The organism is Hymenobacter tibetensis (genome assembly GCF_022827545.1).
In the GTDB taxonomy this organism is placed as follows: Bacteria; Bacteroidota; Bacteroidia; order Cytophagales; family Hymenobacteraceae; genus Hymenobacter; species Hymenobacter tibetensis.
In genome coordinates, this window is sequence record NZ_CP094669.1 from 1,286,716 (window position 1) to 1,344,386 (window position 57,671).

General features: G+C 53.3%; 46 protein-coding genes (1 of these 46 running past the window's edge). 29 read left to right on the forward strand and 17 right to left on the reverse strand.

What is annotated here, in order from left to right; translation table 11 throughout:
- The 6 genes from MTX78_RS05190 to MTX78_RS05215 all read right to left on the reverse strand — a co-directional run.
- A protein-coding gene (locus tag MTX78_RS05190) for a CaiB/BaiF CoA transferase family protein (RefSeq protein ID WP_243800524.1) crosses the window boundary here: on the reverse strand, positions 1-925 show its start. 1,454 nt of this gene lie to the left of the window's left edge; the window shows 925 of its 2,379 coding nt (coding positions 1-925); the start codon lies at positions 923-925; its stop codon lies beyond the left edge, outside the window.
- A 165-nt stretch (positions 926-1,090) separates the two neighbouring features.
- Entirely contained in the window at positions 1,091-2,251 is a 1,161-nt protein-coding gene (locus tag MTX78_RS05195; protein WP_243800526.1) for an ABC transporter substrate-binding protein, read from the reverse strand.
- A 167-nt stretch (positions 2,252-2,418) separates the two neighbouring features.
- Positions 2,419-5,829 (reverse strand): glycoside hydrolase family 2 TIM barrel-domain containing protein, encoded by a 3,411-nt coding sequence (locus MTX78_RS05200; RefSeq protein WP_243800528.1) that lies wholly within the window; start codon positions 5,827-5,829, stop codon positions 2,419-2,421.
- 76 nt (positions 5,830-5,905) lie between these two features.
- Complete coding sequence (galB, locus tag MTX78_RS05205; RefSeq protein WP_243800530.1) at positions 5,906-8,329, reverse strand: beta-galactosidase GalB; 2,424 nt, start codon at positions 8,327-8,329, stop codon at positions 5,906-5,908.
- A 135-nt stretch (positions 8,330-8,464) separates the two neighbouring features.
- The gene (locus MTX78_RS05210) at positions 8,465-9,619 is read right to left on the reverse strand and encodes a glycoside hydrolase family protein (protein ID WP_243800532.1); all 1,155 of its coding nucleotides are present in this window, start codon (positions 9,617-9,619) and stop codon (positions 8,465-8,467) included.
- Between the two features lie 23 nt (positions 9,620-9,642).
- Positions 9,643-12,321 (reverse strand): family 78 glycoside hydrolase catalytic domain, encoded by a 2,679-nt coding sequence (locus MTX78_RS05215; protein WP_243800533.1) that lies wholly within the window; start codon positions 12,319-12,321, stop codon positions 9,643-9,645.
- Between the two features lie 785 nt (positions 12,322-13,106).
- Here MTX78_RS05215 and MTX78_RS05220 point away from each other — a divergent pair.
- The 5 genes from MTX78_RS05220 (at position 13,107) to MTX78_RS05240 (ending at position 19,895) form a co-directional block, all read left to right on the forward strand.
- Positions 13,107-14,114 (forward strand): LacI family DNA-binding transcriptional regulator, encoded by a 1,008-nt coding sequence (locus MTX78_RS05220; protein WP_243800535.1) that lies wholly within the window; start codon positions 13,107-13,109, stop codon positions 14,112-14,114.
- A gap of 604 nt (positions 14,115-14,718) precedes the next feature.
- Positions 14,719-15,840: a glycosyltransferase family 10 domain-containing protein gene (locus MTX78_RS05225; protein ID WP_243800537.1), complete on the forward strand. Its 1,122-nt coding sequence runs from the start codon at positions 14,719-14,721 to the stop codon at positions 15,838-15,840.
- Positions 15,841-16,190: 350 nt separating this feature from the next.
- The gene (locus MTX78_RS05230; RefSeq protein ID WP_243800539.1) at positions 16,191-16,919 is read left to right on the forward strand and encodes a glycosyltransferase family 2 protein; all 729 of its coding nucleotides are present in this window, start codon (positions 16,191-16,193) and stop codon (positions 16,917-16,919) included.
- 359 nt (positions 16,920-17,278) lie between these two features.
- Positions 17,279-18,391: a GDP-mannose 4,6-dehydratase gene (gmd, locus tag MTX78_RS05235; RefSeq protein WP_243800541.1), complete on the forward strand. Its 1,113-nt coding sequence runs from the start codon at positions 17,279-17,281 to the stop codon at positions 18,389-18,391.
- A gap of 217 nt (positions 18,392-18,608) precedes the next feature.
- The gene (locus MTX78_RS05240; RefSeq protein WP_243802812.1) at positions 18,609-19,895 is read left to right on the forward strand and encodes a lipopolysaccharide biosynthesis protein; all 1,287 of its coding nucleotides are present in this window, start codon (positions 18,609-18,611) and stop codon (positions 19,893-19,895) included.
- A 53-nt stretch (positions 19,896-19,948) separates the two neighbouring features.
- On the opposite strand, the gene MTX78_RS05245 is transcribed toward MTX78_RS05240, so the two are convergent.
- On the reverse strand, positions 19,949-20,914 hold the full coding sequence (locus MTX78_RS05245) for an O-fucosyltransferase family protein (protein ID WP_243800542.1): 966 nt from the start codon (positions 20,912-20,914) through the stop codon (positions 19,949-19,951).
- A gap of 207 nt (positions 20,915-21,121) precedes the next feature.
- Here MTX78_RS05245 and MTX78_RS05250 point away from each other — a divergent pair, with 207 nt between their 5' ends.
- From MTX78_RS05250 to MTX78_RS05280, 7 genes are all read left to right on the forward strand, one after another.
- Positions 21,122-22,024 carry a glycosyltransferase gene (locus tag MTX78_RS05250; RefSeq protein WP_243800543.1) on the forward strand — a complete coding sequence of 301 codons (903 nt, stop codon included), beginning with the start codon at positions 21,122-21,124 and terminating at the stop codon, positions 22,022-22,024.
- Between the two features lie 23 nt (positions 22,025-22,047).
- Complete coding sequence (locus tag MTX78_RS05255) at positions 22,048-23,268, forward strand: glycosyltransferase (RefSeq protein WP_243800544.1); 1,221 nt, start codon at positions 22,048-22,050, stop codon at positions 23,266-23,268.
- A 38-nt stretch (positions 23,269-23,306) separates the two neighbouring features.
- Positions 23,307-24,038, forward strand: a complete 732-nt coding sequence (locus tag MTX78_RS05260) for a WbqC family protein (RefSeq protein WP_243800545.1) — start codon at positions 23,307-23,309, stop codon at positions 24,036-24,038.
- Positions 24,035-24,988, forward strand: a complete 954-nt coding sequence (locus MTX78_RS05265; RefSeq protein WP_243800546.1) for a glycosyltransferase family 2 protein — start codon at positions 24,035-24,037, stop codon at positions 24,986-24,988. Before MTX78_RS05260 ends, MTX78_RS05265 begins: the two co-directional genes overlap by 4 nt.
- A 10-nt stretch (positions 24,989-24,998) precedes the next feature.
- Positions 24,999-25,700, forward strand: a complete 702-nt coding sequence (locus MTX78_RS05270; protein WP_243800547.1) for a formyltransferase family protein — start codon at positions 24,999-25,001, stop codon at positions 25,698-25,700.
- A 129-nt stretch (positions 25,701-25,829) separates the two neighbouring features.
- Positions 25,830-26,963 carry a dTDP-4-amino-4,6-dideoxygalactose transaminase gene (rffA, locus tag MTX78_RS05275; protein ID WP_243800548.1) on the forward strand — a complete coding sequence of 378 codons (1,134 nt, stop codon included), beginning with the start codon at positions 25,830-25,832 and terminating at the stop codon, positions 26,961-26,963.
- Positions 26,964-26,990: 27 nt separating this feature from the next.
- On the forward strand, positions 26,991-28,058 hold the full coding sequence (locus tag MTX78_RS05280) for a glycosyltransferase family 4 protein (RefSeq protein ID WP_243800549.1): 1,068 nt from the start codon (positions 26,991-26,993) through the stop codon (positions 28,056-28,058).
- A 35-nt stretch (positions 28,059-28,093) separates the two neighbouring features.
- Here the strand turns inward: MTX78_RS05280 and MTX78_RS05285 are convergent, their stop codons facing one another.
- A complete protein-coding gene (locus tag MTX78_RS05285; RefSeq protein WP_243800550.1) occupies positions 28,094-29,440 on the reverse strand; it encodes a hypothetical protein in 1,347 nt (448 codons plus the stop codon).
- Between the two features lie 18 nt (positions 29,441-29,458).
- Positions 29,459-30,703, reverse strand: coding sequence for a tol-pal system protein YbgF (locus MTX78_RS05290; protein ID WP_243800552.1), 1,245 nt, complete (start codon positions 30,701-30,703; stop codon positions 29,459-29,461).
- A 109-nt stretch (positions 30,704-30,812) separates the two neighbouring features.
- Between MTX78_RS05290 and MTX78_RS05295 the strand changes: the two genes are divergently transcribed.
- The 6 genes from MTX78_RS05295 to obgE all read left to right on the forward strand — a co-directional run bounded on the left by MTX78_RS05295 (position 30,813) and on the right by obgE (position 37,955).
- The gene (locus tag MTX78_RS05295; protein WP_243800553.1) at positions 30,813-31,727 is read left to right on the forward strand and encodes a M20/M25/M40 family metallo-hydrolase; all 915 of its coding nucleotides are present in this window, start codon (positions 30,813-30,815) and stop codon (positions 31,725-31,727) included.
- Positions 31,728-31,798: 71 nt separating this feature from the next.
- Positions 31,799-32,974, forward strand: coding sequence for an acyltransferase family protein (locus MTX78_RS05300; protein ID WP_243800555.1), 1,176 nt, complete (start codon positions 31,799-31,801; stop codon positions 32,972-32,974).
- A 96-nt stretch (positions 32,975-33,070) separates the two neighbouring features.
- Complete coding sequence (locus tag MTX78_RS05305) at positions 33,071-35,314, forward strand: sodium-translocating pyrophosphatase (RefSeq protein WP_243800557.1); 2,244 nt, start codon at positions 33,071-33,073, stop codon at positions 35,312-35,314.
- Positions 35,315-35,571: 257 nt separating this feature from the next.
- Positions 35,572-36,045 carry a hypoxanthine phosphoribosyltransferase gene (hpt, locus tag MTX78_RS05310; protein ID WP_317258928.1) on the forward strand — a complete coding sequence of 158 codons (474 nt, stop codon included), beginning with the start codon at positions 35,572-35,574 and terminating at the stop codon, positions 36,043-36,045.
- A 111-nt stretch (positions 36,046-36,156) separates the two neighbouring features.
- Positions 36,157-36,780 (forward strand): adenylate kinase, encoded by a 624-nt coding sequence (locus tag MTX78_RS05315; RefSeq protein WP_243800561.1) that lies wholly within the window; start codon positions 36,157-36,159, stop codon positions 36,778-36,780.
- Between the two features lie 182 nt (positions 36,781-36,962).
- Positions 36,963-37,955 (forward strand): GTPase ObgE, encoded by a 993-nt coding sequence (gene obgE, locus MTX78_RS05320; RefSeq protein ID WP_243800566.1) that lies wholly within the window; start codon positions 36,963-36,965, stop codon positions 37,953-37,955.
- 23 nt (positions 37,956-37,978) lie between these two features.
- Here obgE and MTX78_RS05325 read toward each other — a convergent pair whose 3' ends face one another.
- From MTX78_RS05325 to rfbF, 5 genes are all read right to left on the reverse strand, one after another.
- Positions 37,979-38,968, reverse strand: coding sequence for an exostosin domain-containing protein (locus MTX78_RS05325; protein ID WP_243800567.1), 990 nt, complete (start codon positions 38,966-38,968; stop codon positions 37,979-37,981).
- A gap of 83 nt (positions 38,969-39,051) precedes the next feature.
- On the reverse strand, positions 39,052-40,395 hold the full coding sequence (locus MTX78_RS05330) for an NAD(P)H-dependent oxidoreductase (protein ID WP_243800569.1): 1,344 nt from the start codon (positions 40,393-40,395) through the stop codon (positions 39,052-39,054).
- A 110-nt stretch (positions 40,396-40,505) separates the two neighbouring features.
- Positions 40,506-41,060, reverse strand: a complete 555-nt coding sequence (gene rfbC, locus MTX78_RS05335) for a dTDP-4-dehydrorhamnose 3,5-epimerase (RefSeq protein ID WP_243800571.1) — start codon at positions 41,058-41,060, stop codon at positions 40,506-40,508.
- A gap of 36 nt (positions 41,061-41,096) precedes the next feature.
- Entirely contained in the window at positions 41,097-42,203 is a 1,107-nt protein-coding gene (locus MTX78_RS05340; RefSeq protein WP_243800572.1) for an NAD-dependent epimerase/dehydratase family protein, read from the reverse strand.
- A 162-nt stretch (positions 42,204-42,365) separates the two neighbouring features.
- Complete coding sequence (gene rfbF / locus MTX78_RS05345) at positions 42,366-43,214, reverse strand: glucose-1-phosphate cytidylyltransferase (protein WP_243800574.1); 849 nt, start codon at positions 43,212-43,214, stop codon at positions 42,366-42,368.
- Between the two features lie 322 nt (positions 43,215-43,536).
- Between rfbF and MTX78_RS05350 the strand changes: the two genes are divergently transcribed.
- Both MTX78_RS05350 and dnaJ read left to right on the forward strand, forming a co-directional pair.
- Positions 43,537-44,283 (forward strand): nucleotide exchange factor GrpE, encoded by a 747-nt coding sequence (locus MTX78_RS05350; protein ID WP_243800576.1) that lies wholly within the window; start codon positions 43,537-43,539, stop codon positions 44,281-44,283.
- Positions 44,284-44,426: 143 nt separating this feature from the next.
- Complete coding sequence (gene dnaJ, locus MTX78_RS05355) at positions 44,427-45,575, forward strand: molecular chaperone DnaJ (RefSeq protein WP_243800578.1); 1,149 nt, start codon at positions 44,427-44,429, stop codon at positions 45,573-45,575.
- 109 nt (positions 45,576-45,684) lie between these two features.
- On the opposite strand, the gene MTX78_RS05360 is transcribed toward dnaJ, so the two are convergent.
- Positions 45,685-46,956 (reverse strand): T9SS type A sorting domain-containing protein, encoded by a 1,272-nt coding sequence (locus MTX78_RS05360; protein ID WP_243800579.1) that lies wholly within the window; start codon positions 46,954-46,956, stop codon positions 45,685-45,687.
- Between the two features lie 288 nt (positions 46,957-47,244).
- Here MTX78_RS05360 and MTX78_RS05365 point away from each other — a divergent pair, with 288 nt between their 5' ends.
- From MTX78_RS05365 to MTX78_RS05400, 8 genes are all read left to right on the forward strand, one after another.
- Positions 47,245-47,757 carry an RNA polymerase sigma factor gene (locus MTX78_RS05365; RefSeq protein ID WP_243800581.1) on the forward strand — a complete coding sequence of 171 codons (513 nt, stop codon included), beginning with the start codon at positions 47,245-47,247 and terminating at the stop codon, positions 47,755-47,757.
- Positions 47,757-48,383 (forward strand): hypothetical protein, encoded by a 627-nt coding sequence (locus tag MTX78_RS05370; protein WP_243800585.1) that lies wholly within the window; start codon positions 47,757-47,759, stop codon positions 48,381-48,383. The genes MTX78_RS05365 and MTX78_RS05370 overlap by 1 nt, the downstream gene beginning before the upstream one ends.
- Positions 48,384-48,470: 87 nt before the next feature.
- The gene (locus tag MTX78_RS05375; RefSeq protein ID WP_243800586.1) at positions 48,471-49,412 is read left to right on the forward strand and encodes an ABC transporter ATP-binding protein; all 942 of its coding nucleotides are present in this window, start codon (positions 48,471-48,473) and stop codon (positions 49,410-49,412) included.
- A 71-nt stretch (positions 49,413-49,483) separates the two neighbouring features.
- The gene (locus MTX78_RS05380) at positions 49,484-50,845 is read left to right on the forward strand and encodes an ABC transporter permease (protein ID WP_243800588.1); all 1,362 of its coding nucleotides are present in this window, start codon (positions 49,484-49,486) and stop codon (positions 50,843-50,845) included.
- Between the two features lie 128 nt (positions 50,846-50,973).
- Positions 50,974-51,876, forward strand: coding sequence for a ChaN family lipoprotein (locus tag MTX78_RS05385; protein ID WP_243800590.1), 903 nt, complete (start codon positions 50,974-50,976; stop codon positions 51,874-51,876).
- Positions 51,877-52,025: 149 nt separating this feature from the next.
- Positions 52,026-52,676 carry a hypothetical protein gene (locus tag MTX78_RS05390; RefSeq protein ID WP_243800595.1) on the forward strand — a complete coding sequence of 217 codons (651 nt, stop codon included), beginning with the start codon at positions 52,026-52,028 and terminating at the stop codon, positions 52,674-52,676.
- A gap of 56 nt (positions 52,677-52,732) precedes the next feature.
- The gene (locus MTX78_RS05395; protein ID WP_243800596.1) at positions 52,733-53,182 is read left to right on the forward strand and encodes a GNAT family N-acetyltransferase; all 450 of its coding nucleotides are present in this window, start codon (positions 52,733-52,735) and stop codon (positions 53,180-53,182) included.
- A 26-nt stretch (positions 53,183-53,208) separates the two neighbouring features.
- Complete coding sequence (locus MTX78_RS05400; protein ID WP_243800598.1) at positions 53,209-54,168, forward strand: MBL fold metallo-hydrolase; 960 nt, start codon at positions 53,209-53,211, stop codon at positions 54,166-54,168.
- Positions 54,169-54,408: 240 nt separating this feature from the next.
- Here MTX78_RS05400 and MTX78_RS05405 read toward each other — a convergent pair whose 3' ends face one another.
- On the reverse strand, positions 54,409-56,607 hold the full coding sequence (locus MTX78_RS05405) for a penicillin acylase family protein (RefSeq protein ID WP_243800603.1): 2,199 nt from the start codon (positions 56,605-56,607) through the stop codon (positions 54,409-54,411).
- Between the two features lie 105 nt (positions 56,608-56,712).
- On the opposite strand from MTX78_RS05405, the gene MTX78_RS05410 reads away from it, so the two are divergent.
- Entirely contained in the window at positions 56,713-57,060 is a 348-nt protein-coding gene (locus MTX78_RS05410) for a hypothetical protein (protein ID WP_243800605.1), read from the forward strand.
- 110 nt (positions 57,061-57,170) lie between these two features.
- Here the strand turns inward: MTX78_RS05410 and MTX78_RS05415 are convergent, their stop codons facing one another.
- On the reverse strand, positions 57,171-57,524 hold the full coding sequence (locus tag MTX78_RS05415; protein WP_243800606.1) for a HesB/IscA family protein: 354 nt from the start codon (positions 57,522-57,524) through the stop codon (positions 57,171-57,173).
- Between the last annotated feature and the right edge of the window lie 147 nt (positions 57,525-57,671).

Genomic DNA, 57,671 nt, shown 5'->3' on the forward strand with positions numbered 1-57,671 from the left:
GTTCCAATTCCGTCAGCCAAGTTGCCGTGGGCTTCTCGCGCAAGGCGGTGGCGAGGCGTTCGGCAATATCGTCGCGGCCTTCAAACCAGGAGCTAGCGGTAGGGTAGTCGGTCAGGATACCACAATGCAGGGTGGCGTCGAGCTTGTCGAGGTTGCCCATGGCCAGCGCCAAGTAGCTGTCCTGAGTTTGGTAGACGCCGTAGGGGGCGCTTAGGTAGGCGTGGGCAGTGCCGCGAGCGGTGCTGCGTTGGGGCAGTTGGCCGCCGTCGTTGAAGTGAGTGGTGAGCAGCTCGAACTGCATATCGAGCACCGATTCCAGCAAGCTGACTTCTACCAGCACGCTCTGCTTGGTTTCGTTGCGCTTGAGCAGCGCCGCCAGAATGCCCTGCGTGAAATGGGAGCCGCAGATGATGTCGGCTACGGCAATGCCGAAGGGCGTGGGGCCAGCGTCGCGGGTTCCGGAGAGGTAGGTCAAGCCCGAGAGAGACTGGATGAGCAGGTCTTGGCCCGGCTTGGCGGCCCAGGGGCCGGTGGGGCCGTAGCCGGTCACCACGCCGTATATGATGCGTGGGTTCAGGGCGCGCACCGCGTCGTAGTCCAACCCGATTTTCTCCATGATGCCCGGCCGGAAGTTGTGGGTCATGATGTCGGCCTGGGCTAGGAGTTGCTTCACGCAAGCCAGGTCATCCGGGTTTTTGAGGTCGGCGGCGTAAGATTCCTTGTTGCGGTTGATGGTGTGGAACACCAGGCTGCTGCCGTCGATGAACAGGTTCTTGATGGCAATCTGCCGGCCCGCTTCACCCGAGCCCGGTCGCTCAATCTTGATGACGCGCGCCCCCAAATCGGCCAGCCGCAAGCCCGCCGACGGCCCAGCCAAAAACTGACAAAACTCGATTACTAAAAGACCTTCTAAGGGGAGGGGCATGGGTGTTGGGTTTTGTTCTGGTGGGGGCGCCTCACCCCCTAGCCCCCTCTCCGAAAAGGAGAGGGGAGACTAGTACTAGTTTTTAGTTTTCGTCTTATGGTCTAGAGCTAAGCTAGTTCCCCTCTCCTTTTCGGAGAGGGGCTAGGGGTGAGGCCCCCGTTAGGCTTATACCATTGCTCTGGACCTCACATACAGCTCGTTCAGCTCCTGCAATAAAGCTTTTTCATCACCGCCATTCATCAGGTACTGGCGTACTGGCTCACCGGCGTGGTCCTGGAAAAACATGTGGCCGTGGTAGCGGGGGCGCAAGAAAGCACGCTGCAAGGCGGGAAGGGTAGCCGCAAAGTAGTTGCTGCTCTGCTGATTGACGTGCTCGTCCTGCCAGGCGGCGAGGTGGCCGGGCTGGCCGCCGTTGTCGAAATACAGGGTCTGCTGGCAGGCGGGCGAGGCCACGAATTCGGCGTAGCGCACGGCGGTTTCCACCTGGGCGCACTTAGCAGAAATAGCTAAGCCGGTGCCGCCAAGCGTGCTGCGCAGGCGCGTGCCGCCGGGCGTGAGGGCCACCATGTCGTGGAAGTGCAGCAGGCGGCGGGCGTAGCCGCGGCGGGCGTAGTTGGAGTAGCCGTATGCAAAGGGGCAGTAGGCCAGCGTGTCGGTTTGGGTCATGGCCTCATACACCTGAATAGGGTTGCGGTGGAAGCAGGCCGGGTCCACTTTGCTGGCGAGCTGGCGGAACAGTTGCAGCGCCTGCACGCCTACGGCTTCGCTCACTACCTCGTTTTCGCGCTGGCACGGGTCTTCGCCCAGCGAGCAGCAGAACATGTAGAAGCTCATCAGCGTGTCGATGGGGATGAGCGAGAAGGCCACCAAACCCCGGTCGGCCAGCGCCAACAGGTCGTCGAAGGTTTCGGGGAGTGCCAGGCCGTGTTGCGCCAGCAGGTCGGGGCGGCTGGCGGCTACGGGTGTGGCCGCATCAATGGGTAGGGCCCACTGGTGGCCGCTGAAGCTGTAGCTCTCGAAGGAATGTCCCACGGTATTGGCCTGCTGGTCGGCCAGGAAATCGGCCGGTAAATGCTCGTCCAGCGGCAAAATGGAGCCAGTACGGGCCGCGAAACCAGCCCACGGATGGTCAATCACCAGCAAGTCGAACCGTTCCGCCAGCTGCTGAATCGACTCGTCGGCAAACTGCTGCAACGAGCGTTTCTCCCAGCTGATGGTCACGTGCGGGTTCAGCTCCGAAAAGCGTTGCGCAGTGGCTGTCATCGGCACGTAGCCCCGGCTGTGGTTCCAGGTAATTCCTTTTAAGTGAATGGGTTCGGTTGACATTGATCGTGAACTTCTATTTAGAACGTGTCATGCAGAGGCGCACTCGTGGGACCTCACCCCCGGCCCCTCTCCTCAGGGAGAGGGGTGCCAGACGACATTCGAATGATTCGTTAGAACGTACCCCTCTCCCCGAGGAGAGGGGCCGGGGGTGAGGTCTGACGTTCCGGTTATTGAGCATTGCGTTTCGATTGACTGTTAAATCGAATGTTTCGGGCCAGCGTTGAAGCGTCTTTCTTGCCGACGGTGGGCAGCAGATAGAAGCTGTAGCTGTAGGGTTTGGCGGGTAGCTGGTACTTGTCGATGGGGGCGGCTTGGGCATCCCAGCTGGTGTTGCCGCCGACGCCCATTTGCGCTAGGTCGATGTTGAGGGTGATGAAACCGGCGTCCTGGAGTTTGTTGGTATGGCGGGCTTTCTGGATGTTCTGCTCAGTGTGGGGCCAGGCGCTCATACTGAGCAGGCTGTCGGCCACTACCAGCAGACCGGTGTTTTGCTTGTCGGCGAGGTGCATCCAGCGCACGTCGGTGCGGTTGGCGTACTCCATGGGCACCACGTAGGAGTCGGCAAACTCGCTGAGCGGCTGGCTGTAGATGCCCGCATCAAAGCCGTAGCGCCGGTCGATGTAGTTTTCCATGGGCCCGCGGCCGTAGAAGCTGATGTTGTTATAGGCACGCTTAATGCCGACCTGCATGCCCACTCGCGGAATGTTAGGCAGACCGGCGGCGGGCGTCAAAGCATAGTCCACCTTCAAAGTGCCGTCGCCGTTCAGGGTGTAGTTCACGCGCATCGTGGTTTTGCCGTCGATGAGCGAGTAGGTGCTGGTGAGGCTGGGCTGGCTGGGGTTCGACTTGTCGAGGGTCAGGTTTTGCAGCTTGGGTTCCGTTGCAAACCACTCCTTCAGCTTCTTGTCGGCCTTCCAGCCGCGCCGGTCGTTGTCGGTGAGGGGGCGGGTGAAGTGCGGCAGGAGCGGAGTGGCTAGCTGCTCGGTGCCGTGGTGGCGGTAGGAAGTCAGCGCGCCGGTGGTCTTGTCAATGGTCACTTGGAAGTCCTTGCCGCTTAGGGTGTAGGCAGCGGCTTCGTCGCGCACCGCTACGGCCGGATGCTTGGTGGTTTTGGTTTGCGGCTGGGCCAAGCCACTCAGGGCGAATTGGTTGCTGGCTACCTCGTGGCCTTTCGGAGCCCAGTTGGTGGCCTCGGGCAGCGTGAAGGAAATGGTGGCCAGATACTCGGCGCCCGCCTTCATCTTCGGCAGGTAGGACTTGAGGTTGAGTACCGTGTCGCGGCCAGCGGCCAGCCGTAACCGGGGCAATTGCTTGGTGCTTACCACCCGGCCATCTTCGCGCACCACCAGCGCCGCCGCGTAGTCAACTGCTGACTTCATGGCGTGCCGGTTCTCGACTTTCATCAGGCTCTTGCCGGCATCGGTCAGCGTGCATTCCAGCGGCTGATACACCCGCTTGCACTCGTAAATGGCCGCGTGGGGCTTGCCGTCGGAAGCCACGATGCCCTTGATGGTGAAGTCGTCATAGTACTTCTCCTGAAAGTCGCCGCCGTAAGCGTAGAAGGCCGTGCCAGCGGAGTCGCGCTTCTGCAAGCCCTGGTCTTTAAACTCCCAGATGCAGCCGCCAATCACGCGTTTGGTGGCGCGCCAGCCGTCCCAGAATTCCTTCATGTTGCCGGTGGCGTTGCCCATGGAGTGGGCGTATTCGCAGAAGAAAATAGGCCGATTGTCGCCGTTTTGCTGGTTGGCCAGCAGCTCGCCGGTAAACAAGCCGGGGTACATGCGGCTCACCATGTCCACGTAGGCCTGGTCGCGGGGCGTTTGGATGCGGTAGGCGTGGTTTTTGGGGTAGGCAGGGTCGTTGGGGTCGATGTAGCCTTCCACGTGCGGGTCGCCCATGGCGGGCTCGTAGTGGATGGGCCGGGTGATGTCGAAATCGTGCAGCCAGGCCGCCATAGCCGCATGGTTGGGCCCGCGCCCCGACTCATTGCCGAGGCTCCAAAAGATAATGCTCGGGTGGTTTTTGTCGCGCAAGGCCATGCGCATGCTGCGCTCCTGATAGGCGGTAGTCCAGGCCGGGTCGTTGCTGAGTTTGGAGCCCAGGCCGTGGGTTTCCAGGTTAGCTTCGTCGATTACCAGTATGCCGTACTCGTCGCAGAGGTCGTAGAAATACGGGTCGTTGGGGTAGTGGCTGGTGCGGATGCAGTTGAAATTGAACTGCTTAAGCGTGCGCACATCTTCCCGAATATCCTCCCGCGACACAGCCATGCCCTTGGTGGGGTGGTGGTCGTGGCGGTTGACGCCGTAGAGGTAGGTTTGTTTGCCGTTGATGAGCAGCTTGCCGTTGTCCTTGGAAAACTCGATGCTGCGGAAGCCCACTTTGCAGCTTTTGGCTTCCAGTACCGCGCCGGTTTTGTCGGTGAGCGTGAGCACCAGCGTGTAGAGGTTGGGCGCTTCGTCGCTCCACTTCAGCGGGTTGCGCACGGTGGTTTCCAACAGCCCGAACTTGGCGTTGTCGAGGCGCGGGTAGGGCTCGTTGATGATGCTCTCAGCGGTGCGCTGCAAGGGCTGGCCTAGCACTGCTTTGCCCGTTTTGTCGTAGAGTTGGGCCGATACTTGGTAGCCGCTTAGGTCGTTGTTGCCGGTCAGGTTTTCCAGGCGCGGACGAATGCTCAGCACCGCGTCTTTGTACTGCTTGTCGAGTTTGGCCTGCCAATGGAAATCGGCGAGCCGGAACTTCGGCTCGGCCAACAGCAGCACCTCGCGGTAGATGCCGCTGAGCCGCCAGTGGTCTTGGTCTTCCAGATACGAGCCATCCGACCAACGGATTACTTGCACCGATACCACGTTTTCGCCGGCTTGCAAATAAGGCGTCACGTTGAATTCCGAGGGTAGGCAACTGTCTTCGCCGTAGCCCAGAAACTTGCCGTTCACCCACACCTTGAACGCCGAGCTAACGCCGCCAAAGTGCAGCGTCACGTTCTGATTTTGCCAACCCGCAGGCACCGTGAACGTGCGCTGGTAGGAGCCCACGCCGTTGTAGTCCTGCGGCACGAAGGGCGGATTCACAGGCCGGAAGGGGTACTTGGCGCTCTTGTAAATCGGCAAATCGTAGCCGTTCATTTCCCAGTTGGTGGGCACTGCCAGCTGTTTCCAGCCACTCACGCGGCTTTTGTAGAAGTCCTTGGGTGCATCAGCAGGCTTACTGGCGAAGTTGAAATCCCAGTTGCCGTTCAGGTTCAGCAGGCGCGGCGTCTTGGTCCGGTCGCCGAGCAGGGCGTCTTTTTCGGTGGGGAAGGAGTAGGCCGTAGCCCGCGTCCGGTCCCGGTTCAGCTCCGTGATTTGCGGAATTTCCCAGGCGTCGCCTTCAGGTCCCGAGTAGATTTTAGGCGGGTTGGAAACGCCCGGAAAGAAGTACACGCTGGCTTCCTGGGCGCTGGCTGCGAAGGATAGTAGGAATAGGAAAGTGGCCCAGACGAGGGGCCTCACCCCCCGTCCCCCTCTCCGAAAAGGAGAGGGGGAGCCGAGTCGGCGTGGGTTTGGGTAGGCGGTAAGATTATGTAAGAAGGAGTCAGTCATTGTGTCTTCGATTACTTCTTTATTCGTCAGGCTCCCCCTCTCCTTTTTCGGAGAGGGGGACGGGGGGTGAGGCGCATTACCGGCTCGTTAAGGTTACCGTTGCAGGCGCAAGGCCGTCGGCGGTGGCTTGGATGGTGATGGTGCCGCCTTTTTCGGTTGTCTGGATGATGGCCAGGCACATGCCGTTGTAGGCCTTGCGCGAGTCGGCTTTGAAAGGCTCTAGGCTGGCTTGGTAGCCGTTGTCCACGCCCGCCACGAAGCCGGGGCCGCTGACGGTGAACTTCACGAGGTTGGCAGCGTCGGGCACCAGGTTGCCGGCGGCATCCAGCACCCGCACCGTCAGAAATGACAGGTCTTTGCCGTCGGCTTGCAGCTTGCTCCGGTCGGCGGTTAGCTCGATTTTGGCGGCTGGGCCTGCGGATTTGATGGTGCGCGTCAGGACGGTTTGGCCGGCTTTGCGCGATACGGCTTTGAGCGTGCCGGGGGCGTAGGGCACGCGCCAGAATACGTGCAGGTCGTTGGGGGCTTTCTTTTTGGTGCCGAGCGACTTACTGTTCAGGAACAGTTCCACCTCATCGGCTTGATTGTAGTAGGCCCACACGTCCACGGGTTGGCTGGGCTGCCAGTTCCAATGCGGCAGCAGGTGCAGCACGGGCTGGGTGGTCCACTCGCTCTGGTACAGATAATAAGCGTCTTTGGGGAAGCCAGCCAGGTCGATGACACCAAAATAGGAGCTGTGCGCCGGCCAAGGGTAGGGCAGCGGCTCGCCGAGGTAGTCGAAGCCGCTCCACACGAAGGTGCCGGTTAGGTACGGGTTCTGCTTGAGGGCGCCCCAGGCCGCCTCGTGGGTGGCGCCCCAGTAGGGCCGGGCGTTGTCGTAGCTGGAAGCCGTGAAGTCGGGGTTGCCGGTGGTGAACTTGGTTTTGCCGTCCAGGGGCCAGATGCGGACACTGTCCGACGGCATATCGTAGTGGCCGCGGGTTTCGAAGGCCGCAGCGGTTTCGGTGGCCAGGAAAATCTGGCCGGGGAAGCGCTGGGGTAGCTTGGGATATTCCGCGTGCTTGTAGTTGAAGCTCAGCACATCAAGCACGCCGGCCTGACTGATGAAGTTCTTGTCGGGCTCCTGCTCCGTGAGGGCCGACGTGACGGGGCGGGTAGAATCGAGGCGCTTCACGGTGGCGGTCAGTTCCTTGGCGAGGCGCGTGCCAGTGCTGTCGAACTGCTCTCGAATTTCGTTGCCGATGCTCCACATGAATACGCTCGGGTGGTTCCGGTCGCGCCGCACTAGGTCCTCCAGGTCGCGCCGGTGCCACTTTGGGAAGTCGAGGTGGTAGTCTTTGCCGTTCTTCTTTTTCTGCCACATGTCGAAGGCCTCGTCCATGACCAGAAAGCCCATCCGGTCGCACAAGTCGAGCAGCTCGGGCGCGGGTGGGTTGTGCGACATCCGAATGGCGTTGCAGCCCATAGCTCGCAGGATTTCCAACTGCCGCTCGGCGGCCCGCACGTTGAAGGCCGCTCCCAACGCCCCCAAATCGTGGTGCTGATTGACGCCCTGAATGCGCAGCACTTGGCCATTCAGCAGGAAACCTTGCGGCCCAAACACAGCCGTACGCACGCCCAGCGGCGTTTCATAGGAATCCACAGCCTTCTTGCCGCGCAGTACGGTGGTCTGCACCCGGTACAGGTAGGGCCGCGCGGTTGACCACAACTGCGGGTTGCTGAGGCTGATGGACTGCGCCACGCGGGTTGTAGAATCTGTCAGGCTGATGTTTTTGGTGAGTTGCCGGGCCACTTCCTTGCCCTGCGCATCCAGCACCACCGTTTGCAGATTCACTGGTGCTTGCCCGCCCGCCGTGTTAAGGATCTGGGTTTGCATGGCTACCGTGGCGGTTGCGGCGCTGATTTGCGGCGTCGTCACGAAAGTGCCCCAGTGGTCTACGGCTACGGCGTTGGTGGTGACCAGCCGCACGTTGCGGTAGATGCCCGAACCGGAGTACCAGCGCGAGTTCGGCTGGGCCGAGTTATCGACCCGCACGGCCAGCACGTTGGGCTGGCCTGCGGGGCGCAGGTGAGGCGTAAGGTCGTAGCGGAGAGAAATGTAGCCGTTGGGGCGGTGCCCCAGGTGGTGGCCGTTCACCCACACGTCGCTGTGCTGGTACACGCCATCAAACTCGATGTAGACACGCTTATCCTTGGTAGCGGGCAGTGTGAACGTTTTGCGGTACCAGCCGATGCCGGTAGGTAGGCCGCCGCCCTCGGGTTTGGCGGGGTTTTTCTCGTCGAATTTGCCTTCAATGCTCCAATCGTGCGGCAAGGTTAACTGCCGCCAGCTGGCATCGTTGAAAGCTGTTTCTTTGGCCTGCGCCTCGTCGCCGAGAAAGAATTTCCAGCCCTTGTTGAACTCCGCTACTACCCGCCCGGCTGGCCGCGGCTTGGCGTCGGCAGCTTGCCGGGTACCGAGCAATAACAGCAGCAGAAGGAAGGGGAGAAGACGGGGCATAGGGTGTGCTATTTATATCAATCAGAAAATTCGCGTGTCATGCAGAGGCGGAGCCGAAGCATCTCGCGTGTTGATGCTGGATTACTAATTCAACGATTCAAGCGAGATGCTTCGGCTCCGCCTCTGCATGACGACCTATTTAGCATCGGCTTTGTCGCCCTTTGGCTTCTTCACGGGTGGGGCGATGAACGTGAGCTTGCTTTTGCCCAGGTCCTTGGAGGTGGCCACGGCAATGCCGCGCTGGTCGGGCTTGTTTACGGCGCAGTAGTAGTGGTATACCACGCCTTTGTGCTTCACCACGAACGACTTGTGCGCGAATAGCTCGTCGTAAGGCTCGGAAGGTTCTATCAGGTTGGCACCGGTCCAGTCGGTCCAGGTTTTCAGGTCGTAGGAGCAGGCGAAGCGGTTCACGGCGCCCGATACGCCGGGGTAGAAGGCGCCGAAATAGAACATCACATACAGGCCCTTATCCACTTGGTCCATTTGCTGGATGTAGGCGTCGCCGGTGATGCCTTTGTGGTGGTTGAGCACGGGGTTGCGCATGTAGCGGCTCCAGTTTTTCATATCATCCGACACAGCCATGCCGATGCGCTCCGCCCCGCGCTTGGTGTCCAGCGAGTCGCCGTTGGCGTTGTAGTACATCACGAAGGGGTGGCCGGTGCGCTTGCTCTTGTCCCAGATAACCGAGCTTTTGTAGATGGTGTGGTTTTCCCACCAGCGCACGTCCTTGTCGTCGGGGCGCAGCACGGGCTGGGCCAGGCGCTGCCACTGGTGCACGGTGGTCGGGTCCTTATTGGTGTAAGCCATGCCGATGGACAGCAGCCCCTTCTCGTAGCCCCGCGACTTACCCCCGAAATACGACATCCAGTACTTGCCCTGGTACGGCTGCCACTCGTAGCTGCCGCCCCATTTATAGTCCTGCAAGGCCACGTAGCCGGCTTTCTGGTTGGTGTCCCAATCGGTGGTATCGGTGAAGGCCATGATTTTGCCTTTGGTTTCCCACTTCAGCAAGTCCTTGCTTTGCGCCAGCCAGGTTTCGTAGCCGCGCCCATCGTAGATGATATAGGTCATCCACCACTGCCCGTTTTTGCGGAACACGCTCGGGCAGTCCATCTTCTTCTTGTTGTCGTCGGTCACCAGTACCAACCCGTACTTGTGGGGCGTTTTCACTTCCTCGTACACCTTTTGCATCACGGCGGCCGGCACCTCTTTGGGCTTGCCGGATTGCGCGTGGGCGTACGTCTGGCTGAGGCAGGCAAGCAGCAAGTAGCAGGCGGATTTCAGTTTCATGCGGAAGGAAAGGCGGATAGGAATTAGTTGGTACTGGCCGGGGTGCTGACCGTGAAATGGTAAGTGCCCGAACCTGTTTGGATGCGGGCTTTGCCGTTTTCAATGCCCAGCAGCTTAAGCTCCGGGTAGCGCGCCAGCGGCTGCGTGCCTTCCAGAATGGTAGAAGCAGCCGTGGCCGGCAGGTAAATAGTAGCGGTGGTATTGGCCGGGATAGTCGTCGTCAGCTCGAAGACTGTGGCGGCTTTCTTCCACTCACTGGCAATCAAACCGTAGGGCGAGGTATGGCTGGCTTTGGCGCTGGTTACGTCACCTACTGACTCAGGCCGGATGTCGATTTTATCGAAGGCCACCGAACCCTCGGCGGGCCGAATACCGGCCAGTCCGCCGTAAAACCATTCCTGCAAGTGTCCCAGCATCAAGTGGTTGTTGGATACAGTCGGCAAAGCGGCCCACGATTCCGTCAGGGCCGTGGCACCCTGGGCCAGCTGGTAGCCGTAGCCGGGCACGTCGGTGCGGTTGTTCATGGCGAAGATGACGTCGGAGCGGCCGGCATCCTCCAGTACGCGCAGCACATAGCGGTACCCGATGTCGCCGGCCGTGAGGGCGTTGTTGCGGTTGCGGATGTCCTGCACAATGTTTTCTACCACGGCCGCTTTGTGTTGGGGCTCCACGAGGCCCATGTACACGGCCATGGCATTGGCGGCCTGGCTGCCGGTGGCGTACTGCTTGGTGCTGGGGTTGAAGAACTTCTGATTGAACGCCGTCCGTACTTCATCGGCCAGCTTCTCATACGTGGCGGCCTCTTGCGGCTTGCCCAGCAGGCGCGCTACTTGGCTGAGAATCGTGAGGTCGTAGTAGTAGGTGGCAGTGCCGGTTACGCCCATGGGGGTTTGCTGCGAGGTGCCCGGCGGCTTGGGGCCGAGGTCGTACCAGTCGCCGAGGCCCTGGCTGAGGATGTGGCTCTGGGCCTTGGTGCCGAGGTAGGCGACGTAGCGCTGCATCATGGGGTAGCTGCTTTCCAGCACCTGCTGGTCGCCGTACCATTGGTACACGTACCAGGGCAAGATGATGCTGGCGCTGCCCCACTCCGGCGAGTCGCGGAACATGTCGCCGCCCCACTCGAACTTCACGTACTCGGGCGCAATTTCCGGCACCAGTCCGTTGTCCAGCTGCGAGGCCTGCATGTCGGCAATGGTTTTGCGGCAGAGCGTGGCAATGTCGTAGCGGTAGCGGATGGAGGCGCCCATCAGATGGGTTTCCTCCAGCCAGCCCAGCTTCTCGCGGTGCGGACAATCGGTAAACACGCTGGCCAGGTTGCTCTTGATAGACCAGTCAATCAGCGTGTTGGTGCGGTTGAACAGGTCGTTGGAACACGAAAATTCACCCACAAACGGCGCGGCGTTGCGGGTGTGCAGGCTGGTGAGCTTGAGCACCACCGGCCGATTGGTGGGGTTGGCTTGGCCCTTCGGCACGCCGCCTTCCAGCTGCGCATACCGGAAACCATAGTAGCTGAAGCGCGGCCGCCAGGTTTCTACGCCGCTGCCACGCAGTACGTACGTGAAGTAATAGGGCCGGCCGCTGTTTTTCTGGTTCACGGTACCATCGGCGGCCAGCAGCTCGGCCGGCGTGATGCGCACCGTGTCGCCGGCTCTGCCCTGCACTTGTAGTTCCACAATACCCGAGGCATTCTGCCCGAAGTCGTACACCCATTTGCCGGGCTGGGCCGGCGTGATTTTCTGGCTGGCGAAGGTTTCGTGCACCTTCAGCGGCTCGGCCATCTGGGCGTTCAGCTCGGTGGGGCCGCTCGTCAGCACCACCGGTTTCCAAGTAGCATCGTTGAAGCGCGGGGCGTCCCAGCCGGGCTGTTCCAGGCCGGCATTGTAATCCTCGCCGCCGTAAATACTGCTGAAAGTGACGGGCCCGGCAGTGGTTTTCCAGCTAGTGTCGCTCACCACGCTTTCCGAGGTGCCGTCCCGGTAATCAAGCACCACGCGGCACAGCAATTTGGGGTAGCCAAACGACGATTTGAGCTTGCGGAAGCGGTTTTTAACCGGCGGCACGTAGTAGAAGCCGTTGCCGAGCAACACGCCTACCGTGTTGGCGCCCTTGCGCAGCTGCTCAGTCACGTCGAAGGTCACGTACTGCGCCTGCTTGTCGAACTTAGTCCAAGCGGGGTCGAGGAAATGGTTGCCGACTTTCTGCCCGTTCAGGTGCAGTTCAAACTGACCCAGCCCGCACACGTAGGCCGTAGCGCGTTGCAGCTTCTTGGGCACCGTAAAATCCTTGCGCAGCAGGGGCAGCACGTTGTTGCCGAGGTAGTCGTCCTTTTTACCGTCTACGGGCAGCACGTTTACCCGCTCGGCAGGTAGCTCCTCGTAGGCTATCCACTTAGCCCCCTGCCAGTCGGCAGCCGAGAGCAAGCCCATCTGCCAGCGCGCCGGCTGGCTCCATGTGGAGGCGTTGCCGTGGTTGTCCCACGTTATCACCTTCCAGTAGTACGTTTTGGTGGCCTGCAAAGCCGGGCCCGCGTAGGGTACCTGGATGGAAGCGCCGGACATCACTTTCTGCGAATCCCAAACGGTGCCGGCGTTTTTGTCGAGGCTTTTCTCGTTGTCGGCTATTAGAATGCGGTAGGCCGTTTGGGTGGTGTTGCGCAGGCTAGAGGTCAGTTCCCAGCTTAAAACTGGTACAGCGCGCTGCACTCCTACAGAGTTGTTTTTGTACTGACATTTTAAAGTGCTGACTGCTAGTTGCTGGGCTGAAACGCAAGAGCAGAAGCATGTGAAAAACAGGAATACGGATGTTGTGCGAAGGAGCAAAGCCCAGCATGTTGAAAAAGGATGACACATTACTTTTTCGTTTGCTGAACAGAAAGTCAGTGGTTCGAGCGAAAACTTGTATTTCAGCGCTTATAATGTCCTTTTGAAAAGAGGCTATGGAATGGCCTTTTCGCAGGTATCGGTGGTATGTACAAATTTAAATTCCTCGCTGCTACGCCTATACTGGCCTTTAGCATCTTGTTGTAGGATGTTAGCAGAGATATTTCAAGTGGGCTGCTATTCCATCTTAACATGGTACAGTGTTGCGTGCAGTTTGCAATCAGTGATACTAGGTGACTGAACCACCGACAACATCAGGTTATGGAGTTGTTTGTCATACTCGTTGCAAGGACTGTGAAAACGATTACGTAAATTTTACCCTACGCTTAAGAAGTAAAAGGCTATCCACGGCACGGTGGAGGCTTATCTTTAACTAGTCAAAAGACCTTTCCAAGCATCCTTCTCAACAAAACGAGGGTAATCGGTTTTATATACTTATGGTAAAATGTATCAAGTGTAATTCGGCTGACGGCGTGATGCGAGCAGGGTTTATTCGTGGGCGTCAACGGTTTTATTGCAAGAGCTGCGCCTACCATTTTACCGATACTAAGGCAGTACCTGTTCCGAAGAAAAAGCCACACCAGAGCACAATTAGCGACGTAGCCCAAGTGCTAGGCGTTGCGGTTTCCACCGTGTCGCGGGCGCTAAACGGGCATGCCGATATCAACCCTAACACTCGGCAAGCCATCATCGAAGTGGCTCGTCAGCTAGACTACCATCCGAGCTTGTTGGCGCAAAGCTTGAAGAGCAGTGAAACCCACACTATTGGTGTAGTCATCCCCGACATTGAACGGCCGTTTTTTGCTACAGCAGTCAGCGGTATTCAGCAAGTTGCGGCCGGGATGGGGTACCGCGTAATCATCACGCACTCCAAAGAGTCGTATGCCACGGAGGTAAGCAATGTGCAAGCGCTGGTGGCGAGCCGCGTTGATGGGTTGCTGATTTGCCATGCGCACGAAACCGACAACTTCGACCACGTACAGCCACAGGCCTGCCGGGGTATTCCCGTAATTCAATTCGACCGGGTAAGCGACGAAGTGGCCAACTCCAAAGTGATTCTGGACGACTGGACCGGCGCCTTTGCCGTTACGGAGCACCTAATTCAGGAGGGTTGCCAGCGCATTGCTGTGTTGGCCGGCTTCGACACCTTACTTATCAGTAAGCAGCGCGTAGCTGGCTATGTGAGCGCACTGCAGCACTACGGTCAGCCGGTGCGTAAGGAGTATCAGCGTCACATCAACTTTGATCAGGAGGAAGCCGCCGCGGCGCTAGAGCAATGGCTGGCTCTACCAGAGCCACCAGACGCCATATTTGCCATCAACTATGTAAATGCGTTCGACCTGATTATTGCAATCAAAAAGCGTGGGCTGCGCATACCCGAAGACATAGCAGTGGTAGGCTTCGGCGACGAATTCATGGCTTCTATGATAGAGCCAGGCCTAACCACAGTCGACTTACACCCTTACCGAATCGGACAACAGGCAGCTCGTTTGTTTCTGGAGCAAGTGCAACAAAAAGAGCAGTTCCGGCCGCGGACTTATATGATTTCAGGCAACTTAGTGGTCCGACAATCATCGCTGAAGGGAAAAGGCTCCCGCTTCCAATTGAGCATTTAGCGCCAAGTTGTAGAGCTGATATACCTTACGAAGAATCCTCTATTGGATTCACTATAAAGCAAGAGCTACACAGATTCTATAGACAAGCACGTAGTAGTGAATCAACAAAAAAGCCTCACTTAGGGGCTTTCTTATTGAATGGATTTCTCAGGTTAGTGCTTGGGTATATAGCGCTCTTTATAACTCCTGCCTGACAAGCATCGAATCCTTAAACTAGGACAGTACAATGCATGATAGATGATACTACACGGTAGTCTTCATTACATGAGCAATCATTATTCATACACTACTTGTCGGTGGTAGTAGGGCAGTATAGCAAGCTTGACAGACGAAAATATTCTTGCGACGGGGCCAGCATATCCCGCTAACTACATGTATAATTTGTAGTTAGTAGTAAGCTAAACTATAACTTGGAATCCACTTAGCTTAAGGCCTGTCTCTACTAATATTCCTGTTCATATCATCCTAATCCGTAATTTTACATTCCCGTTCAGTTGGGCAACCTGCAAAACAGCAATACTTCACTTGTATCGAAACAAGTCATATCATTAGATTAAGTTGGAATCTGGAAGGGTGTGAGCTTGGAGCATAGTTATAGTACTAAATGAAAGCAACTTTTTACGTTCTAGAAGATCCTGCGCTACTCCAAAACGGCATCTTTTTAAACGAGGCTTTTTATGGCATGAAGAATTGCGCGTTCATGTTTATTGCCTTGCGTAACCAACTAGCGCGATACGGCATCGACTTAGCTACGCAAGACATCCACCCACCCGAAGAGTCGGAGTTTGTTATCTCCCTCGACAACAGCCTGCCTTTTCAGGATGCTCCCTGGCAAAAGAGCCGGAAATCGTATCTCATTCTATACGAACCTGCCACCTACTATCCACACAATTGGTACCGTAAGAACCATAAGGTGTTCGACAAGGTATTCACGTATGATTATAGTCTGGTAGATAACAAACGCTACTTCCACTACTACTTTGCTATCGACTTAGAAGAAAACACCAAGTACCGGCCTGTAACGGAAGAGGAATTCAATCAGCGCAAATTGTGCGTGCTAATGGCCGCATCGTTCGGAGTGGTGAGGCCTCCTAAAAATTCCGACTCGCTGCTACACGAAAGGTACCTGACGCTCAAATGGTTTGCAGAGAACCATCCTGAGAAGTTCAGCTTGTATAGCCGTCTGATTCATCCTAAAACCTACGAGAGCTTCCGCGGACTGGGCCTACTACGAAAAGTAGCCCCGTCCACAGTACTTAAGTACGTCACCCAAAAGGTAGCAGCTAAGCGCAAGGCACTTTTTGATATCGTCAACAAAGGTCCGGTCCCGCACGATCAGAAAATAGACGTTTTGCGCCAGTATCGTTTCAATATAGCTTACGAAAACACCAACGGATTACCCGGTTACCTAACCGAGAAGATATTTGACAGCTTTGCAGCATGTACTGTTCCTATCTACTGGGGGGATCCTGACGTAGCTAAATCAATACCTAAAGACTGTTTTATAGATCGTAGGGACTTCAAGTCTAATGAAGAACTCTACCAATTCATAGCAGATATGAATTATTCAGAATATCGGAAATATACCGAGGCAATAGGGCGGTTTGTTGAAGGGGTAGAGCAAGAGAAATTTGGTTCTGAACCTAATGCAACGCGCATTGCGGAAGTAATATTAGCAGACATGTTGCAGCAGGAAGTAGGAGAGACTCCTAAAAAGATTGCATGACAGATCCGAAAACGGATTTCTAATGGATGATATATGCTAATAAACAATACTTGTGTAAACTGGGTCTTGCTTTTTAAATGATTATAATAATAGATAAACTGGTTGCCGCATTGAAAAATAAATCATGTGAATGATTTGAACACTACCAGAAACTGAAGTAATAAATTATTGGGTGCTAGAATTCATTAGGATTTCACTTAACACAGGGTTCAACTAAAATAGTTTTGAGTAGTCAAACACTTATTAGCGTAATCGTCAACTATTTCAATCCTAGTGGACGGGCACATCTTGAAGCGATGACTTTGTTTACGCTCGAATGCGTCAACACATGCACTAGCTCACAGTTTGAATTGATAGTAGCAGACGGATCTGGTAAAGTATCTGAAGTAATGGCTGCTAAATGCCGTGAAAATCAGTGGATTTATTTGCCTTCTGATGTGCAAGAGTCTTTTGCTCAGACCTATAATAAGGGTATGGTGGTTGCAACCGGCGACTACCGGGTGTGGTTGGCGAATGATATATTCGTAACGCGTGGTTGGGACACCGCATTAATTAAAGAAATACAAAGGACTGGGGCTTGGATGGCAGCTCCCTATTTGACATTCTCAGATTACAGCCCGCAGACACGCAATATCACACTGAAAATGCCAACGTTTTCGCCTAGTGCTATAACACTTAATCTGAATATGATTACTCGTGAGTGTTATGAAAAAGTCGGCCTTTTAGATGATCAGTTCAGCGGTTGCTTCAATGATATTGATTATATGATTCGTATTCGCAAGGCAGGAGGAGAAGTTATAATTACTGATGCCGGACAAATTCTTCACTTCGGACAAGCTACCCTTCATATCAGCACGAGCGTGAATTATGCTCAAGATGCTAGCCGATTCGATGCGAAATATCCGTTTATTCCAAGGCAGCGGGATTGGTATAATGGATGCGAATATTTAGCTACCTCATGGTTGTACAAAAAACTTATAAAGCTCAGGTTTTTTATTTTGGACAGAAATAATGCAAATCATGTAGTGCATTTATCACGGCTGCTAGCCAAAATAGAACCCTTCATACATAAAGTATAGTAGGGTATAGTCTATTAAGGACTGGTTACTACTTCAAGTAAAAAGTGATGCCGAATGGAATCCTTATAGAAATAATTCTGCTAGGTTATTATAACAATATAAAATTTTATAGTTAATGTATTGTATTGATAAACAGATGGTTGAAGAGTATTTTCTGTCTTGTATTGCGTTTTGTGTTGTTGCTCAGATATGTGAATAGCTTCATGCTGCGCTGCCTTATGGGTAGGTAATACACGCTTAGTAGATTCGGTAGGTCAATCTTTTTGCCTTACTTTTGTTGCCTCAACTTGCTTAAACGAATACAGTCTGGTACCCTAGGACACAGTCCGTTCGGATATGACTCACATTAACCTTCTGATATGAAAGTAGCCCTGATTACGGGTATCACGGGCCAGGACGGCGCGTACCTAGCTGAACTTCTACTAGAAAAAGGGTACGAGGTACATGGATTGAAGCGTCGTTCTTCGCTCTTCAACACGGACCGCATCGACCATTTGTACCAAGATCCGCACGAAACCAATGTGCGATTCAAGCTGCACTATGGTGATTTGTCGGATTCAACCAATCTGATTCGTATCATTCAGGAAGTGCAGCCCGACGAGATTTACAACTTGGGTGCCATGTCACACGTGAAGGTATCGTTTGACACTCCTGAATACACCGCTAATGCTGATGGTATTGGCACGTTGCGTTTGCTTGAGGCCATTCGTATTCTCGGTCTCGGTCAGAAAACGCGCATCTACCAAGCTAGCACGTCGGAATTGTATGGCTTGGTGCAGCAGGTTCCCCAGAGCGAAACCACTCCTTTCTATCCCCGCTCTCCCTACGCGGTAGCTAAAATGTACGCCTATTGGATTACGGTGAACTACCGTGAGGCCTACGGCATGTATGCCTGCAATGGCATACTCTTCAACCACGAGTCGCCATTGCGTGGTGAGACCTTTGTTACGCGTAAAATCACCCGTGGAGTAGCGCGTATCTCGTTGGGATTGCAGCAAAAGATTTTCTTAGGAAATATTGACGCGAAGCGCGACTGGGGCCATGCTCAGGACTACGTAGAAGCCATGTGGCGGATTCTGCAGCAGGACACGCCCGAAGACTTTGTTATTGCGACCGGCGTGACCACTACGGTGCGTGAGTTTGTGCAGCGGGCTTTTGCTGAAGTAGGAATTGAGGTAGCTTTCTCCGGCGAAGGTGTGGAAGAAAAAGGCCACGTCGTAAGCTGCGACAATCCAGCCGCTGGCTTAGAAGTAGGACAAGTAGTGTTGGAAATTGATCCGCGCTATTTCCGTCCAACGGAAGTGGAATTGTTAATCGGTGATCCAACCAAAGCAAAAACGAAGTTGGGTTGGGTGCCTAAGCACGACCTCACCTCCTTGGTAAAGGATATGATGGCTGCTGACGTAGCGTTGTTCCAGCGTGATGAGTATTTGCTCAAAGGTGGCCACAAGGTTTATAACTACCACGAGTAGGCTGATCGAAGCGAAAGCCAGCTCTCTTTCTTGTAGCAAGTATTAAGATAGTGGCAGGAACCGTCCGGGTGGCGGCTTCTGCCACTATTCTATTATACCCTTTCTAGTGTACAAGCGCCTTCATCAAACAATAACGGGCAACATTCAGCGGTTGCGGCAGAAGGGCTCCTTCGCGCAAAACTTCGCTATTACATTTTCCGGGACAGCAGCAGTGGCTGTGCTTGGCTTTGCTGTTTCGCCAATCATGACGCGACTATACGGTCCGCAGAGCTACGGACTGTTTGCTGTGTTCAACGCTATAGTAAACAACGCTAACTTATTATCGACGCTCGGGTATGCTCCTGCATTTCTACTGCCTCGTCAGCGGAAGCGTTTTCTGGCACTAGTGCAACTGACCTTGTTGCTGAGCTTTTCTGCATTGGTGCTCATGACCCTAGCATTTCCGCTGTTGCACGATGTGCTACTTCGCTGGTTGCATGCAGAAGAGCTAGGTCTGTGGTTTTATGTAATTCCTTTTGCGGTATTCATTTTCAACCTTAATATGCTAATGAGTGCTTGGTACCTGCGCACCAAGGATTTCAAAAAGCGAGCAGGAATTGATGTGGCTACAGCAGTAGCAGGGCGAGGGTTGACGCTTGGAGCAGGATGGTTGGGAAACGGCCCTATCGGAGGGCTTCTACTTGGCGACCTATTTTCCAAGCTAACCATGTTTTTTAGCTTGCTCTTTAGTGGCATTCATCGGCAGCTAAAGGACCTGCGCCGGCCTTTTTCATGGGCGCGCATACGAGCAGTGGCATGGGAATATCGTGAGTATCCATTCTACGTGATGCCTACCGCTTATCTGAATATACTAGCGGGGCAACTGCCCATATTCTTCCTAACCACTGGGTTTGGTACGGCGGCCGTAGGCTTATACGCTTTTTCCACTAGCCTACTCGAGCTTCCGATAAACTTGATTGGAAGCGCTGTATCACCTGTGTTTCTTCAAAAAGCCACTGAAACGCATCAGCAGGATCCTGAACGCCTGAAGCAAATTTGCCTGGACCTTTATAACAAGCTATTTTACTTAGGCTTGGTCCCTTTTGGAATCATTACCGTTTTTGGCGACTGGCTTTTTGGATTTGTGTTTGGAGCACGCTGGGAGCAAGCTGGTGTATTCACAGGCTACTTAGGATACTACTACGTTTTCAAGCTAGCCTCTTACGCTACCAGTCCAGTCTATGCGGTGTTTCGTCGGCAGCGGCTAGCGTTGCTGGGAACGGTGTTACTGGTTTTTGTCAGAGCAGCTAGCCTGTTAATTGGTGTTAGGATGCACGACTTGAACTTGGGTATGCTACTCTTTGGGGTTAGTAGTTTTGTTGTTACGTTTCTAGTGGATATGAACATCCTGCACCTACTGAAACTGCCTGTGCTTCGGGTGGCAATCCGTAGTTTAGGATTGGTAGCAATTACACTGGCTGTGCTCTGGGGCTTACGCTTACTGTTAGAGCGCACTTTCGGGTGAAAATGGCGTTGCTGCGGCATTATGTGAGAAAAGACAGCAACTAAGCGTTGCTCTTACCAGATGACCCAGTCCTTGAAATCCAAGCAGTGGCAGCGGTCTGGGCCGATACGCATGCCCATGAACATGCCAATATTAGAGCTATACGTGCCAATGAACTTGGTGCATCCAGCAGCAATATCGAGCTCGGCAAAGAGACGGAGGTGATGCTCGAACTTTGCTTGTTTGTCTTGTTTGACGAATTCCGTATGAAAATACCCACGCTCTGATGGAGTGCATAATGTGTGGAATTGCCAGCCGGTGTATTGCGACCGTAATTGCTCTACTACCGTGTAATCGTCTGTCATCACGAACGCCGTCTGGTTCGATGAGAACTGCATAGCCGGTACCATGTACTCTCCGAAGTCATAGGTTTTGGTTTCCGTGAACTTGTCTCCGGCCCGTACATGCAGGCAGATATACTCACTCGGCAACTGAATTGACTTAGTGAAAGAAGCTACAATAGGAGCACTTTGAGCGTTGTAACGCCAGAATGCTTTGATAACCTGCTGAGTGGCTACTAGAAGAGGTGTTTGCTGAAAACCTAGCTTAGGAACAGTAAAGGTTTCCTGGGCGAAAGCGGGGTCACGATGAAAATCCCACAAATCCTGGGTCATATAATCCACACCAAAGAACCGTTTGTAGGCTGCAGTAATGTAGCGGTACTTAACAATCTTCTGCAACGGAGCCTCTGTGCTCTGCTCTATTATATAAGGGCGCAGGCTGTAGTCCTTGTTGATTCGCTGCGTGTTGACAGCCTCGAAGGGTAAGAAAAAGTCATTCCAACCGTCGCGCAGTGCGAAACGTGCGTGGTCAGAATAAAGCTCGAATCTGATGTTGTGTTTCAGGCAATAGAGCATTGCCAGAATCATGTTATTGTATTCCGAGAAGAACCCGGAATCCACTCCCAATCGGAATACCAGTCTTTTCTTGAACGAGTTATTGAGGGTATTGTATTGTTGAATCCACTCTTCAGTAGTCATTGGCAAAGCAAAAATCAGGTCTCTATACCGTATAAAATGAGCGCAAAGGTACTTAAATACCGAGCGCTGTGGTGCCTACAGGGAAGTAGGATCTCATAGCGAAAGGTGAGCTACCTTTGCAAACTAGCCTGCTAAGCCCGATGTAGTAGGAGTCCTTTAAAACATCGAGAAGATTTCAGGTAGCTTTTGCTTTTATCCACGTTACGCATGCTTGCTCCATTCTTTACCGTCGTTATCCCAACCTATAACCGTGCTGGCTTTATTGCGGATACACTGCGTTCCGTATTAGCTCAAAGTTTTTCGGCCTTCGAAATTGTAGTGGTAGACGATGGGAGCAAGGACAACACAGCTGCTGTTGTGCAGCAGTTTACGGATGCACGGCTGCACTACCATGCCAAAGAAAACGGCGAGCGAGGGTTGGCGCGCAACTACGGGGTAGCCCGTGCACAAGGGGAGTACGTGTTGTTTCTGGATTCTGATGATGTGTTGCATCCCAACCATTTGGCGACGCTACACGCCGGGATTCAGGAGCAGAACCAGCCCAATTTCATTGCCACCAAGTTCGACTTCAACCGCAACGGACAGCGAACTTCCAGCGACTTGGCGACGCTACCGGCTGGTCGTTACGGCCTGGATTTCTTTTTGCAAGGCAATGCATTAGCCTGCAACATCTGTGTGCGCCGGCAAAATCCAGGACTGAAACTGTTCGAAGAAGACCGATCCTTCGCGGCGGTAGAAGACTGGATGTTTATGCTTGAAAACACCCAGGCAGACACCGTGTATTTGCTGGATGCTGTAACGCTGACCATGAACGACCACGACGCTCGCTCCATGCGGGCCGACAACCAAGGGCTTATTCGGCGGTGGTTGCGGCTTATGCAATGGGTGGCAACTCGTTTGACTCTTACGTCTGCGCAGAGTCAGCAATTGCAAGGGCATATCTATTACCTATGCGCCATTCATTCCTACGCCGACAACCATCGGCGACAGGCTATTGGGTTCTTACGGCAGGCTTGGCCACGGCTGCCTTTGCGTAAGGCGCTGCCGCTAGCCTTACGCATTGTGGCTGGCCCGCGACTGATAGGACTGGTAAAAGGAGCGCGGGGTTGAATTTAAGTTAGAGGTCTTCGCTGATGAATCTGCTTTTTCTAAGTTACTGGGGTCTGGAAGATCCACTTACTATTTCCACGGTGTTTCCTCATCTGCGGCTGCTTCAGCAGTTGCCAGAAGTGAAGCACATTCTGTTAGTTACCATTGAACGAGGGGCCTCGGCAACCAAGGAGTTGCAGTTTGCACCTGGGTTTGCCGTAGACAAGATTACGTTTTCGCCGTTGCGTAGCCGGCAAAACCAGCCGTTGCTACTCAACAAGATTGATGACTTTGTACGCTTTCCCAATGAATTGATACAATTGGTGCAGCGTCATGCTATTGAAGTGATAATCGGGCGGGGCGCCCCAGCAGGGGCCTTGGCGTACTTGGTCTGGAAGAAGACCCGCACACCGTTCCTAGTGGAATCGTTCGAGCCCCATGCCGATTATATGCTCGAGTCAGGAGTGTGGAAAGGATATGATCCCCGATATCTTTTTCAACGGTATTGGGAAAAGAAGCAAAAGCAGCTTGCTGTTGGCCTGATGCCTGTTGCGGAAAATTACCGCCGTAAGCTTATTCAGGAAGGTATTCCAGCCGGCAATATTGTTACGGTTCCTTGCTCGGTGAACGTAACAGATTTCAGTTATGATTCAGCCAGCGGCCAACGCGTACGTGCCCGTTTGGGTATTGCGGCCGATGCGCCTGTTGGTATCTATGTAGGCAAGTTTGGCGACATCTACTACGATGCCGAAGCTTTTGATTTGTTCCGGGACGCGGCGGCCTTCTTCGGACCACAGTTCCGTTTGCTGGTGCTCACACCTAACCCCGAAGCCGAGGTGCGAGCTAAGTTAACTAAGGTAGGATTCACTGCCGAACAGGTGTTTGTAACCAAAGCGCCGCATGCCGAGGTGCCAAATTATTTATCGGCGGCAGATTTTGCCTTTGCCACTATTAAACCTGCTGAGTGCCGCCGCTTCTGCTCGCCCATTAAAGTAGGAGAGTATTGGGCGGCGGGGTTGCCTGTGCTTCTCACAGAAGGCGTCGGCGACGACAGTGACATTATCAAGCAGGAGGGAGGCGGTGCCACGTTCAATCTAGATAATCCTGCCACTGTACCTGCGGCGCTAGAGCGCATTGGAGCGTTGTTGCAACAGCCCGACTACCGTGAAGCTATCCGGGCGCTGGCAATCCGCCACCGTACGGTGGCGCGCGCCGCGGAAGCTTATCAACAACTATTATTGCCTTTGGCTGCGCAACATGCGTAAGGCTGATTTTACCTGGTGTTGTTAGCTACTATTAAACGGTGCCTGATTTCAACAAGAAAGTTGCCATTCTGCAGTCCAATTACATTCCTTGGCGGGGCTACTTCGACTTGATTGCCAGCGTAGACGAATTTATTGTCTACGATGATATGCAATACACCAAAAACGACTGGCGCAACCGCAACCGCATTCGTACAGCGCACGGCACGCACTGGTTGACTATACCAGTACGCCGTACCACCCTACAGCAGCGTATTCGCGACACCAAAGTAATGGACCAGCGCTGGGCTACACAGCATTGGCGCACACTCAGCCAAGCCTACGCCCGCGCGGCACACTTTCAGTTCGGGTGCGAACTATTAGCTGATTTATACACCGCAGCCACTGCACTAGAGCGTTTAAGCGAAATCAACCTGCTATTCCTGACTGCTATTTGCAAGGCGTTGGGAATTCAAACGCGCCTTACCCCTTGCTCTGCCTACGACTACGACCCGGTGGCCGACCGTACAACGCGCTTGATGCAATTACTACACGCCGCAGGCGGCACTAGCTACCTTTCCGGACCAGCAGCAAAGCAGTATGTAAACCAAGAGCAGATGCTAGCCGCTGGTATAACGGTGCACTGGATGGATTACAACGGATATTTGCCTTACAACCAAGTACACGGTGGCCCCTTTGAGCCCGCTGTATCTATTGTAGATGTAATATTCAACGCGGGCCCGACTGCTTCGCAGTATATACGTGCCAGTAGTAATTACGCCGCCGGAACATGACTACGCCAACTGTAACTCCAGTGGTAGAGTACTCCGTAGTGGTGCCGGTGTTCCAGGGACAGGATACGCTACGCCTGCTAGTTGATGAGTTGCAGAAGTTCTTTGTTGGGGCTGGCTACACCTACGAACTGATATTCGTGCATGATGGGGGCCAGGCAGCAGCCTGGAACCGTATAGTGCAACTACGACAAGAGCTAGGACCCGGCACGGTAAAGGCTATCCGGTTGTCGCGCAATTTTGGTCAGCATAATGCGCTGTTATGTGGCTTCAGCTATGCGAGTGGGCGCTTCATCATTACGCTAGACGAAGATCTGCAACACGCTCCGGCAGACATTTCCTTGCTTATTCAGCGTCAAGCTGAGGGTGACTTTGATGTCGTGTATGGCTGCTACTCGGAACCCCAACACGCTGGGTGGCGCAACGTGACATCGGGCTTGCTGCGGCGTATGCTACGCTTAGGCATTCCAGACTTGCATCCTGACTATTCCGCGTTTAGACTCTTGAAAACGACCGTGGCGCGGCACTGTTTGGGCATGCAAAACTCATATACATTTCTGGATGGCTACCTCACGTGGGTAACAAGCAGCATCAGCAGTGTGCCAGTAACCCACCACCCCCGGGTTATTGGCAGCAGCAGCTATACCGTAGGCCGGCTGGTGCGGCATTCGGTGAATATTTTCATCACGTTCTCTGATGTGCCTGTGCGGCTGCTAACCTACACGTCGTTGGTCTTATTCAGTTGCACTACGGGCTACTCTCTGTATATTCTGCTCCGCAAGCTGATCTACAACGACCTGTTGCCTGGTTTTGCCTCGCTCATCATTGCCATCGGGTTTGGGACGGGGTTGCTACTGCTGGGCATGGGAATTCTAGGAGAATACATCCACCGCATCAACCAGAAAATCACCAAGCGGCCTGACTTTGTGGTGCGGGAAACATATACCGACTGATGCCACGAAGATGAGCGACATAGCGCCGCAAGAACCCGTACGCGTTGGCTTTCTGGTATCTGGCAACGGAGGGTCCCTCAAGTTTGTACACCACGTGCTAGCTTATCTGAAGCTGCCTTTTGTGGTGACAGCTGTGTTGGCAGATCGGGCCTGTGGAGCCCTGGAATATGCCCGTGCTGTTGGCTTGCCTTGCCAGCTGTTGGACTATACCCGCAAGGATGCAGGTGCCTTGCAACAAGCTTTACAGGAGGCATCCCCCGACGTCGTGGTTACCAATATTCATAAAATCATTGACGCCGAGACGCTGCGCTTGCTACCTGGCCGGTTTATCAATTTGCACTACTCTTTGCTGCCAGCTTTCAAGGGGCTCATTGGAATGCAAACCATTGATAAGGCCCGGGAGCTAAACGTTACGGTGGTAGGAGCTACTTGCCATGAGGTAGACGAACAAGTGGACAACGGACGGTGCTTAGCTCAATTTGCCGTTGGTGTGGACTGGAGCCGGGATACACTGCCTGAGGTATACGAACTCGTTTTTCGGGGAGCATGCTTGGCACTGCTACAAGGCTTGTTGCAACACCGCCATACCACTTCAAAGCACACACAACACGTAGTGAACCTGCTAGACCGCCCATCAATTTTTGCGCCTGCCTTAAGTTTTCCAGCTGAAGCATTGGACGAGGCGTTCTGGCAGTATTTGAAAAAACACTAAGCTTCAGCAGAAAACGAGTTGCTGCGTGATGCTGCTGAAACTTCCGCTTACCAAATAGTAAATACGTCCTGGCTTCGTTGGAATCCTGCTAGTTTTGTTGTCCGCTTCGCGGTAGCCGACTGTAGTACTATGCTTATTCCATTCAACAAGCCCTATTTCGTCGGTACCGAAACGCGTTATATTGAGGAGGCAGTGCGTTCCGGCAAACTGTCCGGTGATGGTATGTTCACGCGGCGTTGTGAAGAATGGGTACAAGCTAAGCTTGAAGTGCCGCGGGCTTTACTTACTACTTCAGGTACCGATGCGCTGGAACTAGCGGCCCTGCTACTTGATATTGAGCCTGGCGACGAAGTATTGCTACCTAGTTTCACATTTTCCTCTACTGCTACTGCTTTTGCCTTACGCGGGGCGCGGCTGGTGTTTGTAGATAGCAGCGCCTCCAGCCCCGCTTTCGACGCTACCCAACTAGCCTCTTTGGTTACTGCCCGCACTCGCGCTATTGCGCCTGTGCACTACGGCGGCGTAGCCTGCGACATGGCTACCGTACTCGAAGTAGCCAAGCGCTACCATTTGACTGTGGTGGAGGATGCAGCACAGGCGCTTGGTGGCAGCTTCAACGGACAGCCTCTGGGTACACTAGGAGCACTAGGCGCTTTCTCCTTCCACGAGACCAAGAATGTAACGGCAGGAGGGGAAGGGGGCATGCTAGTGATAAGCGACCCAACACTGATAAAGCGAGCCGAAATCCTGCGCGAGAAGGGTACCAATCGGGCCGCTTTCTTTCGAGGCGAGGTAGCAAAGTATAATTGGGTGGATGTCGGCTCTTCATTCTTGCCTGCCGAAATAAATGCCGCTTTTCTGTGGGCCCAATTAGAGCAATTGGATGTTATCCAACAACGCCGCCAAGCCATTTGGACTCGTTACTTCGAGGAACTGCAACCGTTGCTAGCACTTGGGATAAGCTTGCCCGATATTCCTTCCTACACCACTCAAAATGGTCATCTGTTTTATGTGGTGTGTCGCAATTCAAATGAGCAAACCGCTCTAATTGCTTATCTAAAGTCTGAAAGCATTACGGCTATATTTCATTATCAGCCTTTGCATAGTAGTCCGTACTACGCCTCCCGCCACGACGGGCGCGAACTGACTTGGGCAACTCACTACGCCAATTGTTTGGTTCGCCTACCTTTGTATACCGAATTGGAGGTGAGCCAGCAGCAACGCATTATTCGGGCGGTGCTGCGTTTCTACCAACGGTTATAATTATTTCTGATTGCCTTTCTGCCGCGTATGCGCATACTTTTCGTCGTTCCGTACCCAACTGGCAAAGCACCCTCGCAGCGGTTTCGGTTCGAACAGTACTTGGACCTTCTAACGCGGGCTGGACATTCATATCGGCTGGCTCCTTTTCTCTCCGATGCCACTTGGGCCATCCTGTACAAACCAGGGCAAGCAGGTGCAAAGGCGCTTGGTATTCTGGGCGGCTTTTTGCGCCGGATAGCATTGCTATTTTCAGCGCCTGCCTACGATTATGTGTTCGTGCATCGCGAAGCCTCTCCCATTGGCCCACCTATTTTCGAATGGCTACTGGCCAAGGTATTAGGCAAAAAAGTCATTTATGATTTCGATGACGCTATCTGGATTCCCAATACTTCGGAGGCCAATAAGATAGTGGCTGGTGTGAAATGGCACCACAAAGTGGCGAGCATCTGCCGGTGGTCGTACAAAATCAGTTGCGGCAACACCTACCTGCGTGATTATGCCGGGCAGTACAATGCTGCCGCTGTAGTGAACCCAACCACCATCGACACGGTGCATTTACACAACCGTATCCGTGACCAGCGTGCTCCGGGCCGGTTAGTTATTGGTTGGACCGGAACGCATTCCACACTCAAGTACCTAGAGCAAATAGTGCCGGTAATAGCCGAACTAGAAACTCGCTATGATTTCGAATTTCGGGTTATTTCCAACCAACCTCCTGCGCTGCCGCTTAAGTCACTGCGGTTTCAGCCGTGGCGTAAGGAAACGGAAATCGAGGACTTGGTAGGCTTGCATGTAGGCCTAATGCCGCTCGAAGATGATCCTTGGGCGAAAGGAAAGTGTGCGTTCAAAGCATTGCAATACATGGCCCTCGGCATTCCAGCCCTAGTATCACCGGTGGGAATGAACACAGAGGTAGTACAATCTGGTGTGAACGGGTACGTGTGCAACAGTGCAGAAGAATGGCGCAACGCCATTGAATCGCTGTTGCTTGATCCCCAAATGCGTATTCAGCTAGGTGAGGCAGCGCGAGCTACCGTCGTGCAACGCTATTCTGTGCAATCCAATGAAGACAACTTTCTGCGGTTGTTCTCCTGAAAGTGCTGCTTAAAGGAATTTACCTGCCATGCAGTTTACGCTGCTACTGCTCTTCGCGCCTGCGTGGCTTGCGGCTTGCGTGTAGCATCTGCATAAAGAATAATTAGGGCTGATAAGTAGAAAGGCATCAAGGGAATTTTGTAGCGCACCAAGGTGCCAAAGTTGCCGCTGTTAACTCCAACCCCAATTGCAAGGATAATTGTGAATATAAGGCAGAAAGAAAGTACTGGACGAGCCCCAATGAGCCGTATACTGCGCATCACTCCTGCTTTTAGAAGAATGCTCATCGTAAACCAACTAAACCAGAGCGCTTCGAGCGCCGACAAGAACATAATTGGGTTGCGAGATTCCCAGACAAACGGTCGATAGAGCGTTACGAAAACGGCTTGGGGAGCTACACTAGCTATGCTGCCAAGACTTCCATCTAACTTGCCAATGTTGTAGCCAGAGCCTTGGTCTTTCGTCCGGCTATACAGGGCCTGCTGGGTGATTCTGCTTCGCTCGCCAATTTTGTCTACGTCGAAACGTTCGTCTCCTTCCGTAAGATTTACGGAACCGAAGTAACCCACTGTCAGGCCAACTACAACAAAAAATGGCTTAAGCAGGCTGCGAAGGAATGCATTACTAATACGTTGGCTGTTTTCGTTGAATACCCAGAAAAGCGCTGGAGCTAAGAATGACATCAGGATGTACACCTTGATCATAATTAAGAGGTACGCTCCAACTCCCCCGAATAAAGCGGCCCGCAGAATATTACGTTTCAGAATAAGCCCATAATAAAAGCCATAAAAAACCCATCCTAGCGCGCCCAGACACAGGGAGTCTTTCATCAAACCAGAGCCCCAGAAAAACACAGAAGGTAAAAAGAATGCCGCTGTAGCTAATTGTTTATAAGCAGCAGGATACAATCTGATAAAAACAATGTACATAGCCCACACACCGGTGAAGCTTATTAGTGCAAAAAATAACGCAAGAACAGTATAACAGTTAAAGCAAAGTAGCCCTAGCCAAGCTACAATTCGCACCACAAAAAACTCCGTATTGTCGCCGCCACTGGCGCCAAACCAAAACATGCGAGCCGTGTAGCGCGTGATTTCAGGAGAATTTTCACTTGCAGTGATAAGCTTCAAACCAGTGCTAAACGATTCCTTGAAGGCTTCGTTGATGATTGTAGCATGGTAGTGATAATTGAAGGTGTCACCCCCGCCGTAGTAAAACTGATAGATCAGTCCTAATGCAATAGCTCCAACAAATTTCAGTGTAAGAGCTGGAATGAAATATTTTACAGTGAAAACGTTCGTGACCTTCGGTCGTATGGCATACGCTAGCGCATAGAAGAGCACTAGATAGAAAGGTGTAATGAACAGATCCTGGAGTTGCATAGGCGCTAGGGGGTAAGCCTACTTCTTGTTTTTCTTCAGATAAGCCCTTGCCTCCCGGTAAGCAGCCGATTTATTGTCGGCAATGTCCCGCACGATGGTATAGTAGCGGCGAGCAGCGGCAGTATCTTTCTCCTTCTCAGCTATGCGGGCTAAGTTGTAATTGGAGTGCAGGTAGAAGCCTCCTTTCACTTCTTCGGTGAGTTCCGAGAAAACAATGCACCGCTGGTAGTAATCTTTCGACTTCTCGAAATCCTTGTAGCGGTTCTGCATCAACCAGCCTAAAAAATAGGTGGCGTAGCGTCCGCTAGTAGCTTCGTAGCTAGGCATGCCCTGATTGAGCTTGGACAGGATTTCCAGGCTCAGGCGCTCACATTCGCGAAAGTCGCCAAGGTTGAAGCACGACAACGCGTAGAACCGTTGGAAATAGCCGTTGTCGGGGTAAGTCTTGGCTAAGCTACGGGCAATAGGAGCAGCCGCTTCCCAGTTGTTCTCCTCGTTGTTGAGAATGCGCATCAAAAAGACCTTGGCTTCCGGACCCACGTAGAAGCCATTCTCAGCCACACTGCGCAACTGTTGTAATCCTAGCTGCTTGTTCCCTTTCGGAAACAATAGCAATACAGGCTTTAACAGCGGGTAGTTAGTGGGAATCCAGACAGCATAATAATTGAAAAGCGCCTGTCCGAACAAGAATTCTGGACTCAGCCCATTGGCTTCTTTGCTTAGCTCTAAATACTTCAGGGCGCGCTTGGCGCTAATAGTGGCCTTGGGCCAGTTAGAACGCTCGGCATTCAACCGCCCATCAAAGCCATAAGCAGCTGCCAAGAAAAAGCAAGCCTCGTAGTTCTTATCATCAGCATCAAACTGTGCTTCTGCCTTTTGGATGGTGGTATCCATGTAAGCAAAGAACAGTTTGTCGTATTGCTTGGTCTTGATATTAGTAGGCACGATTTTCCACCATTGACTGAGCCCCATCAGAAAATAAGGCATTGGGTGGTTGGGATAACGCCGCCGCAATGAGCGGAACTGTTTTTCAGCTCGGTCATATTTGCAGTTATACAAGTTCTGCACGGCCCCTTCCAACTCAGTCTGGATATCTTTGTCCAGCAAGAGCCAACCTTTGGTGTTGGCTGTGGGCATGATATCGACGTTCTCGGTTTCGATATTGCGGATGGGAGAAGACGACCGGGTGGTATCGGCCCGCTGTGCTAGTGCCAGAAAAGGCAACAACAACAGTAACAGGATAAATCGGAGGCGAAGAATCATAGAAACAGTTACTTGCAGGTACTACTACGGCGTGGGCCGCAGCAGTGCCCCCCAGTGGGACAACTAAAGTATGGCTTTTGTCCTAGTTTTGAATAAATAACTGCTCGTTATGAAGCTTTTACACACCTTATGTCGCATTGCGGCACCTTCCGGAAACGAAGCGCCACTCACGCAGTATCTTTTAGAGTACATCAAGGAACAGCAAAGCAACTGGCTGGTTCAACCTACCATCCTAGCCGGAGACGAATGGCAGGATTGTATTATGTTGGTCTTCGGCGCGCCGCGCACAGCTGTTTTTGCCCATATAGATAGTATCGGATTCACTGTCCGCTATGGTCAACAGCTTGTGCGGATTGGTGGCCCGGTTGTAGAAGCTGGCTCCCGCCTCGTGGGGCGCGATGCACAAGGCGAAATAGAATGTGAGCTAACCATCGACGAGGAAACCGGGGAAATAGGCTATGAGTTCACGCGCGAGATTGAGCGGGGCACCGAACTAACCTTCCGTTGCGACTTCCGCGAGACAGAAACTACTGTACAAAGCTGCTATCTCGATAATCGCCTCGGCGTGTGGAACGCATTGCGGCTTTGCGAAACTCTTGAAAATGGCATTGTTGCCTTTAGCTGCTGGGAAGAACACGGCGGCGGCTCGGTAGCCTATCTAGCCAAGCATATCTACGAAACCTACGGTGTGCGGCAAGCTCTGATTTCGGACATTACCTGGGTAACTGAAGGCGTGCAGCCAGGGCAAGGTGTTGTCATCTCCTTGCGCGACTCACTTATTCCCCGTCGTGCCTATGTAGAGCGCATTCGCCGTATTGCGGAGGCATCTGGTGTAGCGCATCAACTAGAAGTGGAAGGCAGCGGCGGCTCTGATGCGAAAGAATTGCAACATGGTGCCCAACCTTGGGACTGGTGCTTTATCGGTGCTCCCGAAAACAATGTGCATTCTCCTGACGAGATAGTAGACAAGCGCGACATCGCCAGCATGCTGGAACTGTACCAAGTATTGATGAGAGAATTGTAAGGACTATAGAGGAAATATATGGAATCAAGCACAAATTTGAAGTTTACTAATTACTCATCTTACTCAATAGCGTGTCGGTACTAACTTCTACATCCAGTAAAACAGTTGAGCATCTATCGTATCAAGAGCTTGATATTCTGCATTCTCTGCGTGGTTTCTGTGCTTTCTATGTGGTAATATTTCATGCCAAATTTATTCTCTGGTCTGGGGGAAACCAGTATTTACAGATGCACCCGCGTGCCACGTGGCAGATACTCGATTACATTCTTTTCGGGCTTGACATGTTTAGCGCGGCAGGCTATGAGATGGTTATCTTTTTCTTCACGCTATCAGGATTCTTTATTCGGTATGCGCAACTGCGTAAACATCGGCGTCCAATAGCCTTTTATATCAACCGGATAGTTCGCATTTATCCTCCCTATTTGTTTTCGGTGCTATTGGCCTGCGGCGTGTTGCTTGCACTTGGTATACTAGCGCCAGAAGCTTTAACTGGGGCTCCGGAAAGGGAGTTGAATCCTGCTTTGCAGGAAGCAAGACAACAATTATTGAATTTTCACCTTTCCGATTTGCTGCTAGTAGTTGGCTTCTTGAAGAACAACGAGTTTTACACTGGTTACAACGAAGTGTATTGGTCATTGCTACCAGAAGCGTTGTTCTATCTAGGAGTGCCCTTATTCTTCTGGCGAATCAAATGGTACTACATAATCTCTGTGCTGATTTATGTGTTTAATCTCTTCAACTCGTCATTAGTAATTGATAATGCGATAGTCAATTATATGTTGACATATAATTTCTACTTCGCAATTGGGGTAGCACTGTATGACTTGGTGATATTCACTGAATGGCTTCGCTGGGTAAGAAGAGTTTCCAGCAAGCTGCTTTTTGTAGTAGCTGTAATGCTATTCGGGTTGATGCTTGTAGCCGCAGTGACCAAGCTCAAACCTCTATCAGGGACTCTTGCTGCTATTCTAGCATTCTTAAGTATATCTTCTTTGCTAGCGGGTAAGGTGTCGCCTAAGAATTGGCTGGTACGAGCCACGCACTCTATTGGAATATACAGCTTCTCACTTTATCTGTATCATTTCCCTCTCCTGATACTGTGCTATGCAGGGCTAGTATGGCTGACAGGTGATTTAGTTATCTACGCGCGCTATTACTGGCTAGCAGTGCCCTTAGTGACTATGCTTAGTTACGCATTGTATTTGGTAACGGAACGAGCATCCGTGAACTACTTTAGAAAAGTATAGCCGCGGGGAAAGCGCAGAGTGACTTGAATATTAGGTAATAAACTTTATTTTACCCATTCGATTCTTGTTTCTCTACACTTCCAACCCCACCGCTTTATGATGAGTTTTCTATACGTCGTGCCCGCACTTGGGCTACTGGCTTTAGTGTACACGTGGTTTCGCTCTGGCTGGGTAAGCCGGCAGGATGCCGGAGACGAGCGCATGCGCACCATTGCCGGCTATATCGCCGATGGGGCTATTGCTTTCCTGAAAGCAGAATACAGGGTGATGGTGTTCTTCGGCCTTATTGCTGGCGCCTTCCTATTTTATCTGGGCAGTACAGGTGAAAAATCCAGCCCTATAATTGTCATTGCCTTTGTCATTGGAGCCCTGCTGTCGGCGGCGGCTGGGTTTATTGGGATGAAGATTGCCACGAAAGCGAATGTGCGTACGGCGCAAGCTGCGCGTACCAGTCTCTCAAATGCCCTGAACGTATCCTTCTCAGGAGGCTCAGTGATGGGTATGGGCGTAGCCGGCTTAGCCGTGTTGGGATTGGGCTCGCTGTTTATTGTGTTCTACCAGCTATTCGTAGTGAACACGGGAGGTAGTGCTAACGGCGTTGAGATGGAAACCGCTCTTGAAGTGCTAACCGGCTTTTCCCTCGGAGCCGAAAGCATTGCGCTTTTCGCTCGGGTAGGAGGAGGAATTTATACCAAGGCTGCTGACGTTGGAGCCGACCTGGTAGGCAAAGTGGAAGCCGGTATTCCAGAAGACGACCCTCGCAACCCCGCCACCATTGCCGACAACGTAGGGGATAACGTGGGCGACGTGGCTGGGATGGGAGCTGACCTGTTTGGATCCTATGTCGCGACCATCTTAGCTACGATGGTGCTAGGGCGCGAAGTGGTAGCCAATGGCGACCAGTTTCAGGGTCTTTCCCCCATCTTGCTGCCTATGGTAATTGCCGGCATGGGCATTGTAGCCTCCCTGATAGGCATTCTATTGGTACGCGTAAAAGAAAACGGCAACGTGCAAGCCGCCCTCAACTTCGGCAACTATGTGTCGGTAGCAGTGTCGGCAGCAGCATCCTACTTCATCATCCGCTGGATGCTCCCAGCAGGTGACTTGATTATCGGTCGGCCTGGTTCGGTGCCATTCAATTCCCTGGATGTTTTCTGGGCAGTAGTAGTAGGCTTGGTAGTGGGTACACTGATGAGTATTATCACGGAGTATTATACGGCCATGGGAAAGCGGCCCGTGCTGAGCATTGTACGCCAGAGCAGCACTGGGCACGCTACCACCGTAATCGGGGGCATATCGGTGGGCATGGAATCGACGGTGCTACCAATTATCGTGCTGGCGGCTGGTATCGTACTTAGCTTCGAGTGTGCGGGCCTCTACGGAGTGGCCATTGCGGCAGCCGGTATGATGGCCACTACAGCTATGCAGTTGGCTATTGATGCCTTTGGACCTATTGCCGACAATGCTGGCGGAATTGCCGAGATGAGTGAATTGCCCAAGGAAGTACGGGAGCGTACCGATATTCTGGACGCCGTAGGCAACACCACAGCAGCCACGGGCAAGGGCTTCGCTATTGCTTCGGCTGCTCTTACCTCGCTGGCTCTTTTTGCGGCGTTCATGGGCACGGCCAAAATCACCTCCATCGACATCAGCAATGCCCGCGTGCTGGCGGGGTTGTTCGTTGGCGCTATGATTCCTTTTATCTTCTCGGGACTGGCTATTGCAGCCGTGGGCCGGGCGGCTATGGCGATGGTGCAGGAAGTGCGGCGCCAATTCCGTGAGATTCCTGGCATCATGGAAGGCACTGGCCGGCCGGAGTATGAGAAGTGCGTAGCTATTTCCACCCAGGCTGCCATCCGCGAGATGATGCTGCCAGGTGCCATTGCGCTCATCGTCCCTATCATTATTGGCTTTGCTTTCGGTCCTGAAGTACTGGGTGGTACCTTGGCTGGCGTCACGGTGAGCGGAGTGCTGATGGCCATCTTCCAAAGCAATGCCGGGGGAGCTTGGGACAATGCTAAAAAGTCGTTTGAAAAGGGCGTGATGATTGATGGCGTGATGCAATACAAAGGTTCAGATGCGCACAAAGCTTCTGTTACTGGCGATACCGTTGGCGACCCTTTCAAGGATACCTCTGGTCCTTCCATGAACATTCTCATCAAGCTCATGAGCATTGTGTCCCTGGTGATTGCGCCACACATTGCTGCTCCCGATCGTGGAGTTGCCCCTGCCCAAGGAAAACGCCCCATTGATATGCAGGCCCGCCCCCATGTGCGCTACACCGACTCCGGGGCGCACGCGACAGAAGCGCTGTTCGTGCTGCTGCGTCAGCAACTGTAGTACCTGGCTTGAACCGAATGGTCCTAGCTAGTATGCCGCTCGAAGACGGATGGTCCTGCTATCTGTACAGCAGCACTCGGCGGTAACCATTCTACTGGGCTGTAGACAGAAGAGCCGCCTTTCCGTACCGGGGAGGCGGCCTTTTCTATTACCTTTGACGGCTCGCTCCCCTGCGGCCCAACCCCATACGGATGAACCCGGATCATATCTCGCTGCATAACAAACAGTTTGAGCCCTATTTATCGGCTGAGCGCCTTATGGCGGCAATCACTGAACTTGCCGTGCAGCTCAACCAGGAGTACGCCAACAAAACACCTCTCTTTGTGGCAGTGCTCAATGGCTCGTTCATGTTCGCTGCCGACTTGATGAAAGCCATGCATATTCCTTGCGAAATCTCTTTCATTCGAGTCGCTTCGTACCAAGGAACCAGTAGCACAGGTAAAGTACAGGAGGTGTTAGGCCTTACGGAGGATATAGCTGGCCGCCACGTCGTAGTTCTCGAAGACATTGTGGATACCGGGCACACCATGAAAATGCTGCTCGATACACTAGGTGCTCAAGCACCAGCCTCCTTGGAAGTAGCCACATTGTTCATGAAGCCCGAATGCCTGCAGCATGAGCTGGCTATCCGGTACGTGGGGCTCAGTATTCCCAACGACTTCATTGTTGGCTATGGCCTCGACTATGATGGCTTGGGCCGCAACTACCCAGATGTGTACAAGGCAGTGTAACCTACCTTCGGGAATCAGCAGCTAAAATTCGCTGGTGAGCCTAGTAGCTTTAACTTTCCTTGCTTATCTTTCTCAACCCCATCTAATTTTTTCCTGATAAACCCACACGCTATGCTGAATATCGTGCTTTTCGGCCCGCCTGGTGCCGGCAAAGGAACGCAGAGCCAGAAGCTGATTGCCCGTTACAATCTAGTGCACCTTTCCACCGGTGACTTGCTCCGTTCCCAAATTGCGCAAGGTACCGAACTAGGCCTGCGTGCCAAGAAGCTCATGGACGAAGGGTTGCTTGTGCCTGATGAGGTAGTGATTGGCATGATTGAGAGCCAACTAGCTGGCAATACCGGAGTAGCTGGCTTTATCTTCGACGGCTTTCCACGTACTGTGCCCCAAGCCGAAAGCCTCGATGCCCTTATGCAGCGCTACGATACCGGTGTATCCTGCATGATAGCCCTGGAAGTAGCCGAAGAGGAACTGGTGAAACGCTTGCTCGAGCGTGGCAAAACCAGCAACCGCACCGACGACCAAGACGAAACCAAGATCCGCAAACGTGTAACGGTGTACAACACCGAAACGGCGCAGGTGGCTGGATTCTACGCTGCACAGCATAAATTTCATGCCCTAAACGGTATTGGAGGCATTGACGAAATATTTCAGCAAATCTGCACCATCATCGACCAGCACCAAGCTGCTACCACCGAAGATACCCGGCAGGCAACCGACGAAGTAAAAGCGTAACTTTGCGGCCATAACCGCGCGAGTCTATCATCCTGACGCAGGAAGGACCTTATCACGTAAGAACGGTTGTTGTCACAACGACTTTTCTTGTTTGGTAAGGTCCTTTTTTTCAATGTGCCGGCTACGGATGGTAGCTATTTTGGGGTAGGCCCCCTATCAGTTTTAATTCAGCATTTTTCTCAGTGGCTTCTAATAACTTCATCGACTACGTCAAAATCAACTGCCGCTCCGGAGCGGGCGGAGCGGGTTCACACCACTTTTTCCGTGCCAAAGGCCTGCCAAACGGCGGCCCTGATGGTGGCGACGGTGGCCGTGGTGGTCATATTATCTTGGAGGGTAATTCGCAGCTTTGGACTTTGCTGCACTTGCAATACCAAAAGCATTTAATTGCCAAACCGGGACAGGGCGGTGGCGAAAACCTGCGCACTGGCGCGCAAGGCGACGATATTATTATTCAAGTGCCGCTAGGCACTATTGCTCGTGATGCCGAAACGGGTGAGAAGAAGCTGGAAATCACGGAACACGGCCAGCGCCTCATTCTTACCCCTGGTGGCCGTGGTGGCCTCGGCAACGACCATTTTAAATCCGCTACCAACCAAGCACCAACCTACGCGCAGCCTGGTGAGCCGGGCATCGACGAGTGGGTGATTCTGGAGCTGAAGCTACTGGCTGACGTAGGATTGGTTGGTTTCCCGAACGCAGGCAAAAGCACGTTGCTTTCCGTTGTGTCGGCGGCGAAACCCAAGATTGCAGACTACGCCTTCACCACTCTCACGCCCAACCTAGGTGTGGTAGCTTACCGCGACTACAAGTCGTTTGTAATGGCCGATATCCCGGGCATTATAGAAGGTGCCGCAGAAGGCAAAGGGCTAGGCACCCGCTTCCTGCGGCACATTGAACGTAACTCCATCCTGTTGTTCACGATTGCCTGCGACAGCCCAGACATTGCCGCTGAATACAACGTGCTACTAAGTGAGCTAGAGCAGTTCAACCCGGAGCTATTGGATAAGAACCGCCTGCTGGCTATCACTAAATCCGATATGCTGGACGAAGAGTTGGAAAACGAAATCCGCAGTACACTGCCTACGGATTTGCCGAGCGTATTTATCTCCAGCCTAGCGAACAAAAATATTCAGCAACTAAAAGACCTGATCTGGCATGCACTGCATGCATAACAATGGCAAACAAACCGTACTAACTAATTCTTGAACTTGGCAATCAACCTTTTCCCAGGATAGATAACATTTCGGCGGAAATAATATCTGTAGTAGGAAAAGTATTTATAAAGTTTGAAGTAGATATTCTTTTGCAGGTTGCTCTTGAAATGACCTAGCATCAAAATATTATTCACCGAATAGTTGAATAGACTATCCGGTGCGAAATAATCTTCCCAAGCTTTACGGGCTAACCTAGATTTGATAGCCCAGTTGATTTCTTCTCGCTCAAGAACAGCGGGTATGGTGTGGACCTTATCTTCTGGAATGAAAATGGCAAATTCTTCCCAAGTAGGACCAGCAGGCCGCACCCAGTCATCGGATATAATAACGGGTACTCGACCAGCCTGCATTGTCTCGAACAAGCGAATAGAGGAAGTTCCTATACCCTTGGGGCACAGAATGAATTTGGTATTGGCAATAAGATCGGCGTATTGAATCTGTAAATCCTGGGGCTTCTGATCACTGTACATCTTTTGGTCAGACGTAATAATAACTGCACGTTTATGGTGCAGTTTCATTATTTCCTTCCTTGGCTTGGACTGTGGGTTTCCGTAGAAAGAGAAGAGATAGTCAGGCGTTTCCGAAAAGTCGCACCGTATATAGGGGTTTATGCTTTCTATATAGCAGGTTGCGCAAATCTTGTCGCCATCAAATGCATTTTTGGGAATGCATGTGTATAAACCAGGTAATATGAACCACGGTACATCGTGGGCATTATACATGAAAACTTTGTTCGGATATTTCTTAACTATAGGATGACTCTTTAATTTCCTGAAAAAAGGGTCATGGTGATACCTGGAATTCTCTATAAATAAAATAATGTCTGCTATTTCAGGCGCATCTACTATCTGGTGCTGCTTGTATTTGTCTAGATGCGCATCTTTGAGAAATGTACTTAGCGGTTCAGGATCTTCATAAGCAGACGTTATGAAGACCTTAGCAGCTAAACTAGAAACCTGGTTGGTACCCATAGGTATAAGGTTAATGCACTTATAAATAGCAAGTTGCGTACTCCCATATAGCTTCGGGTGGTACGCAACTTACTGTTTATAAATTAGCTAACAACAGAATTGTCGCTGGAGAGAATAGCAACCGTATTGGCCGAATTGAAATGAGCAGCTTGCTCAGCGCGGAGTTGGTCGATAAGGCGACCTTCCGGCAAAATCACATCGTCGTATGTAAGCACTTCGTCGCGTGCTATATCGCGGCGTAGAATGCAGCCTTCCGCAACGCCGATAGGGAGCAAGTTCTCTGTGAGCGTAACGTCGGCATTTTCGGCCAAGCCGTAGGTGTGATAATGGCCAATACCATCTAACTGCTGCCCGGCCTTAAGGTCGATTTTAGCGGCTGTAACTACCTCAACGCGCATAGGGCCAGCTGGTGCTAGCGCCGCATCTTGGAAGAGAACAGCACGTGCCACTGTAGTTGGTGTTTCGAAGTGGCAAAGGTGATAAGGCGTGTAGAAGCAGTACAGCGGCCCAGGGCCTAGCTTGTAGAGCTTTAGGTAGTGCTGCTGAACCGGATCTTCGATAGTTCCCAAGACAAAAACTCCTGGTCCAGGCTCTGCGCCTACTACATAGTCTACAATGCCAGGGCCACCATTAAGTAGTGGCTCATGAGGATACCATTCGGCAGCTTTCGTGATGGGAGTACCTGGCTCGACGGTAGGGCCTAGCATACCACGGCGTGCTACGCGCATATTCAGGGCGTTAGCAATAACGGCCTGCTCGAAGCTGATTTTGCTGCCATCAGCGAAACTAGTAACCATGCTAGGGTTCTGCCCCCATTGCCGAGCAAACCCTTCCTGCGTGGTTGGGTTGCGGTACGGGTCGTGGAGGCCCTTGATGTTACCGCACAGCACTGGCGTCACACCAATTCCTTTCACAAAGCGGGCAAGGTTGAGCGTCACGCCCGGCTGGTCTCCGTCCGAAACAGTGTATACCACACCAGCACGGTCGGCGTATACTTTCAGAATGGCACCTACTGTGCCGTCGAGTTCGGCGTTGAGAAGGATGATGTGTTTGCCGTGTCGGATGGCTTCCATTACCACATGGGCACCGTGCTCCACGGCCCCTGTTACTTCAATTATGGCATCAATGCCTTCGGCACGGCTCACTAGGAGGGCGTCATCGGTGATGGCGGGCTGTCCTAGCTGGATGCAAGCTTCCAACTGCTCAACGCTACCTACTTCCCGAACACCAGTTACTCCGGCATTGGTATAGGCCTGTCGGGCGTTATCGATGGTGCGGTTGGCAATAGCTACTAACTCCATACCCGGAGTGTAGCGGCAAATTTGGTGGGCTACACCACGGGCCATAAAGCCGGCGCCTATCATGGCTACTCTTATAGGCTTACCGGCCAACTGCCGCTTCTGAAGTGCTGTATCAACAAGTATCATTCTAGTAATATTGAAAAGGAGTTAGAAGACCCGCTCATGGAAAAAAGCGGCAACAAGCATACAAACCCGCCAAACAATGAAGTTTGGCGGGTTTCATGTACATGGATAGGCTATTTTGCCTCTAGGTGTTGGGGAGTGAATACAAAATCAGGATGCTGGCTGTCCTTCTCTGAAACTAGGACAGGCTTGGCAGGCCACTGGATGCCGATCGTGGGATCATTCCAGCGCAAGCCACGCTCTGCACCGGGAGCGTACTTAGCGGATACCTGATACGTAACGTCGCTGTTGTCAACGAGCGTGAGAAAACCGTGCGCAAAGCGGCCCGGCACAAATAGCATGCGGAACGAATCAGCCGTTAGCTCAACTCCAATCCACTGGCCATACGTGGGAGACTCCTCGCGCAAGTCCACGATAACATCGTAAATGGCGCCGCGAGTGCACCGTACTAGTTTCGTTTCTTCATGCGGGGCCAATTGATAATGCATGCCGCGCAATGTTCCTTGGAGCGGATTAGACGACAAATTGGCTTGGAGCGGAGGCATATGGATGCCGTGGGCGGCAAACTCGTCTTCGCACCACGAACGGGCAAAAAAGCCACGCTCATCTGTCCGGCGCTCTACATCAATGATGAAGGCACCAGCAAGCTTAGTTGGGGTAAAAATCATATATATACTACTGGGAAGGAGAGGGGAGCCCGGCGCTTAAACTGTGGCAGCCTGAAGTGCGCTCGTGGCGAAGTAATCCTGAGTGTGGGGCAATGCAGTTGCCCAAGTCAGCGAATCGGTTAATTGACCGGTTTCGCGCAGGCGGCTGATAACTCGCAGACGCATCAGCTCTGAAGAGCGGAACTCAGCGTCGCGGAAATTGATGCCGTTTAGACCATCGCGCAGTTCGACAAGGGTGTCGGCAAGGGTGCGCTGTGGCTGATGGTCGGGGGCGAGCTGGCGGAACAAGCTGAAATCAACCAGGTAGGAGCGCTTGTCGGGTGGAGCAGCTGCATTCAGTGACACTTTGGTGCCAGGAATAGCTTCGGCTACAGCTTCAGCAAGGTCTCGCACTTGGTAGTTCCACGACTCGGATCCTACGTTGATGGCGAGGAAGGTGCCACCGTTGCTGGCTTCGCGCTTCAATGCCCATTCAATAGCCCGGGCCATGTCTTGCACGTGGATTAGCGGACGCCACGGCGACCCGTCGCTCAGGATGGTAATAGTGCCGGAGGCTACTGCGCACGCCACAAAATCGTTTACTACCAAGTCCAGCCGCAGCCGGTCGCTCCAACCACAGGCAGTCGCGAAGCGCAAGCAAGTCACCGAGAAGGTATCATCGGCGAGGGGCTGCAAATCCTGCTCGCTTAGCACCTTGGAGCGAGCATACGCCGTCAATGGATTTAACTCGGAAGTTTCGGTTTTGGCACCTTCGCCGCCTGCGCCATAAATGCTACACGAGCTGGCGAACACAAAAGAACGCACGCCGGCTGCTTTGGCCTGCTGTGCCAAACGAATACCAGCAGCATGGTTTACTTCCAGCGTTACAGCCTCATAGGTTTGCCCCATGGGGTCATTGCTGATAGCTGACAGATGCACAATGGCATCTAAGTTCTGAAGTAGTGCGTCGGGGAACTGACGAACATCGCCGAAGATTTGGCGGTCGAGGAGAGTTTCTGGTAACCGGCCTGCTCCGGTAAGGGAGTGAGCAAAGTAGCCTAAGTCGTAACCAATAAGTTCGGCTTTGGGAAACTGCTGTCGCAAGCGTGCAACAACACCGGGCCCCACATAGCCCATGTTACCAGTAATAAGAATACGATTCATTGAAAAATGAAAATAAAGAGGATGAAACAGGTGGTGTCGGGCGTCAGAGGGACGGAAAACGGTAGTTTTTCTGATCGATCAGGAGCAGCGCAATGAGCCGGACGTCATATCAGTGGCCAGCTTACTCTGCTCTTTGAAACAAGGATAGTGAATTCGAAAGGGTTAGTGGGTTATAAGAGCGCTAGGAGCTGGTACCAATACTTCGGCGGCTGGGGCAGCTGGAGCCGTAATGTTGTCCCATACTTTCCAAGGTGCAGTACCTGCCTGCCAGAGGCCTTCCAGCATGTTACGGTCACGCAGGGTATCCATAGGCTGCCAGAAGCCCGTGTGGCGGAAGGCGCTTAAGCGGCCTTCCGCAGCTAATTGCTCGAGAGGACCTTTTTCCCATACGGTGTCATCGTTGGGGATGTAGTCTAATACGGCAGGCTCAAGTACGAAGAAGCCACCATTGATCCAGGGAGTTTCGCCGCCAGCAGGCTTCTCCGTGAAATCTTGTACTGTAGCCGAGCCTTCGCCCAGGTTGAACACGCCGAAGCGGCCAGGCTGACGAACAGCAGTCAGGGTAGCCATAGCGCTTTGCTCGTGGTGATGCTTGATAGAAGCAGTGATGTCTACATCACCAACACCATCGCCATAGGTGAGGCAGAACGTGCTGTCGCCAATGTACTCACGTACCCGACGCAAACGGCCACCCGTCATCGTCTCTTGGCCGGTGTCTACCAGCGTTACAGTCCAGGGCTCGGCATGAGCGCGGTGCACGTGCATCTCGTTCCGATCCATACGGAACGTAACGTCCGCATTGTGCAGGAAATAGTCGGCGAAGTACTGCTTAATAAGATGGCCCTTGAAGCCACAGCAGATTACGAAATCGGTGATGCCATGGTGGGCATAGATTTTCATAATGTGCCACAGAATGGGGCGCCCCCCAATTTCGACCATGGGCTTTGGCCGCACGGCACTTTCTTCACTGATTCGGGTGCCGTAGCCACCCGCTAAGATTACTGCTTTCATGTAAATGATAATTTAGTTAAGTGTGGAAAGAGGTCGGAGTATCAAGAAATCTAGAATCAGCGCTGAGCTCAGAGTCTGCTTTGATGCTTAGCGTGCTGAAAATTAATTGAGATCTTATAAACTTTCAAATATTTTTCATGAAATTTTCAGTGAAGCTTCATAATAATTTTATATCGTCTTAGATCAGTCTCATAGAAATTCTGTTTGTACTCTATATAGTAGCTACTGCGTCAATACGTTACGAGATTTACAGACCAGTTCTAGCCCTAAATTCAGGTTCCAGCAATTATTCAATCTGGTAGTAAACGAAGGAACCTCCAACATGGACCCAGATGTATTTACGGTGAAAACTAAGGCGGCGGGTTCAGCCTCCTGCATAAATTTGTGTCACAATGGCAGCATGGAAGCCTTTGGCAAACTCCTTGCCCCTTATTCTTGCCATTTGGCTTTAGATGAAGTGAAAAACCCGTTCCGACGAATATTCAATAAGATGGCTGACGATAACAACGTACCGCAGGACGACAACTTGGCTGCAGAGCAAGGGCAAGTAACTGGCGAAATGACGGATAATGAAACTGCTGAAGCACTCGGCAATTCTGCTGGTGAAGAGACTTCAACGGCAGAAGATAGCAAACCTGGGGCCGAACTAAACGAGCTCAAGGATAAATACTTGCGTTTGGCTGCTGAGTTTGAAAATTACAAGCGCCGCACTACCAAGGAGCGTGCTGATTTGTTCAAAACCGCCAACCAGGAGCTTATGGTAGCGTTGCTGCCTGCTCTCGATGATTTCGACCGTGCCCGTAACTTCACCAAGGACACGGAGGATGCCAGCGCTGTGCGCGAGAGCATCGAAATCATCTATAATAAGCTGCAGAAAACGCTGAGCCAGAAAGGGCTTGTTCCTATGGAAGTGAAGGGTAGCTCTTTCGACCCTGATCTGCATGAGGCCATCACCCAGATTCCGGCTCCGTCGGAAGAGTTGAAGGGCAAAATAGTGGACGAGGTAGAGCGTGGATACTATCTCGGCGATAAGGTGATCCGCCACGCGAAAGTGGTACTGGGTCAGTAGAGAACTACCGTCATGCCTGGTTTGGCGTCCGTGCAGCGAAGCCTTAATACTGCTTTGTTGCGAACGATGATTGCCGCCTAGTATGGAAATGCCTCCTTCGGGATGGACGCGAGACAACGCATGACAGACGAAGAAATTCAATAATGGCAACGAAGCGAGATTATTACGAAATACTGGGTGTCGCCAAAAGCGCATCGGGAGATGAAATTAAGAAAGCATACCGCAAGGTTGCCATCAAGTATCACCCCGATAAGAACCCGGACGACCCTTCGGCAGAAGACAAGTTCAAGGAAGCTGCCGAGGCCTACGAAGTGTTGTCGGACCAGAACAAGCGTGCCCGCTACGACCAGTACGGGCACCAAGGAATGGGCGGCAATGGGGGAGGCCCCAGCATGGAGGATATCTTCAGCCATTTCGGTGACATATTCGGCGGCGGTGGCCAAGGGGGCTTCGAGGGCTTCTTTGGCGGTGGCGGCCGTGGGCAAGGTGGTCGGCGCGTGCGCAAGGGCTCTAACCTGCGCATCAAGCTGAAGCTCGACCTGGAAGAAGTAGCCAACGGCGTTGAGAAGAAAATCAAGGTGAAGCGCTACGTAGCGTGCAACACCTGCTCGGGCACTGGTGCTAAAAACGGTACCGACCTGAAAACTTGCCAGACCTGCCAAGGCCAAGGCCAGGTAAAGCGCGTGGTAAACACGATGCTCGGACAGATGGTAAGTGCTTCTACCTGCCCAACCTGCGATGGTGAAGGCAAGGTAGTGACCAGTAAGTGTGATGTATGCCAAGGCGAAGGCCGGCAGCTACACGAAGAGGTTATTCCAATTAATATTCCGGCGGGTGTAGCCGAGGGCATGCAGCTCAGCATGAACGGCAAAGGCAACTACCCTGAGCGAGGCGGTGTACCCGGCGACTTGCTGATTCAGATAGAGGAAGAGCCACACGAGCAGCTCAAGCGCGACGGCAACAACATCATGTTCGAGCAGTACATCTCGTTCGTGGATGCTGCACTCGGGGCCAGCATCGAGGTGCCGACCATTGAGGGCAAAGTGAAAATCAAGGTAGATCCGGGCACGCAGCCCGGCAAGATTCTGCGCCTGCGTGGCAAGGGCATCAAAGACCTTAACGGATACGGCCGTGGCGACCAGCTGATTCATCTTAGCGTTTGGACGCCAAAGAACGTGACTGGGGAGGAACGCGAACTGCTGGAAAAGCTCCGCAATGCGCAGAACTTCACGCCAAATCCTGGCAAGAACGAGAAAGGCTTCTTCGAGAAAGTGAAGGAGTATTTCCAGTAGGTTCTACTTCTACTCAGCGTGGTTTGATGAATTCAGATCTGCTACAAACAGAAAGCCCGCCTTCCCCAATGGAAGGCGGGCTTTCTGTTTGTAGGCGCAAGTTGCAGATTTACTGCTTCACGATGCGCTTGGCAATGGTGCCCTCCGTGGGATGCAGGCGGATAGTATAAACGCCACCCGCTAAGCCTTCCAGGTTAAGCTCTTGCCGGATACTGCCTTGCTGCGGTTGTAAAACAAAAGTGCGAACCACCTGGCCCATTGTATTGAGTACTTCGGCTGGCACAGCACCTTGGCTTCTCATCCCTGGTACGTAGAGCAGTGCCGCACTAGAAGCTGGGTTTGGATACAGCGAAGTAGTTGCTTCCAGACCTGTAGCCCTGCGAGTAGCTAGCGTAACGAAGTTGCCATACGAGGTGAGAATTGAATTTACATATAGTCTCAGCGAAGTGTCGTATTCCTGCTCTACCGCCCGGCGTACCTGGTTGGTAGCCGTGTAAGAAAGCAGTGTACGATCTGAATAACTAATAGCCCACGCATTATTATTCCAGGATTCCCCCTGATCTAGGATGAGGTTACCAAAATCATCGTAGGTTTCGGTAATCCGATCATCATTAACCCAAGTGCTAGGAGCCGTGAATTTCTGCTGTGTTTCAACATAGCTGCCATTGGACTGATACACAATTGTGCTACGTTGATCATCAACCCAGGTACTACCGTTCCACTCCTGGTCCTCAAGATAGCTAGGCAGTAAGTTGGCCCAATTATACCACGTGATGTTGCGGGTGCGCCCGTCATTCACATAGGCTCCATTTTCCCACTCTTGGTAGACAACCTCAGCCCACTGGTTGTTAGCATCAACTGTGTAGATAATACGCCTATCAGGTCCCCAGACGCCGGTGCTGGTATTTAGCTGCTCAGCTGTTCTGCTTGTCAGTACATTGGCAGTGTTGTAGGTGTTCGTGAAACGGTAGCCAGACCGTGTTGTCCAGGCTGTACCACTCCATATTTGGCCGATTTGCAGTGTAAAGTTTCCTTGGGCGTCGTACGTGTATTGATACCGTTCCTCATTCACATAAGCTGAACCAGCCCACGTTTGGTAGGTTTCTTCCGTGATTTGTTTGCGAAGGTTATAGGCGTACAGTTCTCTGCTGAGAGGCTGGGACGAGACGGAGTCGGTAGAGACAATCTGCGAGGTGTTGCCTCTCGCGTCGTAGGTGTAAGTCACGATTCTGCCATCCTGCCACCGATTGGTGTTGCTGTTCCAGTTGTGCTCTACGGCACGGCCTGGTACGGTTATATCGGCGTTGATACCACGGTGCGCCTTGTCCGTGGATGCATGACGGTCATGCTGCAGCTGGCCGCCATTGAGGAGTAGCTTCATGGCTGACTGCGCAGTAGTTTGTCCCTGAGCGTAGCTAGCAGGAACTGCGAGTAACGAGCTAAATAAGCAAGAGAGTAGAAGGTGTTTCATGTTACAATATGGATTTGTTTGAATATGCTAGTTATGTACTATTACTGCTTCTTGTCAACAAATCACGGTTAAATAGTGTGAAAATACCTAGAAGTAGGTATGTCCATCTCGGGGAAAGCACGACAGCCAAATAAATTGTGCGGTCCTATGTAATGCCGCAGCAAGACCGTCGATATATGCTTTGAAACTGCTGCCCGCATGAGCACTGCTGCACCCTCCACTGATTTTGTTGCCGTTGTTAATGAATACCAGCCGCTGCTGCGGCGGGTATGCCGCTTGTACTGCGCCGATGCGGATGACCGGCAGGATTTGTTTCAGGAGGTGGTGTTGCAGTTGTGGCGAGCTTGGCCGAAGTACGTGCCTCAGGCAGGAGCCAAGCTAAGTACCTGGCTCTACCGCATTGCGCTGAACGTAGCCATCAGCAACCTGCGCCAACGTACCCGCCGTCCGCAGCCCAGCAGCCTAGAAGGGGAAGCGTTGCAGCTAGCACAAACTTCCGAGCCTACCGGGTACGAGCCCGAGGAAATGGCGGCCCTTTACCGCGCCATTAATCGGCTTTCTGAGGTAGATAAGGCCTTTGTACTCCTTTATTTGGAAGAGCGGACCTACGAGGAAATGGCCGATATCCTCGGTATCACCCAAAACAATGTGCGCGTGAAGATGCACCGCGTACAAGACAAGCTTCGCCACCTGCTTACCCAACCCGCCTAATGGAACTTGATGATTTTCGTAGAGGCTGGAAGCAGCCCACTGCCACTGAAGCACCAGTTGGCCTCGATACAGCCACTCTGGCGAAGATGCTAGCTCGCGCATCCAAGAACCCTATGGCTAAAATGCGCCGCAACGTGTGGATTGAAATTGGAACCGTGGTGGTGTGCCTGGCCGGATGCACTGGAGCCGCTACCACAAGCCGTGACCCCTACTACCTTGCTATGGCAGCATGGCTTGCACTGATTTGCTTGCTGAGTGGCTTCTATTTCCGTCGTAAGCTCACCTTGCTGCGGGGTATCGGAGATGCTAGCGGCGGCGCTGTGCGGGAATACGTGGGGCACCAGCTGCACCAACTGCGCAGCCTGATGAAGCTGTATTACCGAGCTACTATGTGGTCGGTGCCTATGTCGTTTGGTATTACCCTGCTGTTTTTGGGTGGGCGCATCACGCAGCAGGTGGCGGGGCAAAAGCTACTGTTTGGGTTGGGTGTGCTCGGCTTCGTCGTTGGCTTACTGGCGGCTCTCACGTACTTCGGGATGAGCAGATTCACTAAGTGGTGGCTGCAACGCCTGTACGGCCAGCACCTCGACCGCCTAGAAACGGTGCTACACGACCTGGAAAAGTAAAGTAACCCAGCGCTCAGCTTCTTTCTTGCAAGCATAGCGAAATTCCTACATTTAGGCTTCCACATCCATCTTCCTTCCTTTCAAGTCGTGCAACCCATTCTACAAGCTATTGATGTGCACAAGGCCTACGCCGCGCACATTGCCCTTAGTGGCGTCAGCCTTGATATTCCCGAGCGTAGCATCTTCGGTCTGCTGGGCCCTAATGGGGCCGGCAAAACCTCGCTCATCCGCATCATCACCCAGATTACGGCCGCTGACTCCGGCGAAATCAGGGTGCGCGGCGAAAAGTTGAACCCCAAGCATATCGGCCAGATTGGGTATCTGCCGGAAGAACGGGGGCTCTACAAAAAGATGCGGGTAGGGGAACAGCTGCTGTACTTGGCGCAGCTCCGGGGGCTCTCGAAAGCCGATGCCACCCAACGCATCAAATCCTGGATTGATAGGCTCGACCTGCGGCCTTGGGTGAACAAAAATGTGGAAGATCTTAGCAAGGGCATGCAGCAGAAGGTGCAGTTTGTTGCTACGGTGCTGCATGAGCCCAGCATTATCATCTTGGATGAGCCATTCTCGGGCTTCGACCCCATCAATGCCAACCTCATCAAAGACGAGATTCTGGAGCTGCGCGAACGGGGCGCAACCATCATTTTCAGCACGCACCGCATGGAATCGGTGGAGGAACTCTGCGACAATATTGCGCTGATCAACCGCTCCCGGAAGGTGCTAGATGGCTCTGTGCGTGACATCAAGAACACCTTCAAAACCCAAACCTACGAGGTGGAAGGCCGCGGCCGCCTGATGGTGACGCACCCCGACTTTGAAGTGCTAGAGCACAAAGAACGCGAAAACGGCCACTTCTACGACCGGATCCGGCTCCACGCCAACACCACGCCCAACGACCTACTGCGCTACCTCATCCACAACGTGGAGGTCCATGCCTTTCGGGAGCAGATTCCGAGCATCAATGATATTTTCATCCGCCGCGTGCAGGAAACTATGCCCGAGACGCTGCTCGAGGAAGTGAGAAGCTAGGAGTGGTATGTTCCAGCTCTTAGCCCTGTTGCTTCCTATCAATACTTTCCAACGCTCAGCTTCTATTTCTCATGGATAAAATTTGGTTGATTTTACAGCGCGAATACCTGACCCGAGTGCGCAAAAAAAGCTTTCTGGTTATGTCGTTGTTGGCGCCCTTGCTGCTAGCAGGTAGCGTGGTAGGCATTGCCAAACTCACTAGCTCTTCAGACGCCGATGTGGTGGCCGTCCGCGACGAGAGCGGGCAGCAGCTATTGCAGCGCCTGGCCGCCACCGAAGATGTACGGTTCGTGCCTGCCACCGGCAATTCGTTGGCCGAAGCCACGGCAGCCTTCAAAAAAACAAAGGCCAAGCAAGACGCCTTGTTGTATTTCCCGCCCAGCTTCACTCTCGACAGCACCACGGGCACTCAGTTGCTGGCCAATGGCAACGTTAGTTTGAAGCGCCAAAACAGCATCCGGAAAGCGGTAAACAAAACGATAAGCGAGCTAAAGCTAAGCCGCTCCGGCCTCAACCAAGCCACCATCGACAACCTGAAAGCCGATGTAGGCCTCGACGCCGTAGACCTGACCCAGCAGGGCGGCCGCAAGAACAACGTGGGAGCTACCACCGGCGCTGCCTACATGCTGTCGATTTTGGTGTACATGTTCATCTTCATTTATGGTGTGCAAGTGATGCGCGGCGTGAGCGAAGAAAAATCAAGCCGCATTATGGAGGTGATGCTGTCTTCGGTGAAGCCGTTTCAGCTTATGATGGGCAAAATCCTGGGCATTGCGGCGGTGGTGTTCACCCAGTTTGCGTTGTGGATTGCGCTGTCGTGGGGTCTGACGACGCTGGCGGCACCTTTGCTGGCGGATTCGGTTCGGAAGTCGCCGCCGGTGGCTGCTGCTGCGGGCGTGCAAGAGGCGGCAGCGGCGCGTGACGTGGCGGGTGCCACCGCAACGCCTGCCCCCGACCCAACGCCGATGGTGGCGGGTAGTCCCTGGAACTTCCTGGATGGCCTGCCCGTGGCTACCATCATTGGGGGTTTCCTGTTTTTCTTCCTGGGAGGCTATCTGCTGTACTCCTCTATGTTTGCCGCCATTGGGGCCGCCGTCGACGACCAGACGGACGCGCAGCAATTCATGTTTCCCGTCACAATTCCGTTGATTCTGAGCTACATCGTCAGCATCAATGTTATCATCAACGGAGACCCAAGCGGCCCGCTGGCTTTCTGGCTCTCTATGATTCCGTTTACCTCACCCATTGCCATGGTGATGCGTCTGCCTTTCGGCGTGCCGGTGTGGCAACTGCTGCTTTCGGGTGTGCTGCTGGTGGGTGGTTTCATCTTCACAACGTGGGTGGCCAGCCGCATCTACCGGGTTGGGGTGCTGATGTATGGTAAGAAGGTAAACTACCGCGAATTGTCGCGCTGGATGTTCTATAAAGGCTAGAGTTGCTTCTCGTCAGGCGAGAATCCCCGCAAAAGAAAGGCTTTGTTACCTGTGGTAGCAGGGCCTTCTTTTGCGGGGAGGTAAGCCCAGCCAACAACATTTACGGGGGTGGTGGGGTATCTTCGTATATGCACTTCACACCCCACGTTTCGCACGTTATCCGTCCGCTTGCCTTGTGGCTGCTGGTAGTTTTCCTGGCTAGCTTCACCACGGCCGACAAGCCCGCCTACCGTCTGTTCACCGCTATCGGCAAGCCCGCCGACTACGAGAAAGCACTAAAAGAATTGGCCCAGGCCGATGTGGTGTTCTTCGGGGAGCAACACAACGACCCCATTGGGCACTGGCTGGAACTTCAGCTTACCAAAGACTTAGCGCGCCTCAAGCAAGGCCAGTTCGTGCTCGGCTTAGAGATGCTGGAGCGTGATGTGCAGCCCCTCGTAGACCAATACAGCACCGGTGAACTGGACGACAAAGCCTTTGAAGAGCAAAGCCGCCCCTGGCCCAACTACGCCACCGACTACAAGCCGTTGTTGCAGCTGGCAAAGCAGCAGAAATTTCGGGTGGTGGGCACCAACGTGCCGCGCCGGTACGCTTCTCAGGTGGCCAAAGGCAGCTTAACTGCTCTCAATACCCTGCCGGCAGAAGAAAAAGCCTGGATGGTCCCGCTGCCATTGGCCGTGGATTACGAGTTGCCGGGTTATAAAAATATGGCCAAGATGTTTGGCGGCGACGCAGCCCACGCAGCCGGCGTGCAAAACATCATTCAGGCCCAGGCTCTCAAAGACGCCACGATGGCGCACTTCCTCGTGCAGGCCCGTGCCGAAGGCCAGTTGCTGCTCCACCTCAACGGCAGCTACCATTCCGACAACCATGATGGTATTGTGGCCTATCTGCGCCAAACAAATCCGAAGCTGAAGGTGCTCACCGTCAGCACGGTGTCGCAGGAGCAACTCGACAAGTTGGACAAGGAAAATCAGCAGAAAGCCGACTTCGTGCTGGTGGTACCCACCGACATGACCAAGACCTATTAAAACGAACCATGCGCTTCGGCGTGTACCTTGCAGGGCGAAAACGGCCCGAAGGTCCAAAGCGGCATCTGCAATGGAGGCCACGCCACCCGTTGCCAGCGCCGTCCCCAATAGCCTGTCACGACTCATAGTAGAAGCCAGAACAAGCTCTTATGCAACACCAGCCCATCATCTCCACGCAGAATTATACCGCTCTACCAGACAGCAAAGTCTTGCAGCGCCTTTGTAAAGCCCTGGCGGTGCTTGACGCCATCAACTCGCCCGATGTGGAATACCGCTACCACACCTACGATGCCGCTTGGGACCAGGGTGAAGAGTTTTTCGAGATGAACGATGGGGAAGGTGACCAAATGCAGGTGCTGTTTCGGGAAGACGGCTGCGCAATCAACGGGTATGCCGACGGCCTAGAGCAACCCGACAAAGCGCGCCTCACGCGCGGCTTGCCCGAGGTGTTTGACGAGTTTATTTTTGGGGAGCCTGTCAGTTCTATCGGCACCACGTTTTGTCTCTGGTTTACGTCGCGCTACGGCTGGCAGACTGGTTTGCTTGAAAACGAAGAGGACGGCTCCGAAGATTTGCTCTACATCTTCGACGACCAGCCCCAGACGTACGTGGATTGGGCCACCGAGTACTTCGACGAAGACGAAACCAAGCAGGCCATCAACCCCGACACAGTAGCGCGCATTTATCAGGGCGAGGTATTAACCAAGGGCATGGTGCTGAGCATCGTAGACAAGGTGGAAGATTGGCTGCAACTAGAGTCCGACTTGCAGGTTATCGGCTATCCGTACGATTTTAGCTAGCTGGTAGGGACTTGCTAAAGCAGCAAGGCAGTCGATTTCCTGTGCATCTTTAGCGCATGAACTTTCGCGAAGCCCAACTTGCTGACATTCCAGCCCTGTTTGATGTTCGGTACTCCGTCACAGAAAACGTACTGCGCGACCGTACGCTGGTAACGGCAGCGAATACCGAGGACTACCTGGTTCGGCGGGGTAAAGGCTGGGTGTGTGAAGCAGATGGGCAGGTCGTTGGTTTCGCCATTGCCGACTTGCAAGACCATAGTATATGGGCGCTGTTCCTGCGGCCCGAGTACGTGGGGCAGGGCATTGGCAAGCACCTGCACCACTTGCTGCTCGACTGGTACTTTGCGCAAACCTCCACTGCCATCTGGTTGAGCACCGGCCCCGATACCCGCGCCGAAGAGTTCTACCGGCGGCAGGGCTGGCAAGAAACCGGGCAGACAGCTAGTGGAGAAGTACGGTTTGAAATGACAGTACAAGCGTGGCGGACGCCAAGGGCCAGGCAGTAGAAAGTTCTCTTTACCTGTGTAATGTCATGCATTGCTATTTCTGGAGTTTCTTGCTTGCGCTGTTGGTTGCCTTGCCCGCACGAGGTCAGCGTACCGAGCCGCCAGCTTTCACAGTGGTTCCGCTTGGCGTGAAAGGCGGGATAGAGGAAGGCAACCTGTCGGCGTATATGGTGGCACCGGTTGGTAGTTCGTCCTACGTCTGCCTCGATGCGGGGAGCCTGCGCCAGGGCATAGAAAACGCCGTGCGCAACAAGGTGTTTTCAGTGCCCGCCGATACCGTGCTACGCAGCTACATCAAAGCCTACCTGGTTTCCCACGCCCACCTCGACCACGTAGCCGGCTTGCTGCTCAACGCTCCTGACGATGCTCCCAAAGACATCTACGGCCTAGCAAACTGTCTCACTACCATCCAGAACGATTACTTCAACTGGCGGGCGTGGCCCAATTTCGGAGATGGTGGCAATCCACCGGCACTGCGCAAATATCGGTTCCGGGAACTGGTGCCTCAGCAGGCTGTGCCCCTGGAGAGCACCCGCCTGAGTGTCCAGACGTTCGTGCTAAGCCATGCAAAGCCCTATCAAAGTGCGGCCTTCCTCCTCAAAAGCCAAGACAGCTACCTGCTCTACCTCGGCGACACAGGAGCCGACGAATTAGAGCAGGCGCACAACTTGCGTGCGGTGTGGCAGGCGGTGCGGCCATTGGTAAAGGCGCATCAGCTGCGGGCCATCTTCATGGAAGCTTCCTACCCCAATGCGCAGCCTTCCACGCAGCTGTTCGGCCACCTTACCCCAGCGTTGCTAATGCAGGAAATGAACACACTGGCCCTATTAGCTGGCCCTGATGCCCTGCGCGGATTGCCCGTTGTTGTTACTCACCTCAAGCCAACCGCCAGCAACGAGCAGACAATCAAAAAGCAGCTGGCAGAAGCCAACAAGCTACAGTTGAAGCTAATCTTTCCGGTGCAAGGGCAGCGCCTGGAGTTTTAACGGCATCTCGGCGCTGCGGAAATTGTGTGTTGGAGGCTATAGCGCGAAGCATGCGCTTAGCGTACCGTTGAACGGTGTTGTTGCTACGCCAGCAGTTCCAGTCGTTCAACGAGGCGCCAAGCGCAAGCTTCGCACTACACCCTCTGCCACAACCTCAGCAACGACGAAACGTGAACTGAGGATTGGCGCAGCCAAGTGTTGCATTTCCGCATGTGCACGAATCGGCAAAGCGCAGTAAGCCTACTGCTGCCCCGGTGAATAGGTGCGTTCCGCGTTCTTTTTCACGTCCTCCGGGTAGAACAGCACTTCTTTGAAGTTCTCCTCCACATAAAGGGGGGCTTGATCGGTGAAATGAGGGGAGGAGGGGTTGTTGCTGTTGCCCCCTGCCAATACCGAGCGCGCTTTGATGCGCGGGCCAAATTCCACTACGGCAATAAAGCTATTGCCTACGTTGCCGTACCGCTTCTTGGTGCCCGGATACGTCTTCGAGCCAAACGCGGCCAGTGAGCCCCAGGCCGAGGAAGTAAAGGCCACTGGCAAGCTAGGTTTCTGGTCGTTGTAGGTTTCCTGAATGTTGCCGGTGAGACGTTGGAAGCGGTTCACTTCACCCCAAGGCTGTTGCCAGGTGCCGAAGTCCCGGGTTAGCTCGTCCAGCGTTTCTTGCAGCGCGGCCACCTTCTCCTGCGGGGTGGTTTTGGCGATGGTAAAAGCCATCAGGCTCATATAATCAAGGCGCTGATCGGGGGCTACGCGGGTGCGGGCCAGGCGCTGAATCTTCTCGCCCCAGTATATAGCCACGGTTTGCGCCACCGATGATTTGCTGTAGCGCTTGTCCCAGGTACGCAGCAGCTTCATGGCGTCCAAGATTTCACCTTGCGGCGGATTGGTGCCATCACTCACAAACTGAAAGTCTTTCACCAAGGCCGGAATCAACTCATCAAAGCCAGCCAAATACGGGTCTTTGGCCGCCGCAATAAGGGTGTCGAGGGTAAAGGTGCGCTTGCTGCCAAGCACCCGCACCGCATTGATGCCGCGGTAATTTTCAGCGTCAGGAGCCATGTACACAGGGTATTTTGCCTTGGCCGGGCTGCTCGGCCCCGATACGGTGAACGGGGTGGAGTTGCAGTTCTGAATCCAGCCGCTGGCCGGGTTCATCACCTGTACCAAGTCTTCCACGTTGTGTAAACCTTGCCACTCGGTTTTGGGGTTGCTGCCATCTACAGGCTGGCTCCAATCGAATTGGGGGTCGCGCTTGGGCATGAAATTGCCGTGCCAGTAGGCAATGGTGCCTTTGCTGTCGGCAAATACTGTGTTGTTGGAGGCGTTGCCGTTGAGCGCCATTACCTTCTTGAAGCTGGCGTAGTCCGTGGCTTTGGTACGCAGATAAGACTGCTCCAGCGCCTCCAGTGGCGTATCCATCATGCGTACCGCCACCCACTTATTATCGGCTTGCTGGCCTACTACGGGGCCGTGGTGGGTGCGGTAAGTGGTGAATTCTTTGCGCGCTAATTTGCCGTCTTTTTTGTAGGGTATCGATACGGTGGCTACTTGCACGGGACGCTGCTTCTGGCCGTACCGGTAATAGAACTTGCCGTCTTTCTTCTCAATTGTCTCCAGATATTCGTCCATGGAGTCAGCGCTGCTGGAAGTGTGCATCCAGCCACAGGTGGGGTTGAAGCCCTGGTACACAAAAAACTGGCCCCACGTCACGGCGCCGTAGGCGTTCAGGCCGGTTTCGCTGGTTACCTGCACCTCGGGCCGAAAGTAGAACGACGTATGCGGATTGATGAGCAGCAGCGCGTGCCCGCTGGCACTTTTGGCGGGCGCCACCGCAAACCCATTCGAGCCTACCGGCTCCCGGTCCAGTTCCTCTATATCCTGGCGGAGCCAAGACGAAGACTTCTTTTGGCTGTAGAATGCTTTCAGCCGATCCACGGATACCACGCTGATATTGCCGCCAATGCTGCCTTCGCTGAACATGAGAGGCATCCAGGGCTGGAAGCGGCGCAACAGCTTGGGCTGTACGGTAGGGTGGGTGTGGAGGTAGTAGTTGGTGCCGTCGGCAAAGGCGTCCAGCAGTTGCTTCATCCAGGCCGGGCTCTTCTTGTAAATAGCAATGGCCTGGGTGCTGTCCATAAACAGGCGGGCGCGTAGGTCGTCGTAAATAGCCGCTTCGCCCTCTACCTCGGCCAACCGCCCAATCGAGGTAATATAGTTGTCTTCCACCCGGGCAAAATCGTCTTCGCACTGCGCGTACAGCAACCCAAATACTGCGTCGGCGTCGGTTTTGCCGTAGACGTGCGGCACGCCCCACTTGTCACGGACGATGGTTACTTGCTTGGCTTGCTGTTGCCAACGAGCTATTTCAGTTGGTGCAAAGGCTTGAGCATCTGCCCCGACAGCAGACAAAAAGGCACCCAGAGCAATGAGGTAACGCATCAGGCAAGAAGTGAAACGGCGAACAGAATGAAGAGGCAGCGCCTCTTCTAAAGAGACGCTAACTTACCAGCAATATCTTCCATCGTCTCAATACAAAAAAGCAGAATGGTTGAAGTAACCACAGATGGCACTCTTGCCACGTTCGAAGTTAGAGGCTTGCACAAGCTCTGGGCCTTCAAAAGTCAGATCCAGATTCCGCTGGAGCATATTCGTAGGGTCCGCCAAGATGCCGAAGCGCTAAAAGGCTGGTGGCATGGCTGGCGGGCACCTGGCACTCACATCCCGGGTTTGATAACGGCAGGAACTTTCTACGAGGCCGACAAGCGAATTTTTTGGGATGTGCACAACGCCGAAAATGCCATCATTATTGATGTGGTGCACGATGAATATAACCAGCTGATTGTGGAAGTAGAAGATCCGGCGGCTGTACTAGCGCTGCTAGGCGAAAAGTAAAGGCCCGGTATGTTCCCGCAAAAAAGTAAAAGCCCTGACCGGGAGGCCAGGGCTTTTGCTGCTTGATGCTGGTGAAATCGAAGGTAGTGAGGCTACAAGAAAACGGTTCTTTATGCCGAGAACGAAGAGCCACAACCACACGTGCTTTTAGCCTGCGGGTTGTTAAAGACGAAACCACGGGCGTTCAGACCATCCTGGAAATCGACTTCCATGCCCATTACATACATGGCATGTTTCTTATCCATGATGAGCAATACGCCGTCTAGGTCGAAGGTTTCGTCCTGGTCCTTGGCTTTATCGAAGCCAAGCAGGTAGCTCATGCCGGAGCAGCCGCCGCCCTGCACGCCTACGCGCAGACCGTACTCAGCAGGCACATTCTTATCGCGCAGAATAATACGAACCTCTTCCAAAGCGCGGGGCGTGAGGTTGATCGGAGCAAGTTTCGTGGAAACGGCAGTTGCCATAGTGCGTTCGTGTTTAGGGAAGTAAGGCAGCAAAGATACAAAGTTGGCTAGTATTGCACGGGCAATATTCCCGAAATACTACCACCCACCGTGGCTGCTCTAGGGCTACAACAGAAGAGGGGCCCCTGCGGTTCACAGTGTATCTTT

What these genes read in the sequence shown, in the direction of transcription:
- MTX78_RS05195 (WP_243800526.1), bottom strand. Translation starts at nt 2,251, where the DNA reads ATGTCAACCGAACCCATTCACTTAAAAGGAATTACCTGGAACCACAGC.
- MTX78_RS05200 (WP_243800528.1), bottom strand. Translation starts at nt 5,829, where the DNA reads ATGACTGACTCCTTCTTACATAATCTTACCGCCTACCCAAACCCACGC.
- galB (WP_243800530.1), bottom strand. Translation starts at nt 8,329, where the DNA reads ATGCCCCGTCTTCTCCCCTTCCTTCTGCTGCTGTTATTGCTCGGTACC.
- MTX78_RS05210 (WP_243800532.1), bottom strand. Translation starts at nt 9,619, where the DNA reads ATGAAACTGAAATCCGCCTGCTACTTGCTGCTTGCCTGCCTCAGCCAG.
- MTX78_RS05225 (WP_243800537.1), top strand. Translation starts at nt 14,719, where the DNA reads ATGAAAGCAACTTTTTACGTTCTAGAAGATCCTGCGCTACTCCAAAAC.
- gmd (WP_243800541.1), top strand. Translation starts at nt 17,279, where the DNA reads ATGAAAGTAGCCCTGATTACGGGTATCACGGGCCAGGACGGCGCGTAC.
- MTX78_RS05245 (WP_243800542.1), bottom strand. Translation starts at nt 20,914, where the DNA reads ATGACTACTGAAGAGTGGATTCAACAATACAATACCCTCAATAACTCG.
- MTX78_RS05250 (WP_243800543.1), top strand. Translation starts at nt 21,122, where the DNA reads ATGCTTGCTCCATTCTTTACCGTCGTTATCCCAACCTATAACCGTGCT.
- MTX78_RS05255 (WP_243800544.1), top strand. Translation starts at nt 22,048, where the DNA reads ATGAATCTGCTTTTTCTAAGTTACTGGGGTCTGGAAGATCCACTTACT.
- MTX78_RS05265 (WP_243800546.1), top strand. Translation starts at nt 24,035, where the DNA reads ATGACTACGCCAACTGTAACTCCAGTGGTAGAGTACTCCGTAGTGGTG.
- MTX78_RS05270 (WP_243800547.1), top strand. Translation starts at nt 24,999, where the DNA reads ATGAGCGACATAGCGCCGCAAGAACCCGTACGCGTTGGCTTTCTGGTA.
- rffA (WP_243800548.1), top strand. Translation starts at nt 25,830, where the DNA reads ATGCTTATTCCATTCAACAAGCCCTATTTCGTCGGTACCGAAACGCGT.
- MTX78_RS05280 (WP_243800549.1), top strand. Translation starts at nt 26,991, where the DNA reads ATGCGCATACTTTTCGTCGTTCCGTACCCAACTGGCAAAGCACCCTCG.
- MTX78_RS05285 (WP_243800550.1), bottom strand. Translation starts at nt 29,440, where the DNA reads ATGCAACTCCAGGATCTGTTCATTACACCTTTCTATCTAGTGCTCTTC.
- MTX78_RS05290 (WP_243800552.1), bottom strand. Translation starts at nt 30,703, where the DNA reads ATGATTCTTCGCCTCCGATTTATCCTGTTACTGTTGTTGTTGCCTTTT.
- MTX78_RS05295 (WP_243800553.1), top strand. Translation starts at nt 30,813, where the DNA reads ATGAAGCTTTTACACACCTTATGTCGCATTGCGGCACCTTCCGGAAAC.
- MTX78_RS05305 (WP_243800557.1), top strand. Translation starts at nt 33,071, where the DNA reads ATGATGAGTTTTCTATACGTCGTGCCCGCACTTGGGCTACTGGCTTTA.
- hpt (WP_317258928.1), top strand. Translation starts at nt 35,572, where the DNA reads ATGGCGGCAATCACTGAACTTGCCGTGCAGCTCAACCAGGAGTACGCC.
- MTX78_RS05315 (WP_243800561.1), top strand. Translation starts at nt 36,157, where the DNA reads ATGCTGAATATCGTGCTTTTCGGCCCGCCTGGTGCCGGCAAAGGAACG.
- MTX78_RS05325 (WP_243800567.1), bottom strand. Translation starts at nt 38,968, where the DNA reads ATGGGTACCAACCAGGTTTCTAGTTTAGCTGCTAAGGTCTTCATAACG.
- MTX78_RS05330 (WP_243800569.1), bottom strand. Translation starts at nt 40,395, where the DNA reads ATGATACTTGTTGATACAGCACTTCAGAAGCGGCAGTTGGCCGGTAAG.
- rfbC (WP_243800571.1), bottom strand. Translation starts at nt 41,060, where the DNA reads ATGATTTTTACCCCAACTAAGCTTGCTGGTGCCTTCATCATTGATGTA.
- MTX78_RS05340 (WP_243800572.1), bottom strand. Translation starts at nt 42,203, where the DNA reads ATGAATCGTATTCTTATTACTGGTAACATGGGCTATGTGGGGCCCGGT.
- rfbF (WP_243800574.1), bottom strand. Translation starts at nt 43,214, where the DNA reads ATGAAAGCAGTAATCTTAGCGGGTGGCTACGGCACCCGAATCAGTGAA.
- MTX78_RS05350 (WP_243800576.1), top strand. Translation starts at nt 43,537, where the DNA reads ATGGACCCAGATGTATTTACGGTGAAAACTAAGGCGGCGGGTTCAGCC.
- dnaJ (WP_243800578.1), top strand. Translation starts at nt 44,427, where the DNA reads ATGGCAACGAAGCGAGATTATTACGAAATACTGGGTGTCGCCAAAAGC.
- MTX78_RS05360 (WP_243800579.1), bottom strand. Translation starts at nt 46,956, where the DNA reads ATGAAGCTACTCCTCAATGGCGGCCAGCTGCAGCATGACCGTCATGCA.
- MTX78_RS05365 (WP_243800581.1), top strand. Translation starts at nt 47,245, where the DNA reads ATGAGCACTGCTGCACCCTCCACTGATTTTGTTGCCGTTGTTAATGAA.
- MTX78_RS05370 (WP_243800585.1), top strand. Translation starts at nt 47,757, where the DNA reads ATGGAACTTGATGATTTTCGTAGAGGCTGGAAGCAGCCCACTGCCACT.
- MTX78_RS05380 (WP_243800588.1), top strand. Translation starts at nt 49,484, where the DNA reads ATGGATAAAATTTGGTTGATTTTACAGCGCGAATACCTGACCCGAGTG.
- MTX78_RS05385 (WP_243800590.1), top strand. Translation starts at nt 50,974, where the DNA reads ATGCACTTCACACCCCACGTTTCGCACGTTATCCGTCCGCTTGCCTTG.
- MTX78_RS05390 (WP_243800595.1), top strand. Translation starts at nt 52,026, where the DNA reads ATGCAACACCAGCCCATCATCTCCACGCAGAATTATACCGCTCTACCA.
- MTX78_RS05395 (WP_243800596.1), top strand. Translation starts at nt 52,733, where the DNA reads ATGAACTTTCGCGAAGCCCAACTTGCTGACATTCCAGCCCTGTTTGAT.
- MTX78_RS05400 (WP_243800598.1), top strand. Translation starts at nt 53,209, where the DNA reads ATGCATTGCTATTTCTGGAGTTTCTTGCTTGCGCTGTTGGTTGCCTTG.
- MTX78_RS05405 (WP_243800603.1), bottom strand. Translation starts at nt 56,607, where the DNA reads ATGCGTTACCTCATTGCTCTGGGTGCCTTTTTGTCTGCTGTCGGGGCA.
- MTX78_RS05410 (WP_243800605.1), top strand. Translation starts at nt 56,713, where the DNA reads ATGGTTGAAGTAACCACAGATGGCACTCTTGCCACGTTCGAAGTTAGA.
- MTX78_RS05415 (WP_243800606.1), bottom strand. Translation starts at nt 57,524, where the DNA reads ATGGCAACTGCCGTTTCCACGAAACTTGCTCCGATCAACCTCACGCCC.